General features: G+C 72.0%; 47 protein-coding genes, 1 pseudogene and 1 riboswitch (1 of these 49 only partly in view). Of the genes and pseudogenes, 17 read left to right on the top strand and 31 right to left on the bottom strand.

The genetic code is table 11. From position 1 onward, the window contains the following. A protein-coding gene (locus tag FJ658_RS05935; RefSeq protein WP_141144457.1) for a helix-turn-helix transcriptional regulator crosses the window boundary here: on the top strand, positions 1 to 5 show its 3' portion. 889 nt of this gene lie to the left of the window's left edge; 5 of the gene's 894 nt are visible here — the last part of the coding sequence; the start codon falls outside the window, past its left edge; the stop codon is at positions 3 to 5. On the opposite strand, the gene FJ658_RS05930 is transcribed toward FJ658_RS05935, so the two are convergent. Together FJ658_RS05930 and FJ658_RS16060 are read right to left on the bottom strand one after the other, a co-directional pair. After that, positions 2 to 1,189, bottom strand: a complete 1,188-nt coding sequence (locus FJ658_RS05930) for a Na+/H+ antiporter NhaA (RefSeq protein ID WP_141144856.1) — start codon at positions 1,187 to 1,189, stop codon at positions 2 to 4. The genes FJ658_RS05935 and FJ658_RS05930 overlap by 4 nt on opposite strands. A 180-nt stretch (positions 1,190 to 1,369) precedes the next feature. After that, positions 1,370 to 1,513, bottom strand: a complete 144-nt coding sequence (locus FJ658_RS16060) for a hypothetical protein (protein ID WP_181408342.1) — start codon at positions 1,511 to 1,513, stop codon at positions 1,370 to 1,372. Positions 1,514 to 1,873: 360 nt separating this feature from the next. Between FJ658_RS16060 and FJ658_RS05925 the strand changes: the two genes are divergently transcribed. Next, positions 1,874 to 2,122 carry a hypothetical protein gene (locus FJ658_RS05925; protein WP_141144456.1) on the top strand — a complete coding sequence of 83 codons (249 nt, stop codon included), beginning with the start codon at positions 1,874 to 1,876 and terminating at the stop codon, positions 2,120 to 2,122. Between the two features lie 172 nt (positions 2,123 to 2,294). On the opposite strand, the gene FJ658_RS05920 is transcribed toward FJ658_RS05925, so the two are convergent. From FJ658_RS05920 to FJ658_RS05900, 5 genes are all read right to left on the bottom strand, one after another. Further along, on the bottom strand, positions 2,295 to 2,768 hold the full coding sequence (locus tag FJ658_RS05920) for a hypothetical protein (protein ID WP_141144455.1): 474 nt from the start codon (positions 2,766 to 2,768) through the stop codon (positions 2,295 to 2,297). A gap of 47 nt (positions 2,769 to 2,815) precedes the next feature. Then, positions 2,816 to 3,907 (bottom strand): VIT1/CCC1 family protein, encoded by a 1,092-nt coding sequence (locus FJ658_RS05915; protein ID WP_141144454.1) that lies wholly within the window; start codon positions 3,905 to 3,907, stop codon positions 2,816 to 2,818. Between the two features lie 85 nt (positions 3,908 to 3,992). Further along, complete coding sequence (locus FJ658_RS05910; RefSeq protein ID WP_141144453.1) at positions 3,993 to 5,021, bottom strand: aldose 1-epimerase family protein; 1,029 nt, start codon at positions 5,019 to 5,021, stop codon at positions 3,993 to 3,995. 72 nt (positions 5,022 to 5,093) lie between these two features. Beyond that, positions 5,094 to 6,068, bottom strand: a complete 975-nt coding sequence (locus FJ658_RS05905) for an aldose epimerase (RefSeq protein WP_255447594.1) — start codon at positions 6,066 to 6,068, stop codon at positions 5,094 to 5,096. Between the two features lie 79 nt (positions 6,069 to 6,147). After that, positions 6,148 to 6,969 (bottom strand): DeoR/GlpR family DNA-binding transcription regulator, encoded by an 822-nt coding sequence (locus FJ658_RS05900; RefSeq protein WP_141144451.1) that lies wholly within the window; start codon positions 6,967 to 6,969, stop codon positions 6,148 to 6,150. Positions 6,970 to 7,026: 57 nt separating this feature from the next. Between FJ658_RS05900 and galT the strand changes: the two genes are divergently transcribed. Both galT and galK read left to right on the top strand, forming a co-directional pair. Further along, positions 7,027 to 8,163: a galactose-1-phosphate uridylyltransferase gene (galT, locus tag FJ658_RS05895; protein ID WP_255447593.1), complete on the top strand. Its 1,137-nt coding sequence runs from the start codon at positions 7,027 to 7,029 to the stop codon at positions 8,161 to 8,163. An 80-nt stretch (positions 8,164 to 8,243) separates the two neighbouring features. After that, entirely contained in the window at positions 8,244 to 9,404 is a 1,161-nt protein-coding gene (gene galK / locus FJ658_RS05890) for a galactokinase (RefSeq protein ID WP_141144450.1), read from the top strand. 349 nt (positions 9,405 to 9,753) lie between these two features. On the opposite strand, the gene FJ658_RS05885 is transcribed toward galK, so the two are convergent. Both FJ658_RS05885 and glyA read right to left on the bottom strand, forming a co-directional pair. Further along, positions 9,754 to 10,641: a bifunctional methylenetetrahydrofolate dehydrogenase/methenyltetrahydrofolate cyclohydrolase gene (locus tag FJ658_RS05885; protein ID WP_141144449.1), complete on the bottom strand. Its 888-nt coding sequence runs from the start codon at positions 10,639 to 10,641 to the stop codon at positions 9,754 to 9,756. A 4-nt stretch (positions 10,642 to 10,645) separates the two neighbouring features. After that, positions 10,646 to 11,932, bottom strand: a complete 1,287-nt coding sequence (gene glyA, locus FJ658_RS05880) for a serine hydroxymethyltransferase (RefSeq protein ID WP_255447592.1) — start codon at positions 11,930 to 11,932, stop codon at positions 10,646 to 10,648. 27 nt (positions 11,933 to 11,959) lie between these two features. Beyond that, positions 11,960 to 12,066: riboswitch (ZMP/ZTP riboswitch) on the bottom strand. A gap of 118 nt (positions 12,067 to 12,184) precedes the next feature. Between glyA and FJ658_RS05875 the strand changes: the two genes are divergently transcribed. The 4 genes from FJ658_RS05875 to FJ658_RS05865 all read left to right on the top strand — a co-directional run bounded on the left by FJ658_RS05875 (position 12,185) and on the right by FJ658_RS05865 (position 18,666). Further along, positions 12,185 to 12,742 carry a hypothetical protein gene (locus tag FJ658_RS05875; protein ID WP_141144448.1) on the top strand — a complete coding sequence of 186 codons (558 nt, stop codon included), beginning with the start codon at positions 12,185 to 12,187 and terminating at the stop codon, positions 12,740 to 12,742. Continuing rightward, positions 12,739 to 12,864, top strand: coding sequence for a hypothetical protein (locus FJ658_RS16805; protein WP_255447591.1), 126 nt, complete (start codon positions 12,739 to 12,741; stop codon positions 12,862 to 12,864). The genes FJ658_RS05875 and FJ658_RS16805 overlap by 4 nt, the downstream gene beginning before the upstream one ends. Positions 12,865 to 13,055: 191 nt before the next feature. Then, positions 13,056 to 14,603 (top strand): UDP-N-acetylglucosamine 1-carboxyvinyltransferase, encoded by a 1,548-nt coding sequence (locus FJ658_RS05870; protein ID WP_219995736.1) that lies wholly within the window; start codon positions 13,056 to 13,058, stop codon positions 14,601 to 14,603. Positions 14,604 to 14,826: 223 nt separating this feature from the next. Then, positions 14,827 to 18,666 carry a GH92 family glycosyl hydrolase gene (locus tag FJ658_RS05865; protein ID WP_181408341.1) on the top strand — a complete coding sequence of 1,280 codons (3,840 nt, stop codon included), beginning with the start codon at positions 14,827 to 14,829 and terminating at the stop codon, positions 18,664 to 18,666. A 13-nt stretch (positions 18,667 to 18,679) separates the two neighbouring features. Here the strand turns inward: FJ658_RS05865 and FJ658_RS05860 are convergent, their stop codons facing one another. Genes FJ658_RS05860 through FJ658_RS05835 form a run of 6 tightly spaced genes read right to left on the bottom strand, consistent with a single transcriptional unit; the run spans position 18,680 to position 25,677 of the window. Then, positions 18,680 to 20,458, bottom strand: a complete 1,779-nt coding sequence (locus FJ658_RS05860) for a hypothetical protein (RefSeq protein WP_141144446.1) — start codon at positions 20,456 to 20,458, stop codon at positions 18,680 to 18,682. A 57-nt stretch (positions 20,459 to 20,515) separates the two neighbouring features. Then, complete coding sequence (locus FJ658_RS05855) at positions 20,516 to 21,544, bottom strand: 1-phosphofructokinase family hexose kinase (protein ID WP_141144445.1); 1,029 nt, start codon at positions 21,542 to 21,544, stop codon at positions 20,516 to 20,518. 4 nt (positions 21,545 to 21,548) lie between these two features. Then, positions 21,549 to 22,484 (bottom strand): carbohydrate ABC transporter permease, encoded by a 936-nt coding sequence (locus tag FJ658_RS05850; RefSeq protein WP_141144444.1) that lies wholly within the window; start codon positions 22,482 to 22,484, stop codon positions 21,549 to 21,551. Further along, positions 22,484 to 23,425, bottom strand: a complete 942-nt coding sequence (locus FJ658_RS05845; RefSeq protein ID WP_141144443.1) for a carbohydrate ABC transporter permease — start codon at positions 23,423 to 23,425, stop codon at positions 22,484 to 22,486. Before FJ658_RS05845 ends, FJ658_RS05850 begins: the two co-directional genes overlap by 1 nt. Before the next feature lie 2 nt (positions 23,426 to 23,427). Then, complete coding sequence (locus tag FJ658_RS05840; protein WP_181408340.1) at positions 23,428 to 24,738, bottom strand: ABC transporter substrate-binding protein; 1,311 nt, start codon at positions 24,736 to 24,738, stop codon at positions 23,428 to 23,430. Positions 24,739 to 24,798: 60 nt separating this feature from the next. Continuing rightward, a complete protein-coding gene (locus FJ658_RS05835) occupies positions 24,799 to 25,677 on the bottom strand; it encodes an SIS domain-containing protein (RefSeq protein ID WP_141144442.1) in 879 nt (292 codons plus the stop codon). A 153-nt stretch (positions 25,678 to 25,830) separates the two neighbouring features. Here FJ658_RS05835 and FJ658_RS05830 point away from each other — a divergent pair, with 153 nt between their 5' ends. After that, on the top strand, positions 25,831 to 27,000 hold the full coding sequence (locus tag FJ658_RS05830; RefSeq protein WP_255447590.1) for an amidohydrolase family protein: 1,170 nt from the start codon (positions 25,831 to 25,833) through the stop codon (positions 26,998 to 27,000). A gap of 237 nt (positions 27,001 to 27,237) precedes the next feature. Here the strand turns inward: FJ658_RS05830 and FJ658_RS05825 are convergent, their stop codons facing one another. Beyond that, entirely contained in the window at positions 27,238 to 28,152 is a 915-nt protein-coding gene (locus tag FJ658_RS05825) for a class II fructose-bisphosphate aldolase (RefSeq protein ID WP_141144441.1), read from the bottom strand. Next, the gene (gene melA / locus FJ658_RS05820) at positions 28,149 to 29,465 is read right to left on the bottom strand and encodes an alpha-galactosidase (protein ID WP_141144440.1); all 1,317 of its coding nucleotides are present in this window, start codon (positions 29,463 to 29,465) and stop codon (positions 28,149 to 28,151) included. Before melA ends, FJ658_RS05825 begins: the two co-directional genes overlap by 4 nt. A 124-nt stretch (positions 29,466 to 29,589) precedes the next feature. Between melA and FJ658_RS05815 the strand changes: the two genes are divergently transcribed. Together FJ658_RS05815 and purU are read left to right on the top strand one after the other, a co-directional pair. Continuing rightward, positions 29,590 to 30,399: a DeoR/GlpR family DNA-binding transcription regulator gene (locus tag FJ658_RS05815; RefSeq protein ID WP_141144439.1), complete on the top strand. Its 810-nt coding sequence runs from the start codon at positions 29,590 to 29,592 to the stop codon at positions 30,397 to 30,399. Positions 30,400 to 30,425: 26 nt separating this feature from the next. After that, the gene (purU, locus tag FJ658_RS05810) at positions 30,426 to 31,286 is read left to right on the top strand and encodes a formyltetrahydrofolate deformylase (RefSeq protein ID WP_141144438.1); all 861 of its coding nucleotides are present in this window, start codon (positions 30,426 to 30,428) and stop codon (positions 31,284 to 31,286) included. A gap of 89 nt (positions 31,287 to 31,375) precedes the next feature. On the opposite strand, the gene FJ658_RS05805 is transcribed toward purU, so the two are convergent. The 5 genes from FJ658_RS05805 to FJ658_RS05785 all read right to left on the bottom strand — a co-directional run bounded on the left by FJ658_RS05805 (position 31,376) and on the right by FJ658_RS05785 (position 39,208). Further along, complete coding sequence (locus tag FJ658_RS05805; protein WP_141144437.1) at positions 31,376 to 34,444, bottom strand: glycoside hydrolase family 38 C-terminal domain-containing protein; 3,069 nt, start codon at positions 34,442 to 34,444, stop codon at positions 31,376 to 31,378. Positions 34,445 to 34,534: 90 nt separating this feature from the next. Beyond that, the gene (locus FJ658_RS05800) at positions 34,535 to 35,374 is read right to left on the bottom strand and encodes a carbohydrate ABC transporter permease (RefSeq protein WP_141144436.1); all 840 of its coding nucleotides are present in this window, start codon (positions 35,372 to 35,374) and stop codon (positions 34,535 to 34,537) included. A gap of 1 nt (position 35,375) precedes the next feature. Then, the gene (locus FJ658_RS05795) at positions 35,376 to 36,314 is read right to left on the bottom strand and encodes a carbohydrate ABC transporter permease (RefSeq protein WP_219995721.1); all 939 of its coding nucleotides are present in this window, start codon (positions 36,312 to 36,314) and stop codon (positions 35,376 to 35,378) included. Then, the gene (locus FJ658_RS05790; protein ID WP_141144435.1) at positions 36,311 to 37,699 is read right to left on the bottom strand and encodes an extracellular solute-binding protein; all 1,389 of its coding nucleotides are present in this window, start codon (positions 37,697 to 37,699) and stop codon (positions 36,311 to 36,313) included. Before FJ658_RS05790 ends, FJ658_RS05795 begins: the two co-directional genes overlap by 4 nt. A 198-nt stretch (positions 37,700 to 37,897) precedes the next feature. After that, positions 37,898 to 39,208: an ROK family transcriptional regulator gene (locus FJ658_RS05785; protein ID WP_141144434.1), complete on the bottom strand. Its 1,311-nt coding sequence runs from the start codon at positions 39,206 to 39,208 to the stop codon at positions 37,898 to 37,900. 114 nt (positions 39,209 to 39,322) lie between these two features. On the opposite strand from FJ658_RS05785, the gene nagA reads away from it, so the two are divergent. Further along, positions 39,323 to 40,468 carry an N-acetylglucosamine-6-phosphate deacetylase gene (gene nagA, locus FJ658_RS05780; protein WP_141144433.1) on the top strand — a complete coding sequence of 382 codons (1,146 nt, stop codon included), beginning with the start codon at positions 39,323 to 39,325 and terminating at the stop codon, positions 40,466 to 40,468. Between the two features lie 84 nt (positions 40,469 to 40,552). Here the strand turns inward: nagA and FJ658_RS05775 are convergent, their stop codons facing one another. The 8 genes from FJ658_RS05775 to FJ658_RS05740 all read right to left on the bottom strand — a co-directional run bounded on the left by FJ658_RS05775 (position 40,553) and on the right by FJ658_RS05740 (position 52,050). Beyond that, positions 40,553 to 41,323 carry a glucosamine-6-phosphate deaminase gene (locus FJ658_RS05775; RefSeq protein ID WP_141144432.1) on the bottom strand — a complete coding sequence of 257 codons (771 nt, stop codon included), beginning with the start codon at positions 41,321 to 41,323 and terminating at the stop codon, positions 40,553 to 40,555. Beyond that, entirely contained in the window at positions 41,323 to 42,258 is a 936-nt protein-coding gene (locus FJ658_RS05770; protein WP_141144431.1) for an ROK family protein, read from the bottom strand. Before FJ658_RS05770 ends, FJ658_RS05775 begins: the two co-directional genes overlap by 1 nt. Beyond that, a complete protein-coding gene (locus tag FJ658_RS05765) occupies positions 42,255 to 43,748 on the bottom strand; it encodes a glycoside hydrolase family 3 N-terminal domain-containing protein (RefSeq protein ID WP_141144430.1) in 1,494 nt (497 codons plus the stop codon). The genes FJ658_RS05770 and FJ658_RS05765 overlap by 4 nt, the downstream gene beginning before the upstream one ends. Continuing rightward, positions 43,745 to 44,701: a carbohydrate ABC transporter permease gene (locus FJ658_RS05760; protein ID WP_141144429.1), complete on the bottom strand. Its 957-nt coding sequence runs from the start codon at positions 44,699 to 44,701 to the stop codon at positions 43,745 to 43,747. The genes FJ658_RS05765 and FJ658_RS05760 overlap by 4 nt, the downstream gene beginning before the upstream one ends. Further along, positions 44,698 to 45,615 (bottom strand): carbohydrate ABC transporter permease, encoded by a 918-nt coding sequence (locus tag FJ658_RS05755; protein WP_141144428.1) that lies wholly within the window; start codon positions 45,613 to 45,615, stop codon positions 44,698 to 44,700. The genes FJ658_RS05760 and FJ658_RS05755 overlap by 4 nt, the downstream gene beginning before the upstream one ends. 106 nt (positions 45,616 to 45,721) lie before the next feature. Continuing rightward, on the bottom strand, positions 45,722 to 46,990 hold the full coding sequence (locus FJ658_RS05750; protein WP_141144427.1) for an extracellular solute-binding protein: 1,269 nt from the start codon (positions 46,988 to 46,990) through the stop codon (positions 45,722 to 45,724). A gap of 163 nt (positions 46,991 to 47,153) precedes the next feature. Continuing rightward, positions 47,154 to 48,308 (bottom strand): ROK family transcriptional regulator, encoded by a 1,155-nt coding sequence (locus tag FJ658_RS05745; RefSeq protein ID WP_141144426.1) that lies wholly within the window; start codon positions 48,306 to 48,308, stop codon positions 47,154 to 47,156. Positions 48,309 to 48,408: 100 nt separating this feature from the next. Further along, entirely contained in the window at positions 48,409 to 52,050 is a 3,642-nt protein-coding gene (locus FJ658_RS05740; protein WP_141144425.1) for a S8 family serine peptidase, read from the bottom strand. A gap of 308 nt (positions 52,051 to 52,358) precedes the next feature. Between FJ658_RS05740 and FJ658_RS05735 the strand changes: the two genes are divergently transcribed. The 4 genes from FJ658_RS05735 to FJ658_RS05720 all read left to right on the top strand — a co-directional run bounded on the left by FJ658_RS05735 (position 52,359) and on the right by FJ658_RS05720 (position 56,071). After that, positions 52,359 to 52,817, top strand: a complete 459-nt coding sequence (locus tag FJ658_RS05735; protein WP_141144424.1) for an FMN-binding protein — start codon at positions 52,359 to 52,361, stop codon at positions 52,815 to 52,817. 20 nt (positions 52,818 to 52,837) lie between these two features. After that, positions 52,838 to 53,803 carry an FAD:protein FMN transferase gene (locus FJ658_RS05730; RefSeq protein ID WP_255447589.1) on the top strand — a complete coding sequence of 322 codons (966 nt, stop codon included), beginning with the start codon at positions 52,838 to 52,840 and terminating at the stop codon, positions 53,801 to 53,803. Positions 53,804 to 53,843: 40 nt separating this feature from the next. After that, the gene (locus FJ658_RS05725) at positions 53,844 to 55,454 is read left to right on the top strand and encodes an oxidoreductase (protein WP_141144423.1); all 1,611 of its coding nucleotides are present in this window, start codon (positions 53,844 to 53,846) and stop codon (positions 55,452 to 55,454) included. 188 nt (positions 55,455 to 55,642) lie between these two features. Further along, on the top strand, positions 55,643 to 56,071 hold the full coding sequence (locus FJ658_RS05720; protein WP_141144422.1) for a hypothetical protein: 429 nt from the start codon (positions 55,643 to 55,645) through the stop codon (positions 56,069 to 56,071). 69 nt (positions 56,072 to 56,140) lie between these two features. Here FJ658_RS05720 and FJ658_RS05715 read toward each other — a convergent pair whose 3' ends face one another. Next, positions 56,141 to 57,358: an NADP-dependent isocitrate dehydrogenase gene (locus FJ658_RS05715; protein WP_141144421.1), complete on the bottom strand. Its 1,218-nt coding sequence runs from the start codon at positions 57,356 to 57,358 to the stop codon at positions 56,141 to 56,143. Between the two features lie 212 nt (positions 57,359 to 57,570). On the opposite strand from FJ658_RS05715, the pseudogene FJ658_RS16800 reads away from it, so the two are divergent. Further along, a pseudogene (locus tag FJ658_RS16800) lies at positions 57,571 to 57,671 on the top strand (GNAT family N-acetyltransferase); the annotation flags it as partial.

Here is a 57,671-nt window from a genome sequence, read left to right as displayed (position 1 = left end):
ACTAGCGCGCTTCGGCCAGGGCGTCGCGGCGGCGGCGCACGCGCAGCCGCCAGCGCAGCAGCACCGCGGCGAGCACGATCGAGACGCCCGAGCCGAGCAGCACGGCCAGCGTGCCCTCGTCGGCGACCCGGTGGTCGGCGAAGGCGAGACCGTTCATCAGCAGCGACACCGTGAAGCCGATGCCGCCGAGCGCGCCGACGGCGAGCGCGTCGCCGACGTCGGGGCGGGTGCGCTGGGCGCGGGGCACGAACCGGGCCGAGGCCATCGCGCCGATCGAGATGCCGATGATCTTGCCGAGCGGCAGCGCGAGCGCGATCGCCCAGAACACCGGCGACAGCTCGCCGATCGAGACGGCCGGGATGACGACGAGCGCCGCCGAGAACGCGAACAGCGGCAGCACGGTCGCGTTCGAGATCGGCTCGAGGCGGTGACGCAGACGACCGGCCGGCTGCGGACTCATCGCGAGACCGAGGGCGACGCCCGCGATGGTGGCGTGGATGCCGGACTTCAGCACGAGCATCCAGGCCACGAGTCCGAGCACGACCAGCAGGATCGTGACGACGACGCGCACCGCCGTCGAGGGGAACCGTCCGCGCCCGAGCACCCGGCTCAGCAGGCCGAAGGCGATGACGGCCAGCACGGCGAGGCCGAGCATGAGCACGTCGGGCGAGTGAGCGAAGACGACGGCGATGATGACGATCGCGATGATGTCGTCGAGGATCGCCAGGGCCAGCAGGAACGAGCGCACGCGCGCCGGCATCCCGCGCCCGAACACGGCCAGCACGCCGAGCGCGAAGGCGATGTCGGTCGCCGTGGGCACCGGCCAGCCGCGCATCAGGTCGCTGCCTCCCCCGCCCAGCGCGACGACCGAGAGGAAGATCGCGATCGGCACGAGCACTCCCCCGAGCGCCGCGACCGCGGGACGCAGCGCGCGCGCCGGCGAGTTCAGCTCGCCCGTCGTCAGCTCGTGCCGCAGCTCGATGGCGGCGAGGAGGAAGAAGACCGCCAGCAGCCCGTCGCTGATCCAGTGGCCGATCGACAGGTCGATTCCGAGAGCCGGGATCGCGAGATGCGTGCCCTGCAGGTCGAGCGCGGCCGCGCCGACCGGCGAGTTGGCGACGATCAGACCCAGCAGCGCCGCGGCGAGGAGGAGCAGAGCGGCGATGCGCTCGGAGCGGAAGACGGACATGCGACCCCAGTCGGTGAAGCGTCCGACGATGACGACCGGACGACGAACTGCCACCGCGGCCACGTCGTGACCTGCGGGCCGACCAGACTTCCCGGCGCTCCGCATCCAGCCTACCGGGCGGGTGCACACGACGGGGTGCGCGGCGGCTCAGCGGTCCGCCGGCTCAGCGGGCTCCCCGGCTCAGGGGCGGTCGCTGATCGTCGTGCGCGGGTCGGCGACGACGTGCGGGTGGTTCAGGCAGAACCAGGCGTAGAGCGAGCCGGAGCGACGCGAGGTGTCGTAGCGGTAGACGACACCGGATCCGCACATCGGGCAATGGGCCATGGCGTGACGCTACGAGCGGGAGGTGACGTCTCGGCGCGAGACGGGTGAACACTCGGGGCGGCAGAGCAGCGGGGCGGCTGGCGGGACGGCCGCTTTGGACGGGCGGCCCGCGTCGTCTCTGACGCGGGCGCCCTACTCTCGTGCGCGCGGGGGGATGAGTCGCGTGCTCTGGCGGCGGGCGTCAGAATCGCCGGGCCACCTCGGGAGCGAGCTCAGGGTACGTCGCCCGATCCGTGCGCGAAAGGGCTTGCGCCGATCACCTCGGAGTGATCTCAGCGACGTGGATGCGCGGCTGGACATCGCCGGAAGATCTCTCGACATCCGTCGCGCATCTCGCCGCTCGCGCGTAATGTGTGCGGCATGACGGATGCCGCCGAGACCTTCGAGCAGCTGGTCATCCGCCTCTCGGCGACGCACCCGCGGGTCTCCCCCGGCGCGATCGCCGGCATCGTCTTCGAAGAGCACGATCTGATCGTCGGCACCCCGGCCGGCGACATCATCGGGCCGACGATCGTGGCCGCCGTCACCGAGCGCGTCGCGCGCGAGCAGCTGCGCGTCTCGGGTCGTCGTCCCGCCGCCGCGGCCGGCAGAGATCGTTCCGTGGACTGAACGTTCTAGTTCTTTCCTCACGTCCCGTTCCGCTATCGTTCGGCGAGGCGGCTGGTTACCGCCCAAACCCGAACCGGATGACGCTGTCTCCCTGATCGCAGCGGACTCCACCACGGTCTTCGATGCCCGGAGCGCCCGAATCGTTCCGGGCATCGTCGCGTCCGGGCTCGATTCAGCTCTCGCCGACGAGCTCGCGCGTGCGCGCCATCCGCACGGCCGTGTTGACGACCGCGAGCGCGGCCATGACCAGCACGAGCACGATCCACACCCACAGCGGCCACTCGTAGTGCTCGACCAGCTCCCACGTCTCCTTGAGCGCGATGAGCGCGGCGCCGCCGGCCACGAACATCCACCCGGTGGCCTTGTCGACGAAGCTCGCGAACTGGCGCCGTGTCGCGAGCGGCATCGCGTCGAAGATCACCCGGCGGTATTCGCGCTGGTCGCGCCGGATCCGGAGGTACGCGACGGGCGGCAGCAGCCACCACCACGGCGAGATGCGGCGCGGCTCGGGCACGCTCTCGTGCGCCGCGGCCATGCTCTCGCGGTCGATCTCCTCGTCGCGCAGCTCGACCGCGGCCTGGAAGACGGGCCCGGCGACCAGAAGCCAGCCGCCGAGGAAGCCGACCCACAGGATGATCGTGTGCACGGCATCCACGCTAGACCCGGCCACCGGCGCTCAGCCCGGCCGCGAGGTCAGATGCCGGATGCACCGAACAGCAGCCCGAGCAGGTAGGTGACGATCGCCGCCCCGAAGCCGATGCCGAGCTGGCGCAGCGCTCGCAGCAGCGGCGAGCCGCCCGAGAGCAGTCCGACGACCGCACCGGTGCCGAGCAGGGCGACGCCGACCAGCACGGCCGCGACGACGACGGCGAGGATGCCGGTCGCGCCGAACAGGTAGGGCAGCACGGGGATGATGGCCCCGCTCGCGAAGAAGAGGAAGCTCGACAGCGCCGCGCGCCAGGGCGAGCCGACGGCCTCGTGCTCGTCGGCGACGGTCTCGAGGCTCGTGGTCGCGATGGCGGGCTCGGTCGCCGAGAGCCGGGCGAAGGTGCGGCGGGCGTGCGCCGCGGCCTCCTCGGGCGTCTCGCCGCGGGCGCGGTAGACGAGGGCGAGCTCGTTCGCGTCGACGTCGAGGTGCGGCACGGCCGCGTTCGCCTCGGGGTCGGGGCGGGATGCGCTGAGCAGCTCGCGCTGCGACCGCACCGACACGAACTCCCCCGCGCCCATCGAGAGCGCTCCGGCGAGGAGGCCGGCGATGCCGGTGGCGAGCACGGTCGCCGGAGGGACGCCGATCGCGCCGACGCCGAGCACGAGCGCGAAGTTCGACACGAGGCCGTCGTTCGCGCCGAACACGGCCGCGCGGAAGGTTCCGGCGAGACGCTCGCGACCTCGCGCCGCCAGCCCGCGCAGCACCTCGCCGTGGATGCGCTCGTCGGCCGCCATGCGATCGGTCGCGTCGGCGTCGTCGTCATAGGGGCTGCGCGCCTCGGCCCGCTGCGCGAGCGCCAGCACGAACACCGACCCGAAGCGCCGCGCGAGCAGCACGAGCAGCCGCGTGCGCACGCTGCCCGCGCGCGGACGCCCGACCCGGTCGCCGAGCAGATCGAGCCAGTGCGACTCGTGCCGCTTCTCGGCCTCGGCGAGCCCCAGCAGGATCTCGCGCTCCTCACCCGTCTTGCGCTGGGCCAGCTGCTGGTAGAGCGCCGCCTCGACGCGCTCGTCGGCAAGGTAGCCGCGCCAGCGGCGCAGCTGGCGCTCGGTCGGCACGGCGGCGGGGATGCTCACGGCGCCGACTCTCTCACGAGTGCGGCGATGCGGGCGATGTCGGCGACGCGGGCGCCGGCGGCGCCGGCGACACGGGCGCCGGCGATCAGGGCGCCGGCGTGTAGCGCAGCGCCCACGAGCCCGACCACTCGGCGCCGGGCTGCAGCTGGATGAGGCCCTCACCCGAGTTCAGCGCATCCGGCGGCGCGGTCATCGGCTCGATCGCGATCGCGTCGCCGAGCGGCCCGCCCGCCCAGCCGCTGGGGCTCGTCGGGTCGACGCCGGTCCAGCCGCCCGCGGGGAAGACCGAGGTCGTGAAGACCTGCACCCAGCGCCAGTCCGGATCCTGCAGCAGGGTGAGCCGCGCGCCGTCGGGTGCCTCGATCCAGGCGGTCGCGCCGTCGACGGGCTCCAGGTCGGCGTAGGCGGTGTCGAGGTCGAGCTCGTCGAAGCGGCGCGGGGTGCGCAGGTCGACCGGGGTGCCCTCGACGCTCTTCACCCCGAGTGGGTTGAGGCGGTCATCCACCTCGACGTAGCTCGCCGCCGGAACCGTGACGGTCAGCTCGCGCACCGGCCACTCGCCGAGACGCAGGTAGGGGTGCACGCCCGTCGCGTAGGGCGCGACCGCCGTCGACAGATTGCGCACGCCGTGCGTCGCGCGGATGCCGCCCGGAACGAGCTCGTAGCGCACCCAGCTGTCGAGGGCGAAGGGCCAGCCGTGCTGCGCCGGGATGAGCGCCCCGAGCGTGACCGAGCTCGATGTCTGCTCGCGGATCTCGTGCTCGGTGAACTGCAGCAGCCCGTGCAGGGCGTTGCCGCGATCGACCTCGGTCAGGTCGAGCTGCTGGGCGGCGCCGTCGAGCATCCACCGGCCGTCGCGCACGCGGTTCGGCCAGGGCGCGAGGTAGATGCCGTTGCAGTACGCCGGCCAGGCGGCGTCGGCGATCGGCTCCGTCAGCTGCACGCCGTCGACGCGCAGCGAGGCGAGCGTGGCGGCCATCGTGCCGATCACGGCCTCGACGCCGCCGCTGGCGAGGTGGATGCGCGTGCCGATCGGCCCGCGCGGGCCCGACTCGGTCGTGGTCGCCGTGGCGGTGGTGGTGGTCGGCCCGACGCTGGGCTGCTCGCTCGTCACGGCGCCGAGTCTAGGAGGGAGCGCCGGGGCGCCCGCAACCCTGTCCGGAACCGGCGGCGTCCGATCCGGCGATCACGCGCGCCGCGCGCCCCACGACCCCGACCAGCTCGCCCCGGGCTCGATCCAAGCCAGTCCCTCACCCGAATTCAGGGCGTTCGGCGGCGCGGTCATCGGCTCGATCGCGACCGCCGTGCCGGTCGGCTCGGCCGACCCCAGCGGCCGAGGGAAGTCGCCCGGCGTGAACACCTGCACCCAGGCGAACGCGGGGTCGGCCCAGAGCACGGTGGATGCGTCGGGGCCGGTCAGGCAGGCGATCTCGCGGCGCGCATCCGGGGCCGTGGCGCCGCCGGCGTCCCCGTCGCCGTCCCCGCTCTCGTCGGCGCCCGCACCGTCGAGCGCGAACGTCGTGTTCAGGTCGAGGTCGCCGACGCGGAGCCCCGCGCGCAGGTCCTCGCCGCCGGCGACGGGATGCGACCCGACCGGGATGAGCTTGTCGTCGACGTCGAGCGCGACCGGGGCCGGCATCCGCAGCTCGAGGTCGGCGACCGGCGTCGCACCGACCCGGAAGTAGGGGTGCGCCCCGACCGCCCACGGCGCCGGCCGCGTGCCGAGGTTGCGGGCGTGATGCGTCACGACCAGTCCGTCGGGCTCGACCTCGTAGCGCACGCTCGTCTCGAGCAGGAACGGCCACCCGTGCTGCGGCGGGATGAGCGCCGCCAGCTCGACCGACGATTCCGTGTGCTCGACGAGCCGGTAGGCGGTGTTGCGCAGCAGTCCGTGCGAGGCAGCACCCCACCTCGGGTCGGTCAGATCGAGCAGCTGGATGCTCGTCGACCCGTCGGGCTCGGTCAGCTGCCAGCGCGCCCCGCGCACCCGGTTCGGCCACGGCGCGAGCACGATGCCGCAGCCCTGCGGCGGCAGGCTCTCGGTCGGCACCGTCTCGGTGAGCGCGTGCCCGTCGACCTCGAGCTCGCAGAGCACTGCGGCGACCGAGCCGACCACCGCGCGCGCCCCGCCGTGGCGGATCTCGAAGCGCGGCCCGCTCACCGGAGCAGGGGCATCGGACGACGGACGAGGACGGGCGCTCACGGACATGCGGCCAGAGTAGATCGCCGCGGCCGGCGACTCAGCCCCGCGCATCCACCTCGATCAGCCGGCAGCCCGCGACGCGCACGCTCTCGAGCACGCCAGGGTCGGCGGGGGCGCCGCCCGTCACGACCGTCGCGAACTCGCCCAGGTCGCCGACGCGGCCGAGATGGGTCACACCGAGCTTGGAGCCGTCGGCGACGAGCACGGCGCGGTCGGCGGCGCCGAGCATGGCCCGTTTGACCTCGGCCTCAGGCAGGTTCACGTTCGTCACGCGGCCGGAGCGGTCGACGCCCGTGCAGCCGATGATCGCCAGGTCGGCGTGCAGCCCGGCGAGCGTGGATGCGGCGACCGGGTTCACGAGCGAGTGCTGCAGCGGGCGCAGGGTGCCGCCGGTCACGATCACGTCGAAGCGCGGGATGGCCCGCTCGAGCGCGAGCGCCACCGAGAGCCCGTTCGTGATGACGACGACATCCGCCAGCTCGGTGCGCTCGACGAGCGCCTCGGCGACCGCGAGCGTGGTCGAGCCGACGTCGAGCAGCACGCTCGTGCCCGGCGCGACGAGGGCCGCGGCGCGGCGCGCGATCGCGCGCTTCACCGCACTCTCGCGCTCGCTCGACAGCTCGACCGACGACTCGCGATGCTCGGGCACGGGTGGCATGGCTCCCCCGTGCACGCGCCGAAGGAGCCCCTCGGCGGCGAGCGCCTCGAGGTCGCCGCGCAGGGTCACGGTGCTGACGCCGAGCTCGTCGGCGGCGTCGGCGACCCGCACGAAGCCGCGCTCGGCGACGAGCGCGGTGAGCTGCTCGCGGCGAGCCGTGACGGGGCGCGAGGCGGGGTCGACGCGGTCGCTCGGAGGCATGCGCATCCTTTCGATAACTGTCGAAAACGAAAGACCAGCTTTCGATATCGTAATGCGGTGACCACGGGCATCGCCATCCACCCCACGCGTCTCGCCGACGGCCGCGAGCTCATCTACTTCGACGACGCCGACACCGCGCTCGGACCCGAGCGCCGCGTCGACACCCGTGACCTGGATGCGCGGCCCGCCACCGCCACCATGCGACTCGACGTGCTCACCGGCGACTGGGTCTCGATCGCCGCCGCGCGTCAGAACCGCGTCGTCAACCCGAGCGCCGCGCTCGACCCGCTCGCCCCGCAGAGCGACGACAACCCGAGCGAGATCCCCGACATCTACGACGTCGCCGTGTTCGAGAACCGCTCCCCCTCGTTCGGCCCCGCGCTGGCCGACGCCGCGACCGGTCACGACGGCGAGCCCATCGATGCACCGCAGGGGCTCGCCGACCTCGCCCGCCTCGACCTCGACCGCACCCGCACGTCGGTCGGCCGCTGCGAGGTCGTGTGCTTCAGCCCCGAGCACGAGGGCTCGTTCGGCACCCAGACGCCGAGCCGCGCACGCACCGTGATCGAGGCCTGGGCGCACCGCACGGCCGCGCTGTCGGCGCTGCCCGGCGTCGAGCAGGTGTTCCCCTTCGAGAACCGCGGCGCCGCGATCGGCGTCACGCTGCCGCACCCGCACGGGCAGATCTACGCCTACCCCTATGTCACGCCGCGCACGCAGCGGCTGCTCGCCTCGCTCGACCAGCTCGGCGACGATCTGTTCGATCGCATCCTCGAGCGCGAGCGCGACTCCGAGCGGATGCTGCTCGCCGGCGAGCACTGGACCGCCTTCGTGCCCTTCGCCGCGCGCTGGCCCCTCGAGGTGCATCTGGTGCCGCACCGCCACGTGCCCGACTTCGCCGCCACCACCGAGGCCGAGCGCGACGAGCTGGCCCGCCTCTACCTGCGCCTGCTGCGCGGCATCGACGCCATCTACGGCGACCCGACGCCCTACATCGCCGCCTGGCACCAGGCTCCCGTGAACGTCGGCCGCGCCGGAGCCCGCCTGCACCTGCAGCTCACCTCGCCTCGCCGCGGCGCCGACAAGCTCAAGTACACGGCGGGATCGGAAGCCGCTATGGGAGCCTGGATCGGCGACATCCGACCCGAGGCCGCCGCCGAGACGATCCGGGCGGCGATCCCCGCCTCCGTCTGAGCCGCTCCCCTCCCGCGCGGCCGCGCCGCACGCGCCGGCCGCGCATCCGAACCACCTGACACTCCGAGACGAGCCCCGCCATGACCGACATCCGCGACGACGTCGCCGACGCCTTCCTCGCCTTCACCGGCCGCGAGCCCGACGGCATCTGGTCGGCCCCCGGCCGCGTCAACCTGATCGGCGAGCACACCGACTACAACGAGGGCTTCGTCTTCCCCTTCGCGATCGACCGCCGCACGGTGATCGCGCTCGGCGCGCGCGACGACCGGATGCTGCGCATCGCCTCGGCGTTCAGCGACGAGCTGGCCGAGCACTCCCTCGACGACCTCGATCCCGAGTCGCTCTCCGGCTGGTCGGCCTACCCGCTCGGCGTCGCCTGGGCGCTCGGCCAGTTCGGCGCCGACCTGCAGGGCGTGCCCGGCGTCGACATCTTCATCGAGTCGACCGTTCCCGTCGGCGCCGGCCTGTCGTCGTCGGCCGCGATCGAGTCGGCCGTCGCGGTCGCGCTCAACGACGTCTGGCAGCTCGGCCTCAGCCCCGAGACGCTCGCGAAGGTCGGCCAGAAGGCCGAGAACGACGCCGTCGGCGCCCCGACCGGGATCATGGACCAGTCGGCCTCGCTGCTCGGCCGCGCCGACTCCGGCGTCTTCCTCGACTGCCGCAGCCTCGACGCCGAGGTCCTCCCCCTCGGGTTCGCGGATGCGGGCCTCGCCGTCGTCGTGATCGACACGCACGTCGAGCACGAGCACGCCTCGGGCGGCTACCGCGATCGCCGCGCCTCCTGCGAGAAGGGCGCCCGCGAGATGGGCGTCGCGACGCTGCGCGAGCTCGACGTCGACGACCTGCCGCGCGCGCAGCAGACCCTCGACGACGAGACCTTCCGCCGGGTGCGGCACATCGTGACCGAGAACCAGCGCGTGCTCGACACCGTGCGCACCCTGCGCGAGGAGGGCCCGCGCGCCATCGGCGACCTGCTCGACGCCTCGCACCGCTCGATGCGCGACGACTTCGAGATCTCGGTGCCCGAGCTCGACCTCGCGGTCGAGGTCGCCCAGGCGAACGGCGCGGTCGGCGCCCGGATGACCGGCGGCGGCTTCGGCGGATCGGCGATCGCCCTCGTGCCGCTCGAGTCGGTGTCGCTGCTGCAGGTCGCGATCGACGGCGCCTTCGCCGAGCACGGCTTCACGGCGCCGACGACCTTCGTGGTGCGGCCGTCGCTGGGGGCTCAGCGCGACCGCTGAGGCGCATGCCGTGCGCGGCATGGGTTGGGCAATTCGGACCGCGGCGCGAGCAGTACTCGCCGGTCGCGTCGACGAAGGTCGGCACCGTACGCGTGGCGCCTCGCGTTCACGTCCCCCCCGTTGGTCGTGCCGACGGGGTGGCCACAAATGCACTCGACACGCCGCGCGCAACGAGCAGATGTGGCCACCCTCAAGCCCAGGCAGCCCGAGGATGGCCACGAATGCACGCGAAACGCCGTCAGCGGTGTGCTTTCGTGGCCACCCTCGCCACGGGCGGGGCGAAGGGAACGCCGCCCAGAGTGACACCTCGACGGGCTCGTCGGCACGAGGGCGCGGAAGCGGAAGCCGGCTAGACCAGCCCGGCGGCGCGCTCGGCCGCCAGCACCACGTTCTGCATGAGCATCGCGCGGGTCATCGGCCCGACGCCGCCCGGGTTGGGCGAGAGCCAGCCGGCCACGTCGATCACCGAGGGGTCGACGTCGCCCGCGAGCTTCGCCTTGCCCGACTCGGTCACGCCGACGCGGGTCACGCCCACATCCAGCACCGCGGCGCCCGGCTTGATCCAGTCGGGCTTCACCAGGTGCGGCTGGCCGACGGCGGCGACCACCACATCCGCCCGGCGCACCTCGGCGGCCAGGTCGGCGGTGCGCGAGTGCGTCAGCGTGACGGTCGCGTCGATGCCCTTGCGGGTGAGCAGCAGGCCGAGCGGACGGCCGACCGTGAGACCACGGCCGATCACGACCACGTGCTTGCCCGAGAGCGGCACGTCGTAACGGCGCAGCAGCTCGACCACGCCCGCCGGCGTGCACGGCAGCGGCGTCGTCAGCTCGCCCTCGACGCCCAGCACGAGCTCGCCCAGGTTCGCCGGGTGCAGGCCGTCGACGTCTTTCGCCGGGTCGACGGCCGTGATCGCGGCGTGCTCGTCCATGCCCTTCGGCAGCGGCAGCTGCACCAGGTAGCCGGTCACGGCGGGGTCGGCGTTGAGGCGCTGGATCTCGGCGTGCACCTCGGCCTCGGTCGCGTCGGCGGGCAGGTCGACGCGGATCGACTCCACGCCGATCTCGGCCGAGTCGCGGTGCTTGCCGCTGACGTAGCTGACCGAGGCGCCGTCGGCGCCCACCAGCAGCGTGCCGAGGCCGGGCACGACGCCGCGCTCGCGCAGCGCATCCACTCGGGTCTTCAGCTCGGACTTGATGGCGGCCGCGGTCGCGACGCCGTCGAGGCGGATGGCGGTCACGCGCTCAGCTCCAGGTGGTCGGCGAGCTGAGGCCGGGGTAGAGCGGGAAACGGTCGGCCAGCGCGGTCACGCGGGCGCGCAGGGCCGGGATGTCTGCATCTTTCTGCAGCGCGAGCGCGATGATGTCAGCCACCTCGGTGAACTCGGCGTCGCCGAATCCGCGGGTCGCGAGCGCCGGGGTGCCGATGCGCACACCCGAGGTCACCATCGGCGGGCGCGGGTCGTTCGGCACCGAGTTCTTGTTGACCGTGATGCCGGCCTCGTGCAGGCGGTTCTCGGCCTCCTGGCCCGAGAACTCGGAGGTGCGCAGGTCGACGAGCACGAGGTGCACGTCGGTGCCGCCCGTCAGCACGTCGATGCCGGCCGCCTTCGCGTCGGGCTGGGTGAGGCGCTCGGCGAGGATCGCGGCACCGCGCACGGTGCGCTCCTGGCGCTCTGTGAACTCCGGCTCGGCCGCCAGCTTGAACGCGGTCGCCTTCGCCGCGATCACGTGCATGAGCGGGCCGCCCTGCTGACCCGGGAAGACGTTGGAGTTCATCTTCTTCGCGATGTCGGGGTCGTTGGTCAGGATGAAGCCCGAGCGCGGACCGCCGATCGTCTTGTGCACGGTCGACGACACGATGTGCGCGTGCGGCACCGGCGACGGGTGCAGGCCCGCGGCCACGAGGCCGGCGAAGTGGGCCATGTCGACCCAGAGCTTCGCGCCCACCTCGTCGGCGATCGCCCGGAATGCGGCGAAGTCGAGCTGACGGCTGTAGGCCGACCAGCCGGCGATGATGACCTGCGGCTTGACCTCGAGAGCCCGCTGGCGCACCACATCCATGTCGATGCGCTCGGTCTCGGGGTCGAGGCCGTAGGCGTGCGCCTCATAGAGCTTGCCCGAGAAGTTCAGCTTCATGCCGTGGGTCAGGTGGCCGCCGTGGGCCAGCTCGAGGCCCAGGATGCGGTCGCCAGGCTGCGCGATCGCCGACAGCACGGCGACGTTCGCCGAGGCGCCCGAGTGGGGCTGCACGTTCGCGAACTCGGCGCCGAACAGCGCCTTGGCGCGGTCGATCGCGAGCTGCTCGACGATGTCGACGAACTCGCAGCCGCCGTAGTAGCGACGGCCGGGGTAGCCCTCGGCGTACTTGTTGGTCAGAACCGAGCCCTGCGCCTCGAGCACGGCGCGCGGCACGAAGTTCTCGCTCGCGATCATCTCGAGCGTCGTGCGCTGGCGATCGAGCTCCTGCTCGAGCGCCGCGGCGACCTCGGGATCGACGACGGACAGGGGGGAGTTGAACACGTCGGACACGGGGCTCCTCAACTGATACGGGATGTCGGTCACGGCCCAGGCGGACGGCCGTCCCGCCCGATGATCGAGCAGGTCCCTTGTGTCAGTCGCTCCCTGATGGTGAGCCCATCCGAACGCCAGTCGCGACACGGCGAGTCTAGGGCGTGAACGGCCGCGATGCGACCCGTGGATGAGGCCGGATCAGTCGCCGGGATGACGGGGTTCAGCCCGCGCGCCGACGCCCGCGCGAGTCGGGGCGGCTGGGATGGAGGCATGACCTCGACCACCGCATCCATCGCCCCGCACCGCACCGCGCTGCGGCGCACCGCCCTCGTCGCGGGCCTCGGGGCGCTGGCCGCCGCATCCCTGCTGCTCACCGGCTGCACGGCCATCATGAACACGGTGCACAAGGTGCACGAGGAGTCGTTCGACGACCACGCCGCCGCGGCGAAGGGCTGGGTCGGGGTGCAGACCCCCGAGTGGATCCCCGCGAAGGCGACGGAGATCGGCAACGTCGCCACGAACGACGAGACCAACGCCGTCATCACGGCGACCGGCGGCGACCTGCCCGACTGGTGCGTCGAGATGCCGCGGCAGGGTCTGCCCTTCGACACCCGCTTCGGCGAGGTCGGCCTGCCCGAGCGCGTCGAGCGCTGCGGCGACTACGAGGTCGTGAAGCAGGACGGCACGTGGATCGGCTGGTACTCGGCGCGGTCGGAGGGCGCGAAGCCCTCGCCGGGCGCCGTTCCGGTGAGCCCGATGACGGGCGCTCCCGAGGGGACGTTCACGGGCGCGTCGACCGGCGCGACCGAGACGGGTGACGACCGATGACCCGCCTGCTCGCCCAGCTGCGCCGCATCGACGCCGAGGGCGACCCGACGTGGATGCTCGTGCCGCTCGCGCTGGGCATCCTGGTGATCTCCGTGACCGCCGTCGCGCACCTGCTCTTCTGAGGCGCGACCTCGGGGCCTCGAACCCCGTCGAATCTCATATCCGAGATTCGAGACTGAGTGCCAGCTCGGAGATCGCGCGTTTCGCCCGGCGCGTATCTCACACGCGAGTTACGATCGCCGACGTGACCGACACCACCACGCTCACCAGCTCCCCCACGGCGACCCCGCTCGACACCACCCCCACCGGCTCGATCGCCGTCACCCCCGCGACCCCGACCGCGCCGCTGCGCGAGGTCGGCGCCCTGATCCGCGGCGCCCGTCAGAACCAGGGCCTGACCCAGGCCCAGCTCGCCGAGCGCGTCGGCACGAGCCAGAGTGCGATCAACCGCATCGAGCAGGGCGGCCAGAACCTCAGCCTCGAGCTGCTCACCCGCATCAGCGGCGCGCTCGACCAGCAGCTCGTCTCGATCGGCGGCGCACCCCAGCGCTCGCACCTGCGCGTGCAGGGCGGCCGCAAGCTCAGCGGATCGATCGCCGTCAACTCGAGCAAGAACGGCGCCGTCGCCCTGCTCTGCGCCTCGTTGCTGAACCGCGGCGTCACCCGCCTGCACAAGGTCGCCCGCATCGTCGAGGTCGACCGCATCATCGACGTGCTGGTCAGCCTCGGCGCCCGCGTCACCTGGCTGAACGACGGCGAGACGCTCGAGATCGTCGCGCCGGCCGAGCTGCGTCTCGACGCGATCGACGCCGACGCGGCCCGCCGCACCCGCAGCGTGCTCATGTTCCTCGGCCCGCTCTCGGGTCGCTTCGACAGCTTCCGCCTGCCCTACGCCGGCGGCTGCGACCTCGGCACCCGCACGGTGGAGCCGCACCTCATCGCGCTGCGCCCCTTCGGCGTCGGGGTGGATGCGCAGGCCGGCTGGTACGACGTCGCCGTCGCGCGCGACGGCCGCAGCACCCGCACGATCGTGCTGACCGAGCGCGGCGACACCGTGACCGAGAACGCGATCCTCGCCGCGGCGGCGCACGAGGGCGAGACGGTCATCCGCAACGCGAGCCCGAACTACATGGTGCAGGACCTCTGCTTCTTCCTCGAGCTGCTCGGCATCCGCATCGAGGGGATCGGCACGACGACGCTGCGCATCACCGGACAGCGCGAGATCAGCGCCGAGGTCGACTACTGGCCGAGCGAGGACCCGGTGGAGGCGATGAGCCTGCTGACCGCCGGCATCGTCACCGAGTCGACGCTGACCGTGACCCGTGCGCCGATCGAGTTCCTCGAGATCGAGCTCGCGACGCTCGCCGAGATGGGGCTGCGCTTCGACGTGAGCTCCGAGTACCCCGCCGCGAACGGCCGCACCCGCCTCGTCGACATCACGGTGCACCCCTCGCAGCTGCGCGCGCCGATCGACAAGATCCACGCGATGCCGTTCCCCGGGCTCAACATCGACAACCTGCCGTTCTTCGTGATCATCGCCGCGATGGCCGAGGGCACGACGCTCGTGCACGACTGGGTCTACGAGGGGCGGGCCATCCACCTGCTCGACCTGACCCGCCTGGGCGCGAGCGTCACGCTGCGCGACCCGCACCGCCTCGACGTGAGCGGCCCCGCGCACCTCTCGGGCGCCGAGGTCAGCTGCCCGCCGGCCCTGCGTCCGGCGGTCGTGATCCTGCTCGCGATGCTCGCGGCGAAGGGCGAGAGCGTGCTGCGCAACGTCGACATCATCGCCCGCGGATACGAGGGATTGCAGGAGCGCCTGGTCTCGCTGGGCGCGTCGATCGAGACCTTCCGCGACTGACCCGCCGCATCCCGTGATCTCTGCGTGAGGGGTTTCCGGCGACACGCCGCGACGCCGCGACCTCGCGGCGGCGTGTCGCCGGAAACCCCTGCCGCAGACAACGGCATGGGCGAGGGATGCCCGCGACGGGGGACGACGCGTGTCCCCCTTTTGGGGGTGACAGCGCTGTCAATCTGTGATCTGATGACCGGGTTCGCGTTCGTCATCGTCGATGGAGCAGGTCGTGCAGGCATCCCCCACGTCATCCCCCGCCAGCAGCCGCGGAGCCCGCAGGCCCCGCGCGGCCCGCGTCGCCCTCGCCGGAGGCCTCGCGCTGGCCCTCGCGGCCGCCGGCGCCCTCGCCACCGCGCCGGCCCCGGCCGACGCCGCGACGACGCTCATCACCGACCCGGCTGCGACGGTCGACCCGCTGATCGGATCGTCGAACGCCGGCAACACCTTCCCCGGCGCGGTCGCCCCCTTCGGCATGCTCGCCTGGAGCCCCGACCAGAGCACCGTGCGCAGCGACGGCACCGTGCGCACGCCGAGCCCGAGCGGCTACGAGTACGGTTCGAACACGGTCCGCGGCTTCTCGCTCACCCACGTCTCGGGCGCCGGATGCGCGGGCCTCAGCGGCGACATCCCGATCATGCCGCTCGCCCAGCAGGTCACGACCTCGCCGCTCGCCGCCGACGCGGCCGGCACCCCGATGACCTCCACCTTCTCGCACGCTCGTGAGAGCGCGACCCCCGGCAGCTACGGCGTCGATCTCGACAACGGCGTCGGCGTGAAGCTCGCCGCCACGACCCGCACCGGCTCGGGCACCTTCACCTATCCGAAGGGCTCCCCCGCGACGCTGCTGGTGCGCACCTCCGATTCGCTCGTCGGGTCGAGCGATGCCGACATCCAGATCGACGCGAAGAACCGCCGCATCACCGGCTCGGTCACGAGCGGCAACTTCTGCGGCGGGTTCACCGGCGACGGCATCCTGCAGAAGAGCTACTACACCGTGCACTTCGTGGCCGAGTTCGACACCGCCTTCGCCACGACGGGCACCTGGCAGGATGCGACGCTCACCCCCGGTGCGACGACGGCCGAGGGCGGCACGACCTACCCCGGCGGCTACCCGCCGGCAGGGAAGGGCTCGGGCGGCTACGTGAGCTTCGACACGTCGAAGAGCCGCTCGGTGAACATGCGCGTCGGCATCAGCTATGTCGACCTGGCGGGCGCGAAGAAGAACCTGGCGACCGAGAACCCGGTCGGCACGACCCGCGCGCAGGTCGCGAAGCAGACGAAGGCCGCCTGGAACACCGAGCTGACGCGCATCCGCACCGGCGGCGGCACCGACGCCGAGCGCACGACGTTCTACTCGGCGCTGTACCACGCGCTGCTGCACCCCTCGATCGCGAACGACGTGACGGGGAAGTACACGGGCATGGACCTGAAGGCGCACAAGCTCACCAAGGGTCAGGATGCGCAGTACCAGACCTTCTCCGGCTGGGACGTCTATCGATCCCAGGTGCAGCTGGTCACCCTGCTCGACGCGAAGCGCGGCTCGGACATCGGCCAGTCGCTGCTGAACCAGGCGAACCAGAACGGCGGCGTGTGGGATCGCTGGACCCACAACTCCGGCACGACGCATGTGATGGTCGGCGACCCCTCGGCCGCCGCGATCGCGGGAATCGTCGCCTTCGGCGGCACCGACTTCGACGTCAAGGGCGCCTACGCCTCGCTCGCCCAGGCCGCCCGCGTGCCGACCGACGACGACCTGTCGCGCGCCGGCTGGAACATCGCCGTCGTCGGCCAGCGCCCCTCGCTCGACCAGTTCCTCGAGCACGGCTACTACCCCGAGGGCTGCAACGCCTGGGGCTGCCCGAACGAGACGCTCGAGATGGGCGTCGCGGATGCCGGGCTCGCTCAGCTGGCCCAGTACCTGGGCAACGAGGACGACTACGCCGAGTTCACCGCGCGCTCTCAGTCGTGGCAGAACCAGTTCAACCCGCAGGCGACGCCCGAGGGCGGCTACATCCAGGGCCGCAACGCCGACGGCTCGTGGAAGTCGGGCTTCGACCCGGCGTCGAGCGACGGCTTCGTCGAGGGCACCGCGGCGCAGTACGTGTGGATGGTGCAGCACGACCCGGCGGGACTCTTCGCCGCGATGGGAGGCCGCGAGAAGGCCGCCGAGCGCCTCGACTCCTTCTTCCGCGAGGTCGGCGACGAGAACGGCAACGGCGTGCCCAACGAGTGGACGCTCGCGGGCGGCTCGTGGGACACCAACCTGCACGCCAACGTCGACAACGAGCCCTCGATCGCGACGCCGTGGCTCTACGACTACGCCGGTCAGCCGTGGAAGACGCAGCAGACCGTGCGCGAGACGATCCGCCAGCTGTGGATCGACACGGAGGACGGCTCGCCGAACGGTCCCGACGGCATCCCGGGCAATGACGACCTCGGGCAGATGTCGTCATGGCTCGTGTTCTCGGCGATGGGCCTCTACCCGCAGAACCCCTCGCGCGCCGAGCTCGCGACGGCGACCCCGCTGTTCCCCGAGATCGTGCTGCACCGCGCCGACGGCCCCGTGCTGCACCTCTCGTCGCCGGGCGCCGGGCTCGACAAGCCGTACATCCAGTCGATGAAGGTGGATGGGAAGTCGACCTCGAAGGTCTACCTGGCCGCCGACGCGATCACCCGCGACACCCAGGTCGACTACAAGCTCTCGTCGACTCCGAACACGACGCGCGGCACGGCCGAGTCGGATGCGCCGCCCTCGGTGCGCGACGGCGAGCGCTCGCACCTCGCCTCGGTCGCCCCGGCGAACGTGTCCGCGGTTCCGGGCGGCGTGACGGATGCGGTGAAGCTGCATGTGCAGCGCGTCGCCGCCTCCGACAACGCGGCCGGCGGGGCGAAGATCACCTGGTCGGTCGACGGCGCCGACGGCATCACCGCCGACCCGGCCTCGGGCACGATCGCGCTCGATGAGACCGGAGCCGGCGACGCCGCCGTCACGCTGCGCGCCGCCGACGACACCGCGGTCGGCGACCACGTCGTCACGGTGACGGTGAAGGCTGGATCCGACACGCTCGTGAGCCAGAAAGTCACGGTGGCCATCGCGGCACAGGTCAGCGACCTGATCGCGACCGGCTTCGAGCAGGGTCAGCCGCAGCCCGCGCCCAGCGTCGCGGTCACGAACGACGGCGTCGGCGGCTACTGCTGCGACATCCCGGCGGCCGAGACGAAGGTGCAGGCGGGCGACCCGCACGACGGCAGCCAGTCGCTCGTCTACTCGGGGCGCGGCACGAAGGCCGGAGCCACCGCATCCAACCTGCTGCTCGACGTGACCGCGACCGGCGCCGCGCCGACGGTCGCGGAGGGCGACACGATCTCGTACTGGATCCGTCCGCAGAAGGACGGCGGCCCGTTCGCCGACTACGTGCAGGATGCCAGCGGCGATGTCGCGGTCGACGTGCGCTTCACCGACGGCACCCTGCTGAGCGCCGACGCGCCCACCGCCTCGAACGGCGCCGCGCTGACGGCGGCCGAGCAGGGGTCGGCGCTGAAGTCCGACAGCTGGAACCACGTGACGGCCGAGCTGCCCGCCTCCGCCGTCGGCAAGACGGTGGATGCGCTGCTGCTGTCGTTCGCCCCGCAGACGCACGGCGGCGACGGCGACGCGACGGGCTACCTGCGCGGCTGGGTCGACGACGTGGCGCTGCAGCGCGCCGTGCCGCCCGTGACCGTGACGGCCGCGACGGGTCTCGCCGCGACGCCCGGCGCGGTCTTCGAGGGCGTGCTCGCGACCGTCGCGCACGGCGCGGCGACCTCGGCCGGCTCGTACACGGCGACGATCGACTGGGGCGACGGCTCAGCCGCCGAGCCCGGCACGGTCGCGCCCGCGGGCACCGCCGACGACGGCTCGCCGACCTACGCCGTCTCGGGCGCGCACACCTACGCGAAGCCGGGCGTCGTCACCGCGACCATCACGGTCGCCGACGCCGACGGGGTGCGGGCGAGCGCCACCGTGCCGATCAGCGTGAGCGCGCCCGCCGCCGACCGCCGCACGACCCGGACACCCGTGCAGGGCTGAGGGGCGGACTCGGTCAGACGCGGATGACGCGCACGAAGCGCACGGTGAGGTCGTCGGCGTCGTCGGCCACGCCGAATCGCAGGCGGTGCGCGCCGGCGGCGTCGCCCGCGCCCGAGCCCGCGCCGAGCGCGCCCGCGGGCAGCGCGACCGTCGCCGTCACCCACTCCCCCGAGTCGGTGCGCGGGATGCGCGCCGCCGCGTCGCCCGCCGGGGTCGTCACCGTCACGTCGCCCGAGCCCTCGTCGAGGTAGGTGACCTTGAGCAGGGTGGTGCCCGCGGCATCCGAGGCGGCGGCCGCGGCCGCGAAGCGCGCATCCACGTCGAAGACGAAGCCGGTATCACCCGAATCGACCTTCGTGGTCAGGCCCTCCCACGCGGTGCCGTTGTCCTTCTCGAACACGTTCCGGTGCACGTCGGCCGTGCTGCGGTGGGCGACCGAGCCGGGTTCGTCGACCTGCACGAGCCAGCGCTCGAGGTTGCGCACCTTCGCTCCGATCGCCGTGTCGTCGGCCGTGCGCAGGTCGGCCCAGGCGTCGGCCGAGGTCGACGCGGTCTGCCCGATCGACAGGCGCACCCAGTCCCAGTGCTTCGCGAACGGCCCGAGATAGGAGTCGCCGGGCACGACGTAGATCCAGTTCATGCGCAGCTGCAGCCCCTTGAGGTTCGACTGCCGCACCGCGTAGTACGGGTCGTCGGTCGCGTAGCCGCAGGCCGTGTAGCACTCGTTCTCGGTCGCGACGATGCGGATGCCGTCGTGGATGGGCAGGGTCTCGTCGACCACGAGATGCCCGTCGTCCTGCCGGTGCGAGCCGTAGGCCGGCGCCTCGCTGAGGTGGAAGTTCGACAGCTCGGTGATGCCCGTGCGGATGCCGAGCCCCGCATCCACCGCCTGCTTCGCGAGCAGGTCGTCTTTCGCGCCGAAGGGGCCCCACGGGTAGTCCTCGCCCGTGAAGACCAGCTTGTTCGCGTTCGGGCCGAAGATCTCGACCAGGTCGCTCCAGGCGTGCGAGTACCAGGAGCTGTACTGCTTCCACGTCAGGTCGCCCGACTCCGCGGCGTCGCCGATGATGTCGTAGTCGAACTCGGCCCAGGTGAAGGCGCCGGGCACGTAGACGAAGCGCAGCTTCGGATCGGCGGCGAGCCCCTGGTCGCGGAACAGCTCCCGGTAGGTCGCCAGAAGGTGCGACCAGACGCACTCGTCCCAGATCGGCAGGTGCCGCTGCCCGTCGTAGTCGGGGCCGTAGCTCGACACCCCGCAGTCGGCGGCGACGCGCTTCGGCGCCCACGTCGTGCCGCTCGCGAAGATGCGCATCCAGTAGCCGCCGTCGGTCGCGCGCGCGGCGGCGAGCTGCGCATCCAGCGACTCGAAGTCCATGCCCTGGGCTTTCCCGGCGCGGCCGCCGTCGATCGCCGCGTCGGAGCTCGGCGCGATCTGCCGCCAGCTCACGTCGACGCTGCGCACGCCCACGCCCCAGTCGGGCGCCCCGGTCTCGCTGAAGAAGCCCGAGTTGGATGCGGGTCGCGCCCAGCCCGGAAGGCTCCAGTCGTCGCCCTTCCGCACGGTCACGCCGTCAGGGCCGGCGCCGAGCAGCTCGTACTGCGGGCCGCCGTGCACCGTCAGGCCCGTGCCGCCGTCGTCGACGCCGCTCGTGTCGTCGGTGCGGGTGGACGCGGCGGCGGCGTGGCCTTCGCTCGCGGGCTTCGGCGCCGATGCGCCCGTGCAGGCCGCCAGCACGAGGGCGGTCAGCCCGGCGAACAGGGTGGCGGCGAGGCGGCGTCGTGCGGTGGTCACGGTGTCAGTGTGCGGCGCGGTCGATGACGCGGAGATGACGCACTCGCACGGGATGCGTCAGCCGAGCTTCTCGACCCGGATGCGCGACGCCGCGGCGTCGAGGTCGGCGACCGCGAGACGCGCCGCCCCGAGCGAGCGCGTGTTCGCGCTGCCCGCGGCGCTCGCCCGGGCCAGGGCGCTCTCGGTCGGCTCGCCCGCGACGAGACCGGCGACGAAGCCCGCGAGGAAGCTGTCGCCGCTGCCAACGGCGAAGCGGCCCGGCTCGGGGTCGGGATGCGCGAGCCACGCCCCGGCGGAATTCAGCGCGAGCGCGCCGTGCGCCCCGTCGGTCACGACGACGAGGCCGTCGTCGCGTCCCGCGCGGTCGCGCAGCGCCGTCGCGAGCTCGAGCAGCGGCGCGTCGGTCGCGTTGTCCTCGCCGGCCGCGGCGCCGGCCGCACCGAACGCAGCCCCCACGACCCCGGCCGCCTCGGCGCGGTTCACCTTGACCAGGTGGGGTCGCGCATCCAGCAGCGCGGCGAGCCCGTCGCCCGAGCTGTCGACGGCGACGCGCACGCCCGCCGCGGTCGCCTGCTCGACGACCGGCAGCAGCGCGCTGACGAGCGCGGCGGGCAGGCTGCCCGAGATCGCGAGCCAGACCGGCGCGTCGCCGGCGTCAGCCGCCGCGGCGACGGATCCGATCGCCTCGCCGGCCAGCGCCCCCGCGAGCTCCTCTCCCACGGCCGACGCGAGCGACCGCGCCTCGCGCTCGCTCAGCACCGGCGCCGGCTCGTACGACTCGGTCGGCGCGCCCTCGTCGGGCACGAGCGACAGGCACTGCCGCGCCTCGGCCGCGATCGGCACCGCCCGCACATCCAGGCCCTCGTCGATCGCGAGTCCCGCGACGACGACGCCCATCCGGCCGCCGAGCGGCACGACCGCCCGTGCCGGCAGCCCGAGCACCCCGGCGGCGCGCACGACGTTGAGGGCCTTGCCCCCGGCGAGCCGCACGACCTCGGTCGGGCGGTGGATCTCACCGGGTTCGAGCGCGACGACCCGATGCGTCACGTCGAGGGCGGGGCTCGGCGCGAGCGCGATGAGGGTCATGCACCTAGCCTTTCAGGCCCGACAGGGTCATCGTCTGCACGAACTGCTTCTGCGCGAACAGGAAGAACAGGATCAGCGGCATCGTCGCGACCACGTTGCCCGCCATGAGCAGCGACCACTGGGTGCGGCGCGTGCCCTGGAAGTTCGCGAGCCCGAGCTGCAGCGTGAAGGCGTGGTCGTCGTTGATCGCGATGAGCGGCCAGACCAGGTCGTTCCACGAGCCGAGCAGGGTGAAGATCGCGAGCGTCGTGAGCGCCGGCTTCGCCAGCGGCAGGATGATGCGCACGAACACTTGCCAGCGGTTCGCGCCGTCGATCATCCCGGCCTCTTCGAGCTCGGTGGGCAGCGACAGGAAGAACTGGCGCATGAGGAAGATGCCGAAGGCGCTCGACAGCCACGGCACGATCGCCGCGCCGAGCCCGTTCACGAGCCCGAGCTGAGAGAACAGGATGTAGGTCGGGATCATCAGCAGCTGTGTCGGGATCATGATCGTCGCGAGGATCGCGAACATGCCCACCTGACGCCCGCGGAACTTGAGCCGCGCGAAGCCGTACCCGGCGAGCGAGCACAGGATGAGGTGCGACACGATGCCCGTCACCGACACGATCACGGTGTTGAGCAGCCAGAGCAGGATGTTCGACTCGGTGAACAGCCCGACGTAGCCGCCGAAGTCGATGCGCGACGGGATGAACGGCGGCGGGAAGCTGACGAGCTCCTTCTCGGGCGAGACCGAGGCGAGGAACATCTGCAGGAACGGCAGCAGGAAGAGCAACGACACCGGCAGCAGGAACAGGTGCCAGGCGCTCGGCAGCCGGCGCTTGCGGGCCCGGGTGACGGCGGCGAGGCGCCCGCCCGCCGTTTCGGCGGCGTCGCGCTCGGCGACCCGCGCCGACGAGCCGGCGACCTCGAGAACCGAGCGGGATGCGGTGGTGATCGCCATCAGAACGCCTCCTGTCCGCGACGGCGCCCGTCGACGACGACCACGATGGTGATGATGAGGGTGATGCCGAACAGCACGTAGGCGACGGCCGAGCCGTAGCCGAAGCGCAGCTCGCGGAACGCCTTCTCCCAGAGGTAGTAGACGATCGTCTGCGTCGAGTCGAGCGGCCCTCCCCGGGTCGAGGTGTAGACCAGATCGAACAGCTGGATCGACTGGATCACCTGCCAGATCGTGGTGAACACGGTCACCGGGCTGAGCTGGGGCCACACGACCCGCCAGAAGGACTGCCAGCGGTTCGCGCCGTCGAGCCGAGCCGCCTCGAGCAGCTCGACCGGAACATCCTGCAGCGCGGCCAGGTAGATGACGGTCGTGAATGCGGCCTGCCCCCACAGCGACATGATCGCGATGACGAACATGGCCTCGTTGCGGTCTTCGAGCCAGCCCTGCTGCGGCAGGCCCAGCACGCGCAGCACGTTGTTGACGAGGCCGAACTGCGGGTTGAACAGGTAGGTCGACAGGATGCCGGTCGCGGCCGCCGAGGCCACGAAGGGCACGAAGATCGCGGTGCGGTAGAACCCGATGAAGCGGATGCGGCGGTTCAGCGCCACGGCCAGGAAGAGCCCCGCGAGCACCGACATCGGCACGAACAGCGCCGTGTAGACGCCGGTGTGGGTGACCGCATCCCAGAACTCGCTGTCGCCGACGAGCTCGGCGTAGTTGCCGCCGCCGATCGCCTCCGGCGGGCTGAAGCCGTCCCACTTCTGGAAGCTGAGCAGCAGGGCCCACCCGGCCGGGAACAGCGAGAGCCCGAGCACGAGCAGCGAGCCCGGCAGCACGAAGGCCCAGCCGCCGAAGTCGTTCTTCCAGCGCCGCAGTCGCGCGCCGGGTCGCTGGGCCGGGCGCTGTCGCCCGGCCCGCGTGGGAAGAGTGGATGCGGTCATGATCAGGAGTCGGCGAGCGCCTTGTCGGCCTTCTCGGCGGCCTTCTTCAGCTCGTCTTCCGCATCCCCGTCGCCCTGCAGCACGTGCGAGATGGCGGAGCCGACGGCCTCGGAGAGTCCGACGTAGCCCTTCACGGTCGGGCGGGCGACGGTGGCGTTCTCGGCGTTCGCGGCCATGATGTCGAGGCCGGGGTAGGTCTCCACCTGCTTCTGGAACGCGGCCGAGTCGATCTCCGAGCTGCGCAGCGGCAGGTTGCCGATCTCGACGTTCCAGCGCTCATCCTGCTCGGCGCTCGTCAGCCACTTCGTGAACTCGTAGGCCCAGTGAGCGCGGTTGACGTCCTTGTGGTCGAACAGCGCCCAGATGTCCGGGCCCGACACGGTCGTGTGCTTGCCGTCGGTGCCGGGCAGCTGCACGACGCCGTAGGGGGTTCCGGCCTTCTTGAGGTCGAAGAGCTGCCAGGGGCCCGAGGTCATCATGCCGATGCGGCCCGCGGCGAAGAGCTGGCCGAACTTGGTGTCGGTCTGGTCGAGGTAGACGCTCTTGTCGTCGACGGCCATGCCCTTCAGGAACTCGAGCGACTTCACGCCGGCCGCCGAGTCGAACGCGGCCTTGTCGCCGTCGAGGATCTCGCCGCCGTTCTGCCACAGGTGCGGCCAGAACTGCCAGGTCGTCTCCTCCGAGCCCGACACCGAGTAGGCGTAGCCGTACGTCTCAGTCGAGGCGTCGGTGATCTTCTTCGCGGCGTCGCGGAAGTCGTCCCAGGTCCAGTCCTCCGTCGGCAGCGCGACGCCGGCATCCTCGAACAGCTTCGTGTTGTAGATGAGCGAGATGTTGTCGACGATCGCCGGGAAGCCGATCGTCTTCTCGCCGCTGGGCTGCACGGTCTTGCGCGCCGCCTCCGAGAACTCGTCCCACTTCACGTCGGGGTCGCTCACCTGGTCGGTGATGTCGAGCGTGCGGCCCGAGCCCTCGAGCTGACTCGCCCACGAGCCGAAGCTGTAGGAGATGTCGGGGTAGCTGTTGCCGGCGAAGCCCGCGCTGAGCTTCTGCAGCAGCTCCTCGGTCGACGAGGCGCCGGGCGAGACGTCGATCGTGACGTTCGGGTGGTCCTTCTCGAACTCGTCGGCGAGCTTCTGCAGCAGCTTGCTGGCATCGGCGTCCTGGCCGGTCCACCAGGTCAGCTTCACATCGGCCTTGGTGTCGAGCTTCGTCGCGCCGGTCTGCCCGGCGCAGCCGGCGAGGCCGGCCAGGCCGAGCGCGCCGACCGCGAGGGCGGCGGCGGTGCGGATGAGGCGGGTGCGTGCGGTCACGGGGTTCTCCTCGGTGCTGTGCGGTGCAGTGCGGTGCGGATGGGGAGTGGTGCGGGGGCCTCAGCCCAGGATGATCGAGCGGGTCAGGTGGCGCGGCTGGTCGGGGTCGAGCCCGCGCTGGGCGGCGATCTCGACGGCGAGGCGCTGCGCCTGCACGAGTTCGACGAGCGGCTCGGGTCCGCCGACGAGCACGGTGGCGCCGGTGCGGCGGATGTCGTCGACGAGGCTCGCGTCGTCGGCGCCGAAGATCCAGACGAGCGATCCGGGATGCGCGACCGCGAGCGGTCCGTGACGGTAGTCGAGCAGCGGGTACGACTCCGACCACGCCTGCGCCGACTCGCGGATCTTGAGCGCCGCCTCCTGGGCGAGGCCGTGGGTCCAGCCGGTGCCGAGGTAGACGAAGTGGTCGAGACCGCTCAGGTCGACCGGAAGCGGCAGGGCCAGCGCCTCCTCGACGAGCGAGATCGACCGCTCGACGTCGTAGCCGAGGGCGGCGCGGGCGAGGGTGAGGAAGGTCGTCGGGAACCGGGTCTGCACGACCGACTGCTCGTCGGCGGCGCTGAGGTCGATGATGTCGTCGGCGAACTCGGCGACCGGCGAGTCGACGACGCCCGTGACGACGATGCGGCGCACGCCGGCGGGCACGTCGCGCAGCGCGGCGATGACCTCGGTCGTGGTGCCCGAGCGGGTGATCGCGACCACGCGGTCCCAGTCGCGCCACACCCGCGGCTCGGAGGCGTAGCCCGCATCCGTGACGCCGTGGCCGGCCTCCTCGCGAAGGAAGGCGAGCGACTCGGCGACGAACGCCGAGGTGCCGCAGCCGATCACGAGGATGCGCTCGCCGGGGGCGGCGAGCAGGTCGCGGGCCTGCTCGAGGCCGCTCAGCACCTCGCGCCAGAGGCGGGGCTGGGTGGCGATCTCGTCGTCGGTGATGCTCATGGGGACTCCGGTCTTTCTCAAGCTGGCGCGGGAGGACCTCCGCGGTGGAGCCAGTGTGCGGCGGAATGATCATTTCGTCATTCGATTGCGCGAAACGCGCATTCGGACTGATCGGACGGTGCGCCGACGGGATGCGGGTGCTGGGATGACGAGATGGAACGCAGCTGGGAGGAGCTCCGCGAGCTGCCCCTCATCGACTGGACGCCGCAGCAGCAGCTGCAGCCGCCCGTCACCGAGGTGGAGCGCGCCGCGGTGCCCGCGATCGACATCCACAACCACCTCGGCCGCTGGCTGACCGACGACGGCGACTGGATGATCGACGACGTCGCCGCGCTCGTCGCGACCATGGACGCCGCGAACGTCGAGGCCGTCGTCAACCTCGACGGCATGTGGGGCGACGAGGTCACCGCGAACGTCGAGCGCTACGACCGCGCCTATCCCGGGCGGTTCTTCACGTTCTGCCAGCTCGACTGGAAGCTGCTCGAGGGGTCGCACGGGGGTGGCGGCGACGGTGTCGGTGCTGTTGCTGGTGCTGGTGCTGGTGTCGGTGCTGGTGCTGACGGCTCGCCCGCCGCATCCGACCCGCTCGCCGACCCCGTCGTGCAGCAGCTGATCGCCTCGCTCGACGACAGCGCCGCCCGCGGCGCCCGCGGCGTGAAGGTCTGGAAGAGCCTCGGCCTCACGTTCCGCGACGCCGACGGCGTGCTGGTGCAGCCCGACGACCCGCGCGTGATCGCCGTGCTGCGGCACGCGGGCGAGCTCGGGCTGCCCGTGCTCATCCACACCGCCGACCCGAAGGCGTTCTTCGCCCCGCTCGACGAGCGCAACGAGCGCCTCGACGAGCTGCTCGTCATGAAGGAGTGGTGGTTCGGCGACGCCGCCGTCTACCCGACCTTCGACCAGCTGCTGGCCTCGCACGCGGCCCTCGTGGCCGCCTGCCCGGGCACGCGCTTCATCGGCGCGCACTTCGGCTGCGCCGCCGAGGACCTCGACCTGGTCGAGCGGATGCTGGCCGCATCCCCCAACTACACCGTCGACATCGCCGGCCGCATGGCCGAGCTGGGCCGCCAGCCGCGCCGCCTGCGCGTGCTGCTCGATCGCTTCGGCGACCGCGTGCACTTCGGCACCGACATCTACCCGGCGACGCTGGAGCAGTACCGCCTGCACTTCCGCTTCCTCGAGACGCTCGACGAGGCCTTCACCTACGCGCCGGACGCCGACATCCCGCCCCAGGGACGCTGGACCGTCTCGGCGCTGGGCCTGCCGCCCGAGCTGCTCGAGCGCATCTACCGCGGCAACGCGCGGCGCGTGCTCGGCCTGTAGGCCGCCCGCCGGTTCGCGGACCATCCCATCCCTAGCGTCGAGCGCAGCCGCGGGTGGCCACGAATGCCCGCGACACGCCGCCCACGGCGTGCAGACGTGGCCACCCTCACCCGGCGCATTCCCGAGGGTGGCCACAAACGCACGCGACACGCCGTGCGTGCCGGGCAGACGCGGCCACCCTCGGATGCGGGAGGGAGCGGATGCGGGGCTGGTCGGCAGGACGGGACGCGGACGACGCTAGGGCAGAAGGGCGAGCAGGCGGGCGACCTCGCGCGTCATCGCGGCACGGGCGGCGGCCCAGGGCTTGCGCGGGTCGACGGCGTCGGGGCGCGCGGCGAGCTCGGCGCGCACGGCGGCCGTGCCGACCACGTTGAGCGCGGTGCCCACGTTGATCTTGCGGATGCCGGCCCGCGCCGCCGCGACGAGCGCGTCGTCGGGCACGCCGCTCGAACCATGCAGCACGAGCGGCACCGGAACGGCCGACGCCAGACGCGCGATCAGGTCGACGTCGAGCGCCGCCGTGCGGGACGTCATGGCATGCGAGCTGCCCACGGCGACGGCCAGCGCATCCACGCCCGTCGCCGCGACGAACGCCGCCGCCTCGTCGGGGTCGGTGCGCACGCCGGGCGCGTGGGCGCCGTCCTTTCCGCCGACCTCGCCGAGCTCGGCCTCGACGTAGAGCCCCGAGCCCGTGGATGCGGAACCCGCGTCGCCCGCCCCTGCACCCGCCCCGAACCGCACCCCTCCCAGGTCGACCGCGTGCGCGGCCTCGGCGAAGCGCGCCGTGGCGGCCACGTTGTCGGCGTAGTCGAGGCGGGCCGCATCCACCATGACCGACGACAGCCCGACGGCTGCGGCGATCTCGAGCGAGCGAGCGAGCAGCGCGTCGTCCTGCACGTGGTCGAGGTGCAGCGCGACCGGAACGGGCGCCGCCGCGGCGAGCGCCTGCGCCGCCGAGAGCAGCGGAACCGGGTCGCCGCCGTGGTAGGTGGTGGCGTTCTCGCTGAGCTGCACGATCACGCCGCGACCCGTCTCGGTCGCGCCGGCGACGATCGCCTCGACGTGCTCGAGCATGATCGCGTTGACCGCGGCCACGGCTCCCCCGCGCGCGGCGGCGGCCGCGACCAGATCGCCCGAGCGGGCGAGCGTCACGGAAGGACCAGCTCGATGTCGCCGCCGAGCGAGGCCGGCAGCACGGCCCGGTGGGCGACGAGCATCTCGTCGACGAGCGAGGCCAGCGCGGCCGGCGTGAGCGACGACGACGCGTTCGGGTCGACGAGCACGGCCTGGTGCACGAGCTCGCGCGAGCCGGTGCGCGCGGCCTCGATCGTGAGCTCGGCGACCGAGAGGTAGGTGCGGTTGAGGGCGGCGCCCGGCGCGGGGATCGCGCCGACCGCGAGCGGGGTGACGCCCGCCGCATCCACCCGCGACGGCACCTCGACGACCGCGCCCGGGGGCAGGTTGTCGATCAGGCCGCGGTTGACGACGTTCGCGTGGATCTGGCGCTCGGTGCCGGTGAGCATCGAGTGGATGATCTGGGGCGCGTACTCCGCGGCGCCTTCCTCGAGCTCGAGGGGCGCGCCCGAGGCCAGGGCCTCCTGGGCGTGGTGGAACTCGGCGACGTTCTGCTCCGAGATGCCGATGTACTCCAGCGGCTTCAGGCGGAAGCGCTCGATCTGCGCGTCGTCGCGCAGGAACCACGACAGGTACTCGCTCGAGTGCTCGCTCGTCTCGGTCGGGTAGAAGCCGATGCGACGGAAGATCTCGACGCGCACGCGGCGCTCGAGCTCGGGGTCGGCGGCGATCTTGTCGCGCAGCGCGGGATAGAGCGACTCGCCGTCGCGCGACCACTCGTAGAGCCACGCCTGGTGGTTGACGCCGGCGGCGCGGAAGGTCGTGCCCTCGAGCGGCACGCCGACGAGCTCGCAGAGGTCGTTGACCGTCCAGTAGACGCTGTGGCAGAGGCCGGCGGCCTTGATCGAGGGGGCGACCGTCGCCATCCACCAGATGTTCATGGCCATCGGGTTCGTGTAGTTCAGGAACCAGGCGTCGGGGCACAGCTCGAGCATGTCGCGGGCGATGCCCGACAGCACGGGGAAGGTGCGCAGCGCGCGGAAGACGCCGCCGATGCCCGTGGTGTCGCCGATCGTCTGGCGCAGGCCCCGGGATGCCGGGAGCTCGAGATCGATGCGGGTGGCGTCGATGCCGCCCACCTGGATCATGTTCACGACGAAGTCGGCCCCGGCGAGCGCCTCACGGCGGTCGAGCGCGGGCACGACCTCGAGGGTGCGGCCGCGGCGCTCGGCGACCTGGCGCGCCGTGTCGACGGCGACGTCGAGGCGCTCGGCGTCGATGTCGTGCAGCACGAGGGTGAGGGGCGGCAGGTCGTCGTACGACATGAGGTCGGCGACGAGCTGACGGGTGAAGACGACGCTGCCGGCGCCGAGGAAGACAACACGAGTCATGGCTCGATGATCGGCACGACTGATCATTTCGCGCAACATTCTGCGCGAATCCACCTAATATGAGCACCATGACTGCTCGCTTGCCTCGACGCGCCGCGTCGGCCGCCCGCACGGACGCGGCGCGATGACCCTGAGCCCGCCCGAGCGCCCCGCCGCCTCGGGCAAGCGATCGCGGCGCATGCTCGCGATCCTCGAGCTGCTCGCCGAGCGCGAGAGCGTCGAGCTCGAGACCCTGGCCGACGAGCTGAAGGTCTCGCCGGCGACCGCCCGCCGCGACCTGGCCGACCTCGCCGATCAGCGCCTGCTGCTGCGCACCCACGGCGGCGCGCGCCTGCTCGAGAGCCGCACCGAGGTGCCGGTCAGCCTGCGCGACAGCCGCAACCAGGAGGCCAAGCGCGCGATCGCCGCCACCGTCGCAGGGCTCGTGCCGAAGCAGCGCTACGCCGTCGCGCTCAGCGGCGGCACCACGACCGCCTCGGTCGCCCGCGCGCTGGCGAACCACGGCGAGCTGACGATCGTGACCAACTCGCTGACGATCGCGCAGCTCGTGACGACGCATCCGCAGCTCAAGGTGATCATGACCGGCGGCGCCCTGCGGCACGAGTCGCTCGAGCTCGTGGGCGTGCTGGCCGAGAACACCTTCAAGGCGATCAACCTCGGCATGGCCATCCTGGGAGCCGACGGCGTCAGCGCCGCCGGCGGCATCACGACCCACGACGAGACCGAGGCCCGCACGAACACGGCCATGGTGCAGCACGCGCAGCGCGTGATCGTGGTCGCCGACGGCTCGAAGCTGGGCCGCGCCGCGCTCGCCCCGGTCGCGACGATCGACGAGGTCGACCTGCTGATCACCGACGACAGCGCCGACGAGGATGCGGTGGCCGCCCTGCGCGCGGCCGGACTCGACGTGCGCATCGTCGCCGCCGGGCGCTGAGCCCCCGCGCCCCTAGAGTTGCTCGGGTGAGCACCGGCACCGCGACGCACTGGATCCTGACCCTGGTCTGCGACGACCGCCCCGGGATCGTGCACGCCATCAGCGGGGCCGTGGTCGAGGCCCGCGGCAACATCACCGAGTCGCAGCAGTTCTCGAGCGACGACACCGGCCGCTTCTTCATGCGCCTGCAGGTGGAGTCGGAGGCGAGCCGCGACGAGTTCGTCGCCGCGCTGGCTCCGGTGACCGAGCGCTACGCCATGGACTGGGTGCTCGACGTCGTCGACCGGCCGCTGCGCACGCTGGTGCTGGCATCCAAGGCTGGGCACTGCCTCAACGACCTGCTGTTCCGCGAGCGCGCCGGCCAGCTCGCCGTCGAGGTTCCGCTCGTGCTCGCGAACCACGCCGAGCTCGGCTCGCTCGCCGAGTTCTACGGGGTGCCGTTCGAGCACCTCGCCGTGACGAGCCCCGAGGAGAAGGCGGCGTTCGAGCGGCGCATCCTCGAGGTCGTCGACGAGCACGACATCGAGCTGGTCGTGCTGGCGCGCTACATGCAGATCCTCTCGCCCGAGCTGTGCGAGCGTCTCGCCGGGCGGGCGATCAACATCCACCACTCCTTCCTGCCGGGATTCAAGGGCGCGAACCCCTACAAGCAGGCGCACGCGCGCGGCGTGAAGATCATCGGCGCGACGGCGCACTTCGTCACGAGCGACCTCGACGAGGGCCCGATCATCGAGCAGAACATCGTGCGCGTCGACCACACCCGCACCCCGCAGCAGCTCGTCGCGATCGGGCAGGACGAGGAGAGCCGCACCCTGACCCAGGCGGTCAAGTGGTTCTCGGAGCACCGCGTGCTGCTCGACGGCGCGCGCACGATCATCTTCCGCTGACGCCACCTGGCGCCGACGCGCCGCACCGCGAACAGAGCGCGAGCCCGGGACCCCCGCAGGTACCCGGGCTCGCGCCGTCCGATCGCCGATCAGGCCCGCGGGATGCGCACCGTCACCAGCTCGAAGGGGCGCAGGTCGAGCGCGAGCGCGTCGCCGTGCGCTCCCCCCTCGAGCGGTCGCTCGAGCAGGTCGGTGCGCACCGCCGCGCCGGCCGCGAAGCCGGGCTGCAGGCGACCGGATGCGCGACCGCCGCGCGCCTCGTAGAGACGCACCACGACATCCCCCGAGCCGTCTTCGGCCAGTTTGACCGCCTCGATGAGGATCGACTCCGAGCCGACGCCCCCGATGCCGCCGGAACCCGAGCCGGCACCCGAGCCCGCGCCGACGACCGCGACGAGCGGCTCGACCACGTGCCCCTCAGGCGCCGCGACCTCGCGCAGCGGCAGGTTGACGCGGTAGCCCGCGGCCACGCCGTCGAGCAGCGCGCCGGGCGCCACGATGTGGCGGAACACGTGCCGGCCCTGGTCGGCGTGCGGGTCGGGGAAGGTGGGTGCGCGCAGCAGCGACTCGCGCACGAGGGTCGTGGCTCCGCCGTCGTCGCGGGTCGTGCGGGTGATGTCGTGACCGTAGACGCGGTCGTTCGCGACGGTCACGCCGAAGCCGGGCTCGTCGACGTGCACCCAGCGGTGCGCGCTCGTCTCGAAGCGGGCCATGTCCCACGAGGTGTTGCTGTGGGTGGCGCGGCGCACGTGCCCGAACTGCACCTCGCTCGCGGCGGTCGCGGCGTGCACGTCGAAGGGGAACGCGAGCTTGAGCAGCTTCTGCCGCTCGTGCCAGTCGATGTCGCTCTCGATCGCGATTCCCGTGCCGTCGCCGGTCAGCTGGATGCGCTGCACCACGGTCGACGCGCCGACCTCGCGGCGCACGACCACAGCGTCGCCGTCGATCTCGAGCCCGGTCATGCGCACCCCATCGAGCGGCATGCGCTGGTAGGCGGCGTCGATGTCCCACGCATCCCACTGGTTCGGGGTGTCGCGGAAGAACTGCAGCTCGTTGCCGAGCCCGCCCGGCGCGATGGCCTCGCGGCCGTGGGCGTCGACGAGCGACACGAGGTGCCCGTCGGCGTCGAGCCGCGCGGTGAGGGCGTCGCTCGCGAGCTCCGCTCCCCCGCCCTCGACGGCGGTGATCCGGGTGGATGCGCGCCGCGGCGTTCCGGCCGAGAGCGCGGGCACCCCGTCCACGGCGAAGGGGCTCGCGTTGAAGGCGACGGTCGCCCCCGAGCCCGCGTCCGCATCCGATCCGGCACCGGCCGACCCGCCCAGCGCCGCGATCGCCGACCCGATCAGCCCCTCGAGGCTCTCGGCGACGGCCGCGTAGTTGCGCTCGGCCTCCTGATGCACCCAGGCGATCGACGAGCCGGGCAGGATGTCGTGGAACTGCTGCAGCAGCACCGTCTCCCAGGCCCGGCGCAGCGCATCCACGGGGTACTCGGCCCCGGTGCGCACGGCCGCGGTCGCCGCCCAGAGCTCGGCCTGACGCAGCAGGTGCTCGCTCTTGCGGTTGCCCTCCTTGGTGCGCGACTGCGAGGTGTAGGTGCCGCGGTGGAACTCGAGGTAGAGCTCGCCCGACCAGACGGCGGGGTGCGGCAGCGACGCGCGCGCCTCGGCGAAGAACTCGTCCGGACGCCGCAGGTCGACGCGCGCCGAGCCGTCGAGGTCGTGCTTGCGGTGCGCGGTCTCGATCATCTCGCGGGTGGGTCCGCCGCCGCCGTCGCCGTAGCCGTAGGGCACGAGCGAGAGGTCGCTGACGCCGCGCTCGCGGTTCTGGCTCTCGGCGCGGGCCAGATCGGCGCCCGAGAGGTCGGAGTTGTAGGTGTCGACCGGCGGGAAGTGCGTGAAGACCCGGCTGCCGTCGATGCCCTCCCAGAGGAAGGTGTGGTGCGGCATCACATTGGTCTCGTTCCACGAGATCTTCTGCGTGAGGAAGTTGTCGCTCGCCGACGCGGCGACGATCTGCGGCAGGCCGGCCGAGTAGCCGAAGCTGTCGGGCAGCCACACCTCCTTCGTCTCGACGCCGAACTCGCGCAGGAAGAAGCCCTTGCCGGCCACGAACTGGCGCGCCATCGCCTCGCCGCCGGGCATGTTCGTGTCGCTCTCGACCCACATGCCGCCGACGGGCACGAAGCGCCCCTCCTTCACCCGGGCCGCGATGCGCTCGAACAGCTCGGGGTAGCCCTCCTTCATCCACGCGTACTGCTGCGCACTGGATGCGGCGAACACGAAGTCGGGGTAGCGGTCCATCAGTTCGAGCACGTTCGAGAAGGTGCGCGCGACCTTGCGGCGCGTCTCGCGCACCGGCCAGAGCCAGGCGGAGTCGATGTGCGCGTGCCCGACCGCGATCGTGCGGTGCGTGCTGCCGGCGGCGCGGTCGGCGAGCACGCCGGCGATCTGCGCCCGGGCGTCGGCGGCGGTGCCGGCGACGTCGTCGGGGTCGAGCACGTCGACGGCCCGCTCGAGCGCACGCAGGATGCCGGCGCGGCGGGTCGAGTTGTCGGGCAGGTTCTCGAGCACGCCGATGAGCGTCCAGACGTCGCGTTCGAGCCCGAAGGCCTCGCGGTCGAAGACGCCGAGGTGGGCGCCGGCGAAGCGGTAGAGCGGATCGCGCGGCGCGGTCTCGAGATCGCCCATCGGGGTCGGCGCGTGGCTCCAGTCGCTGCCCACGTCGGGGTTCGACGCCGCCTCGACGTACAGCGTGAAGCTGCCGCCGGGCCCGACCGGCACGGGCACGAAGGTGTTCTTCGGCTCGAGCCCCTTGACTAGACATCCGTCCTCCGACCAGATCAGCCCCTCGCTCTGGAAGCCGGGACCGCTGGGCAGGAAGCCGAGGTCGACGACCAGCTCCACCGCATCCACGGGCCAGTCGGCGGGCACGGTGCCGGTGATGCGCAGCCAGGTCGTGCCCCACGGCCGGCCCCACATGACGCCGGTCTCGAAGGGCGTGAAGCTCTGCCCGACGGCCTCGGCGAAGGGCACCGGCTCGCCCGGCGCCTCCCAGGCCGTCACCTCCACGGGAGCGGTGTCGCGGTAGGCCGCGGGCAGGATGCGCTCGCGGTAGCTGCGGCGGATGCGCGCCTCGATGAGCGCGGCGGTGTCGTGCATGGGTGTCTCTCCCGGATGTGGTGGAGCGGTGGTGTGGAGCGGTGGTGGATCGGATCGGACCGAGTCAGGTCGGGTCGGTGGATGCGCGGCTCAGCCCTTCACGGCCCCCGCGAGCGCGAACGAGCCGCCCGAGAAGCGCTGCACGAGCACGTACAGCGCCAGCACGGGCACGGAGTAGAGCAGCGAGAACGCCGCCAGCTGCCCGTAGGCGACGGCCCCGTAGGCGCCGAAGAAGTTGTAGATCGTGACGGCCGCGGGCATCTGCGTCGGGTCGGTGACGAGGATGAAGGGGACGAAGAAGTTCCCCCAGGCCTGGATGAACACGAAGATGAACACCACGCCGATGCCGGGCCGCATGAGCGGCACGACCACGCGGGTCAGCGTCGAGAGCATCGAGGCCCCGTCGGTCCAGGCGGCCTCCTCGATCGAGATCGGCACCGAGTCCATGAAGTTCTTCGCCATCCAGATCGCCATCGGCAGGCTGGTGGCGGCGAGGAACAGGATGATGCCGGGGAACGAGTTGAGCAGGTCGAGAGCGACGAACAGGCCGTAGACCGGCACCATCATCGCCGTGATCGGCAGGCAGGTTCCGAACAGCACCCCGTAGAGGAAGGGCCGGTTCACGCGCAGCGTGTAGCGCGAGAGCGGGTAGGCCGCCAGCACGGCGACGACGACCGTCACGAGGGCGGTGCCCGCCGAGATGATCAGGCTGTTGCCGAGCGGGATCCACGCGTTCTCGGGCGTGAGCACCTGCGTGAAGTTGTCGAGCGTGAACTCGGGCAGCTTCGCCGTCAGGGTGGCGCGGGTGTCGAGCGAGGCGAGCACGAGCCACACCATCGGCAGCAGGAACGCCACCCCGATGAGCACGAGCACGAGGTTCGACACCACGCGCAGGCCGCGGCCGCGCGGCGAGGTCAGGGCGAGGGACATGTCAGTCCACCTCCGGCTTCAGCGCGCGGATGTACACGATCGAGCACAGGGCCCCGACGACGAGCAGGATGAGCGCGATCGCGGTTCCGAAGCCGAGCTGGCCGAAGGCGATTCCCTCCTTGTAGGCCAGGAGCGGCAGGGTCGACGAGTTCGTGCCCGGTCCGCCGCCGGTCATCACGTAGATGAGCGTGAACACCGACAGGGTCTGCAGGGTCGTCAGCATGAGGTTGGTCGAGATGCTGCGGCGGATCATGGGGATCGTGATGCGCACCAGGCGCTGCCAGCCGGTCGCGCCATCCACCTCGGCCGACTCGGTGATCTCGGGCGGCACATCGTTGATGGCCGCCGAGTAGACGAGCATCGAGAACGCGGCGCCGCGCCAGATGTTGGCCAGGATCACGGCGAGCATCGGGAAGGTGTAGAGCCAGGTGGGGCCCGTGATGCCGATCGCGGCGAGCATCCCGTTGAGCGTGCCCTCCTTCGTGAAGAACGCGTAGGCGGCGAACGAGGCGACGATCTCGGGCAGGATCCAGGCGCCGACGACGATCGTGGACACGATGGCCCGCACGACCTTGTTCGCCGAGCGCATGAGCAGCGCCAGCGCCAGGCCCAGCACGTTCTGCCCGACGACCGCCGAGAAGAACAGGAAGACGAAGGTCAGCACGACCGACTTCGGGAAGTCGGGGTCGGCGAACAGGTCGGTGAAGTTCTTGAAGCCGATGAACTCCGCACCCTGGGCGGCGGCGCCGCTGAGCGCCGAGTTCGTGAAGGCGCCGTAGAAGGCGCTGATCACCGGGCCGAGCAGGAAGATCGCCAGCAGAACGACCGCCGGCAGCAGCGGCGTGCTGCGCAGCAGATCCCGGCCGAGCCGGCCGCGCCGGCGGCGGTCCCCGGAGGGACCGCCGCGCAGCGCGTCGGGCGTGGCGGCGGTGGCCGTCACTTCGTGGTGTTCTTCTCGCCGACGATGCCGACGACGGATTCATCCCAGGCGGCCGCGGCCTCCTTCGGGCTCTGCTGGCCCGTCAGCACCGCCTCCATGGCGACCTGGATGTTGAGCGAGATCTTCGAGTAGTCCGACGTGGCCGGGCGGAAGTGCGTGACCGGCACGATCGAGCTGAAGAACGCGAACGAGGGGTTCGCGTCGGCGTACTCCGGGTCCTTCGAGACGTCGTCGCGTACCGCGATCTGGCTCGCCGCGATGTCGTACGACTTCGAGTTCTCCTTGTTCAGGGCGAGCGCGATGAAGTCCCACGCCGCATCCTTGTTCTTGCTCTTCGAGCCCATCGCGAGCGTCCAGCCGCCCGACATGCTCACCGAGCCCGGGTCGTCGCCGTCCTGCGTCGGCATCGGAGCCTGGCCCATGACGTCGTTCCACTCGGGCCACGGCGCGCTGCCGTCTTCGAGCCAGGTGCCGCTCATCCACGAGCCGTCGAGCGCGATCGCGAGCTTGCCCTGGGGCAGCCACTCGGCGCCGACCTTGGTGCCGACGTTCTTGTCGAGGGCCTGGTCGGGGCTCGGGGCGAGGCCGCCGCCGTAGAGGTCCTTGATGAACTGCAGCGAGTCGGTGAAGCCCTTCGAGCCGGTCACCCACTTCTTGCTGTCGGTGTCGTAGAGCGTGTCCTTCGTGCCGTAGAGCAGCATCTCGAAGCCCTGCATCGACGCGGCCTCGCCCTGGGCGGTGCTCGAGTAGACGTTCATCGGGATGACGTCGGGCAGCTTCTGCTTGATCGTCTTCGCGGTGTCGAGCACCTCGTCCCAGCTCTTCGGCTCCCACGGAACCGCGATGCCGGCCTGCTCGAACAGCTGCTTGTTGTACCAGAGGGCGCGGGTGTCGGTGCCCATCGAGATGCCGTAGGTCTTGCCGTCGTCGCCGAGGCCGGCCTGCTTGGCGTTGTCGAAGAACTGGTCCCACTCATCCCACTTGTCGATGTAGCTGTCGAGCGGGGCGAGGTAGCCGGCGTCGACATCCGACTTCACCTGGAAGGTGTCCTCGTACATGACGTCGGGGGCGGTCGAGCTCGACTTGTTCATGAGCGCGAGCTTGGTGAAGTAGTCGGTCTCCTGGGCGGCGATCGGAACGAGCTCGACCTTCATGCCCGGGTTGGCCTTCTCGTACTCGGCCTTCACCTTCTTCATGTGCTTGTCGAGCTGGATGAAGTTGCCGAACTTCTGGTAGGCGACCTTGATGGTCTTGCCGTCGTCGCCGGAGCCGCCGGCGCAGCCGGAGAGCAGCAGCGCGGCTCCGGCGATGGCGGCGAGGGTGGCCAGAACGCGCTTCTTCGGCGCTCGCCGGGCCAGGGCTGTCGTGCGTGGTGCAGGTCTCATCATCGAAACTCCTCGGTGTGCACGGCACCCGTCGGCGAGGAGTCAGCGTGAGCTGATGGTGATGCTGGTGTGCGGTGGCTTCGTCGTCGCCGCGGGCGGGGGTGCAATAACTAAAAACGATGGACTTAACGCTTGTCAAGACTTAATCACGATCGATCGCGCTGGGGGTGCGGGATCGCGCGGCGAGCGGGATGCGCGTCAGGCGCCGGCGGCGAGCAGCAGGTTCGCGGGGCGCGGCGAGTAGAGCGCATCCAGCACCTGGCAGGCCGCGCCGATCGCGGTGACGTCGTCGCCCGCCGCGCTCGAGCCGATGCGCACGGGATGCGGGGTCACGAGCGCGGGCGAGGTGCGCACCGCGCGCTCGACCCGGCCGAGCATGAGCCGCCCCACCGGCTCCCAGAACGGGCCGCCGCAGACGATGCGATCGACGTCGAGCAGGTCGGCGAAGCGCACGAGCGCCGTCGCCACGTCGTCGGCCAGCGCGCCGAACAGCGCCTGCGCCCGCGGATCGCCCTGCTCGACGCGGTCGGCGAGCTCGCGGAAAGCGGCGAAGAGCGTCTCGGGGTCCTCGAGGTCGTCGAGATCCGCGCGCCCGTCGACGCCGTCGGCTCCGCCCGGCCCGGCTGCTCCGCCCGCTCCGCCCGGCCCGCCGATCACGCCCTCCTCGGCGGCCTGGCGCACAAGCCGCAGCGGGCTCGTCTGCACGCCCAGACAGCCGGCCATGCCGCACTGGCACGGCACTCCCCCGGCCCCCGCGGCGCGCACGACCGTGTGACCGACGTCGCCGACGTTCGCCGAGGCGCCGCGCAGCACGGTGTGGTCGAGCACGATGCCGAGCCCGACGCCCGAGCCGTAGTAGAAGAACGCGAAGTCGTCGCCGTCGTGCCCGGTCGCCGACCAGAGCTCGGCCGCGGCGGCGGCGGTCACGTCCTTCTCGAGCACGACCGGAACCCCGAGCCGGCGCGCGAGCTCGTCGCGCAGGGGCACCGCATCCCAGCCCGGCAGCAGCGGCGGGTTCACGATCACGCCGCGCTCGCGGTCGATCGGACCCGGAGCCGCGATGCCGACGCCGAGCACGCGATCGCGCGGCACCTCGGGCGAGTCGGCCAGCAGCTCGTCGATCGAGGTCTGCATCGCGTCGAGCACCTGGGTCGGCGACGCGGCGACGGGGGTGCGCTGGATGCGGCGGGCCACGACGGCGCCGTCGAGGTCGGTGATCACGAACGCGATCAGCGAGGGGTCGAGGTGCACGCCGATCGCGAAGCCGCCCTGGGCGTCGAGCTGCAGGATCGTGCGCGGCTTGCCGCGGCCGTTGACCTGCTTGCCGGCCTCGAGCACGAGCCCGTCGTCGATCAGCCGGCGGGCGACGTTGCTCACCGTCTGCGGGCTGAGCCCCGAGGCGTGCGCCAGCTCGACGCGGCTGAGGCCCTCGGGCGCGCGGCGGATCAGGTCGAGCACGACGGCCTGGTTGAAGCCGCCGACGGCGACGAGGTTGGTGCCGCGGCGCATGGCGTCCCCTCTCGTCGTGTCTCGTGGTGGTCGGTGGCCGTGCCTGCCGGGCGGCGGCCGACCCGGCGTCGCTGCACAGTATGCCGCTCCGACGCCCGCGGGTAGGGTTCAGCCATGAGCATCCTGCTGCACTCGGCGCGGCGGGTGGACGCCCGCGGCGAGGTCGACGACGCCTGGCTGCTGCTCGAGGGCGAGCGCATCACGAGCACCGCGCGCGGCGCGTCCACGGCCCCGTATGCCGACGAGAGCATAGATCTCGACGGCGCGCGGATGCTGCCGGGGTTCGTCGACATCCACGGGCACGGCGGCGGGGCCGCGGCCTACGACGCCGGGGGCGAGGAGCTGGAGCGCGCGCTCGCCGCGCACCGCCCGCACGGCACGACGCGGCAGGTCGTGAGCCTCGTCGCGAACCCCCTCGACGAGCTCGAAGGAAGCCTCGCCGGCATCGCCGAGCTGAGCCGCCGTGACCCGCGGGTGCTGGGCTCGCACCTGGAGGGGCCGTTCCTGTCGCCCGCGCACAAGGGCGCGCACAACCCCGACTTCCTGATCGCCCCGGAGCCGGCGGCGGTCGACCGCCTGCTGGCCGCGGCCGACGGCACGCTGCGTCAGATCACGATCGCCCCGGAGCTGCCGGGCGCGCTCGACGCCATCGCGCGCTTCGCCGACGCCGGGGTCGCCGTCGCTGTCGGGCACACGGACGCCGACGCCGATCTCGTGCGCGAGGCCTTCGCCCGCGGGGCGCGCCTGCTGACGCATGCCTTCAACGCCATGCGACCCATCCACCACCGCGCCCCCGGCCCGGTCGTGGCGGCGCTCGACGACGAGCGGGTCGTGCTCGAGCTGATCCTCGACGGCACGCACGTGCATCCCTCGGTGGCGCGGATGCTGTTCGCGAGCGCGCCCGGACGCGTCGCCCTGGTCACGGACGCGATGGCCGCCGCCGCCTCGGCCGATGGCGACTACCGCCTCGGCTCGCTCGACGTCGAGGTGCGCGGCGGGGTCGCCCGCATCGCCGGCACCGACACGATCGCCGGCTCGACCCTCACGCAGGACACGGCGCTGAGGCTGGCCGTGCACGAGCTCGGCCTCTCGCTCGTCGACGCGGCGACCGCCCTGTCGCTGACGCCGGCGCGTGCGCTCGGCCTCGACGCGCGTTACGGGCTGCTGGCCGCCGGCCACGCCGCCGACGTGGTCGTGCTCGACGACGACGATCGTGTCGCCCGGGTCTGGGCCGCGGGCGCCGAGGTCAACGCGAGCTGACGCGCCGCCGCCGCCGGGCAGCCGGTCGTGCAGCCAGCCCTGCAGCAGGGCAGCCGGCCGACCACGCCGGCCGATACGGCGCGATCAGACCTCGAACGGCAGGCGGTTGTCCCAGGCGAAGCGGTAGTAGTCGGCGTGCCGCAGCTGCGACCCGGCCGCCTCGTCGACGATCACGAGCACACGCGGGTGCAGCTGGATGACCGACCCCGGCATCGACGCGCTCAGCGGCCCCTCGACCGCGGCGGCGACCGCGGCGGCCTTGCCCTCGCCGAAGGCGAGCAGCACGAGCTGCCGCGCATCCAGGATCGTGCCGAGCCCCTGCGTGAGGCAGTGGCGCGGCACCTGATCCGGGCTGTCGAAGAAGCGCGCGTTGTCGGCGCGGGTCTGCTCGGTCAGGGTCTTGATGCGCGTGCGGCTGGTGAGCGACGAGCCGGGCTCGTTGAAGCCGATGTGGCCCGTGCGGCCGATGCCGAGGATCTGCAGGTCGACCCCGCCGACCGCGGCGATCGCGGCCTCGTAGCGCTCCCCCGCCCCGTCGAGCGGACCGCCGTCGTCGCCGGGCACGTGCACGAGCGACGGGGTGAGCCCGAGCGGCTCGACGACCTCGCGGGTGATGACGGCGCGGTAGCTCTCGGGGTGCCCGTCGGGCAGGCCGACGTACTCGTCGAGGGCGAAGCCGCGCACGCCGGTCAGGTCGAGGCCGCGGCCCTTCAGCGCGGCCCAGGTGCTGAGCGGCGTCGAGCCGGTCGCGAGCCCGAGCACGGCGTCGGGTCGGCTCGCGACGACGCGGGCGATCTGCTGGGCGGCGAGCTCGCCGGCCGCCTCGGCGTCGGCGACGATCGCGATCTCGGCCATCAGCGGCCTCCGTTCTCGGGGGTGGGGAGGTGTTGCGGCTCGACGCCGATCAGCGCCGCGCCGACGGCCGCGGCCGGGAATCCGCGCGGCAGCAGGTCGACGCGCGAGGGCAGATCCTGCATGCGCAGGAACGGCGAGGCGTCGGCCCAGCGCGTGAGCACGCCGCGCACGCCCTCGAGCAGCCGGTCGCCGAGCGAGCTGACGCCGCCGCCGATCACGACGCGGTCGACGTCGACGGTCAGCACCAGGATGCGCACCGCCGCCGCCACATTGGTCTCGAGCTTGTCGCGCACGGCGATGGCCTGCGCATCCCCGTCGTCGGCGGAGAGGTAGAGCGCGCGCACGGGCTTGGGGTCGTCGCTCGGCCAGAGGCGGGCGACGGCCGAGCCGGAGGCGCTGAGCTCGAGGCAGCCGCGCTGGCCGCAGGGGCAGACGGGCCCGTCGGGGTCGACCGGGATGTGCCCGATCTCGCCCGCGACGCCGCGCGAGCCGCGCCAGAGCCGGCCGTCGAGCACGAGGCCCGCCGCGAGTCCGGTGCCGAGGTTGAGGTAGGCCATCGAGTGGCTGGGGCCGTGCTCGACGAGCGAGTAGACGCCGAGCGCGGCGGCGTTGACGTCGTTGGCGACGCGCACCGGCCGGCCGAGGGCGGCACCGAGGCGCGCGCCGAGGTCGAGACCTTCGAGACCGAGGTTGACGGCGTGCCGCACGCGGCCGAGGTCGTCGACGGCGCCGGGGATGCCGACGCCGACCGAGCGCGCCGCGGCGACCCCCTCGGGCTCGGCCTCGGCCAGCTCCGCGACGACCGCCGCGGCGGTCGTGATGACCTCGTCGGCCCCGAAGCCGGTGGGCTTGCGGCTCTCGGCGATCACGGCGCCGTTGTCGCCGACGAGCACCGCGTGGGTCTTGGTGCCGCCGATGTCGATGCCGATCCTCACGGCGCGGCCAGCCAGTCGAGCAGCGCGGCCCCGACGATGCGCGAGGCGCCGAAGGTGGCGACGTCGGCATAGGCCCGGTCGGGCGACGGCCACCCCATGTCGATCGCGATCGTGCCCGGACGCTCGGCGCGGGCGGCGTCGATCAGCTCGCGCACGCCCTCGTGCCGGTGGTTGTCCTTGCCGATCAGCACGAGCGGTCCGTCAGGCAGCGCGGCGAGCGCATCCCGAACCGCGGTCGACGCCGCAGTCGACGCCGCAGCCGAGCCCGCATCCGCACCCGCGCCGAGCCCCGCCGCCGACACCGGCGTGACCGCGCCCCCGGCCGCGGCGACCCCCCACGGGGAGTGACCGACGGCGATGTTCACGGTGGTCTCGATGCTCACCAGGGTCGCACCCTCGGCGGGTCGCACACCAGGCTTCACCTCGAAGGCGTCGCGGATGCGCTCGGCCGGCACGGGCGGGGCGGCGGCGCTCCAGCCGCCCTCGGCCGGCAGCTCCGCGCCGCCGGGAACGGTCGCAGCGAGCGCCGTGCCGAGCGCGGCGACCCGTGCGGCCGCGTCGTCGACGCGCGTACGGTCGAGCTCGCCGCGGGCGATCGCCGCATCGACGGCCGCCGCGATCAGCGACAGCTGCTCATCGGTGTTGCGGGTGCCGATGCACAGCAGGTCGCAGCCGGCGTCGAGAGCCAGAGCGGCGGCCCGCGGGATGCCGACCTCGCCGCTCGCGCCCGCCATGTCGAGCGCATCGGACACGACGACCCCCTGGAAGCCCAGGCGGCTCCGCAGGAGGTCGTCGAGCACGGCCCGCGAGAAGGTCGCGGGGGTCTCGGGCCCGTCGAGGGCGGGCACGACGATGTGCGAGCTCATGATCGTGCGCGCGCCGGCGGCGATCGACGCCACGAAGGGCGGCAGCTCGCGGGCGTCGAGCTCGTCGCGGGTCGCCTCGACGATCGGCAGCGCCAGGTGCGAGTCCTGGGCGGTGTCGCCGTGGCCGGGGAAGTGCTTCGCGCTCACGGCGACGCCCGCGGCCTCGTGCGCGGCGATCCAGGCGGAGCTGTGCCGCGACACGAGCGGCGCATCCGCCCCGAAGCTGCGCACGCCGATCACCGGGTTGTCGGGGTTGGAGTTGACGTCGACGTCGGGCGCGAAGTTGAGGTTCACGCCGGCGGCGGCGAGCTCGTGGGCGACGGCCGCGCCGACCGCGCCAGTGAGGTCGGCGTCATCCAGCCGGCCGAGCACGGCGTTGCCTGGGAACGGCGCCCCGGTCGCGGCGTGCAGCCGGGTGACGTCGCCGCCCTCCTCGTCGATCGCGATGATCGCGCGCGGGTTGGCGGCGCGGATCGCGTCGGTGAGCGCGCGCGTCTGGGCGGGATCGACGATGTTCTCGCCGAACAGGCAGACGCCGGCGAGACCGTCGCGCAGTCGCGCATCCAGCCAATCGGGCAGGGTCGTGCCGACGAAGCCGGGCAGCAGGGTGCCGAGCACGCTCATCCCTTCACCGCCCCGGAGACGAGGCCGCTCGTCATGCGGCCCTGCACGATGAGGAAGAACACGACCACCGGGATCGCGACGAGCGTCGAGCCGGCCATGATCGCCGCCCAGTTCGTCGTCGTGTTGGCCTGCACGAAGGTGCGCAGCCAGACGGGCAGGGTGTGCGCGCTGTCGTCGCTCATCACGACGAGCGCGAACACGAACTCGTTCCAGGCCTGGATGAAGCCGAACACGCCGGTCGCGATGAGTCCGGGAGCGAGCAGCGGGAAGGTGATGCGCCAGAACGCGCCGGTGCGCGAGCAGCCGTCGATCATGGCGGCCTCCTCGAGCTCGGCGGGCACGCCGTTGACGAAGCCGCGCAGCGTCCAGATCGTGAACGGCAGCACGGTCGCGACGTAGACCAGGCTCAGGCCGATGATCGAGTTGAGCAGGTTCCAGCCCTCGAGCAGGCGGTAGGTCGAGATGATCATCGCCTCGCCCGGGATCATCTGCACGACCAGGATCGCGATGACGAACGAACGGCGGCCGCGGAAGCGGAAGCGCGTCACGGCGAGCGCCGCGAGGAACGCGAACACGAGCGCGACGCCGACCGTGATGACGGTCGTGCCGATCGAGTTCAGCAGCGCCGGCAGGAACGGCGTGCGGGTGTCGCCGAAGAGCACGAGCGCGTAGTTGCGCAGCGTGAACTCGTCGGGGAAGAAGTGCGGCACCGATCCGCGCACGAGGTTGTTCGGCAGGAAGGAGGAGTTGACCATCCAGTAGACCGGGAACACCGAGAGCACGAAGACGATCACCGCGACCGCGCTGAGCACGATCGACGAGGGCCGGATGCGGCGGCGCCGGGCCACCCGCCCGCCGGCCGCCGTGGTGGCGCGGCCGGAGGGCGGGGCGGACTTCGGCGCCGACGGCGACGCCGAGTCGGGGCGCGTGGGGGTCGAGACGACGGCGGTCATGCCTCGTCCTCCTTCAGGCTCTGGCGGATGTAGACGAACGAGACCGCCATGAGGATCAGCACCAGGATGACCGCGATCGCGCCGCCCGTGCCGTACTCGCCGTTGGCGAGCGAGGTCTCGTAGATGTAGACGCCGATCGTGGAGGTGTCGGCGACGGAGCCGCCGATCGTCTGCAGCGCCTTGATCTGGGCGAAGACGCGCAGATCCCAGATGACGCTGAGCACGATGAGCACCAGGAAGATCGAGCGCAGATAGGGCAGCACGATGAGGCGGAAGCGCGCGACCGCGCCGGCGCCGTCGAGCTGCGCCGCCTCGATGACCTCGTCCGGCACCTGGGTGAGGCCGGCGTAGACCGTGAAGGCGACGAAGGGCACGGCGCCCCAGACGACCACGATGCCGGCGACGAAGAAGAAGCCGAGCGCCGAGATGAGCCAGGAGTGGCCCATGAAGTCGACGCCGGAGACCTGGGTGATCAGGTAGTTGGCGATGCCGTACTGGGTGTCGAAGACCCATCCCCAGACGAAGGTCGCCGACAGCGGCGGCATCGCCCAGGCGAGCAGCAGGCCGATCGACACCAGGGTGCGGAAGAACTTGTTGAGCCGCTGCATCAGCAGCGCCACGAGGGTGCCGAGCACGATCGTGACGACGACGCAGACGAGGCAGAACAGCACGCTGCGGCCGAGCACGTTCCAGAACTTCTGGTCCGTCAGCACCTCGACGTAGTTGCCGAGGCCGATGAAGGGGGCCGGGGCGCCGAAGACCTGGGCGCGGCCGTACTCCTGGAACGACTGGATGAGCAGCTGGATGAGCGGCCAGCCGACCACGACGGCGAGCACCGCGGTGCCCGGCACGAGCAGGGCGAAGGGGGCGAAGCCGACGCGACGGGGGGTTTTCGTCTTGGCGACGAGAGACATGGGGAGGGGCTCCTACTACTGTGGGCCGCGTGACCTCACCTTCCTAGGGCGATGGCCACGGTCAGGCCGAGTGGGCGGTGATGGAACCACCGCCCACTCGGTGGGGTCACTTGTTGAGGATGTCGTCGATCTTCTTGTCGAGCTCCGTCGCGAGGCTCTTCACGTCGCCGCCCTGCGCGACAGCCGAGAAGAAGTCCTGCAGCAGCTGGCTCGACTCGACATCGGCCCACTTCGGCGAGGCCGGGGTGAGCTTGGCGTTCGCGGCCGCCTCGGCCGTGGCCTTCGCGACCTCGTCGGTGCCGAGGGTCGACGCGAGCGACTGCTTGGCGGGCACGAGGCCGTTCTTGCCGAGGATCGTCTGGTAGTCGTCGCTCAGCATGATCTTGAGCGCGTCGTAGGCCAGGTCCTTGTGGGCCGACTTGTTCGAGATGGCGATGTTCGATCCGCCGGCGAACACGTGAGCCGCGCCGCCGTCCTTGCCCGGCAGGGCGAAGACGCCGAGGTTGGCCTCCTGGTCGGGGCAGCCGGGGGTGTCGCTGTCGGCGGCCGCGAGGATCGACCACTTGACCCAGCTCGGGGCGCTCAGCTGAGCGACCTGGTTGGCGCAGTAGGGCACCTGCGGGTTGGTCTCGTCGCCGTCCTTCGGGGCGAGGGAGGCCTTCTCATAGACTTGCTGCAGCTGCTCGATTCCGGCGACCGACTCGGCGCTCGAGAACTGCGAGGTCCACTTCCCGCCCTTCTCGGTCGCGATCTCGCCGCCGTTCTCCCAGATGTAGGGCAGGGCGTTGTACCAGTCCTTGCCGGGGGCGTAGATGCCCGAGACGCCGGCGTTCGCGCTCGCGAGCTTCTCGCCGTCGGCGACGTACTCGTCGAGCGTCTTCGGCGCCTCGAGGCCGGCCGCGGCGAACATGTCCTTGCGGTAGAAGACCAGGCGGGCGCCCGAGTAGTACGGCGCGGCGTAGAACTTGCCGTCGTAGCTGCCGGCCTCGACGAAGCCGGGCAGCAGGTCGTCGCCGCCGAGCTCATCCTTCTTGTCGGTCAGGTCCATGAAGGCGCCGACCGAGGTGAAGGCGGGCGACTGGGTGTTGCCGACCTCGACGACGTCGGGGCTGTCGCTGCCCGAGAGCGAGGTGGTGAGCTTGTCGACCAGTCCGGTCCAGCTCTGCTCCTCGATCTTCAGGGTCGAGCCGGGGTTCTGCTTCTCGAAGGTCTTCACGAGGTACTCGCGCGCCTCCTTGGGGGTGTCCGTGCCGTTGAGCCAGACCCGGATCTCGGCCTTGTCGCTTCCGCCGCTGCCTCCGGCAGCGCAGCCGGAGAGCACGAGTCCGGCGGCCGCGACGAGTGCCGTGGCCGCGACGATGCTGAACTTCCGCATCTCGTAGTTCCTTTCCTAGGGCGATGTGCCGTGCGGGGTCGGGAGTGCCGAGTCCGCGACGGTGCGGGTGGTGGTGCGGTGGTGCAGGTGTGGTGCGGGTGGTGCAGGTGCGGTGGTGCGATGCCGCCGACGGCGCCGGGATGCGGTGCCGAGGGCGGCGGGGTCAGCTGACCCCGAGGCGCCCGGCCAGGACGAGCGCGGCGGATCCCCGCAGCACGATGTCCTCGCCGAGGCCGCTCCCCCGCAGCGCGACATGGTCGTGGAACTCGGCCATGGTGCGACTGCGGAGGGTCTCGAGCGTGGCCGCGGGGAGCGGCCCGTCAAGCAGGTGGGCGGGCGCGCTGAGCACGATCTCCGCCAGGTCGAGGGCGCCCACGACGGGCGCGAGGGCGATGCCGAGGCGGCGGCCTGCCTGCGCCAGCACCTCGGAGCGCGCGGCGTCGTCGGCCGCGGCGTCGAGCGCGGCGTCGAGGCGCGGGGCGGCCAGCCAGGTCTCGAGGCAGCCGCGCTTGCCGCAGACGCACTCGGGGCCGCCGTCGGTGCCGACGACGACGTGGCCGATCTCGCCGGCGGCCCAGCGACTGCCGTGCAGCGCGATGCCGCCGATCACGAGGCCGGCGCCGACACCGTGGCCGATCTTGACGAGCATGACGTCGCTGGATGCGCCCCCGAAGCTGTGCTCGGCGAGCGCCGCGACGTTGGCGTCGTTGGCCACGACGACGGGCAGGTCGGTCGCGGCGGCGAGCGCGCCCTGCAGGTCGACGCCCGCCCATCCCAGGTTCGGGGCGCTCTGCACGCGTCCGGCCGGGTCGACGATGCCGGGGCTGCCGACGCCGATGCCGAGCACCGGCACGGCGGCGAGGCCGACGAGCTCGCGCGTCAGCGCGGTCGCCTTGGCGAGCGCGTCGTCGCCGGTGGCGCCGTCGAGCGGCACCTCGCGACGGTGCACGACCTCGCCGTCGAGGCTGAGCACGGCGCCGCGGAAGGAGTCGTGCTGGCTGAGGTCGACGCCGATGATCTGGTGGGCGTCGCGGGCGATGTCGAGCAGCGTCGCGGGTTTGCCGGGCCGCGGGTCCTCGCGCTGGCCGAGCTCGACGACGTAGCCGTCGGCGATGAGCTCGGCGACGAGGTCGGAGACCGTGACGCGGGTGAGACCGGTGTCACGGGCGAGGTCGGCGCGGCTGCGCGCGCCCTCGCGGAACAGCGTCTGCAGCACGAGCGAGCGGTTGTGGCCGCGGGCGTGCTCGGGCAGGAGCTTCGTGCGCGGACGCAGCGCGCGCCCGAGGGCGGTGGCTCCGGTTGCATCCGACGTCGACATGTTTGTTAGTAAAGCGTACGAACAAAGCCCGCGCAACACGGAGTCGCGCGGGCCTCGTTCGTCGCGACGGGCCTCAGCCCGTCACCGTCGGCCTAGTCCATCAGAACCAGATCACCAGATACGCCACCGGGCTGGTCGACGGCGCGACGCCGTCGGAGCCCGAGTACGCGGCCGTGATCTTGTGGATGCCGCGGCTCAGCTTCGGCAGCTTGGTCGCGACCTTGCCGTTCGGGCCGACCGCGAGCGGAGCGCCGACGGCCTTGCCGTCGACCTTCAGCTGCACGGTGCCGCCCGCGGCGCCGGTGACCTTGACGGTCGCCTTCACCTGGCTCCACGAGAAGGCGCTCCAGCTCGACAGGTCGACCTTGGTCGACGACTTCGCGAGCACCGTGACCGGCGCGCTCGTCGCCGTGCCCGGGGGCAGGTCGGCCTTCGTGGCGGTGACGACGACGGTCAGCGCCGCCCCCGCATCCGCCTTCTTCGGGGTGTAGGTCGCGGTCGTCGCGCCGGCGATGTCGGCGCCGTCCTTCTGCCACTGGTAGGCGAACTCGAGCCCGTCGACATCCCACGCGCCCGGGTCGGCGGTGAGCTTCGAGCCCACGACCGGCGTGCCCGTGATCGTCGGCGGCTCCGTGTTCTGCGGAGCACCCGGCTCCTCGCCGCCGCCCTCGCCCGTGGCCACGTCGACGACCGTGCTCACGCCGGTGTCGCCGTAGCTCACGATGCCGAGGTAGTGGCTCTGCGCGTCGAGACCGCTCCAGGATGCGCGGTAGCTGGTCTTCTCGCCCTGCACCCCCTGGATCGTCGACGGGTCGAGCGTCAGCGGCGCCGCGCCGGCGGGCACGACCGAGGTGACGGTCAGATCGAACGAGGTCGGAGCCCCGGCCGAGTCGTAGACGTCGACGATCACCTGGTAGTCGCCCGCGGTGGGCGCATCCAGATCGACCCGCTCGTCACCGGATGCCGTGGCCGACTGCCAGCCCTCGACGGGCTCGCCGCCCTCGAGTCGGTAGACGGTCAGGTCGAGGTCGACCGCGTCGTCGAGCGCATCGAGGTCGAAGCGCGCGAAGCCGGCTCCCTCGGGCACCGAGGTGTCGTAGGTGTAGCTGTCGCCCGTCGAGCCGGTTCCCGAGTGCTCGGGGTCGGCGCCGGTCGGGTCGGGCAGCAGTGCGCCCTTGCTCAGACCGGTGGTCGTGAGCGACAGCGGGCCGTCGGCGCCCGGCGTGACCTCGACGTCGACCGAGCCGGACGTGCCGGTTCCGGTCACCGTCGCCGGAGCGACGATCGAGACGGGCTTGACCGCGAGCGGGCTGCGCACGACGGTGTCGCCGCTGGTCCAGCTCAGGTAGCCGGTGCTCCACTCGTCGACCGGCGCCGTGGTGCGGTCGAAGGTGATCGTGTAGCTGATCGACTCGCCCTCGGCGACCGTGAAGCTCGACGGCGAGACCGTCGCATCCACACCGGCGAGGCCGTTGACGTCGGCCGTGTAGGTGCCGGCCGTGCGGGCCGTCACCGTGCGGGTGATCGTCTCGGGGGCGGTCAGCTGACCGATCGCGATCGAGGCCAGGTTGAGCTGGCTCGGGTCGATCGGGTTCACGTCGTCGCCGAGCTCGTAGCCGATGCCCTCGATGTAGGCCGCCCAGTCGTCCGGTCCGTTGAGGTAGACGAGGCCCGGCGAGAACATCTTCGTCGGGTCGACGTGACCGGCGCCCTGACCGAAGGGATCCTCGTACTTCGCGCCCGTCTCGTCGACCGTGTCGTAGGCCGTCGTCATGAGCGCCGACTTGATCTCGGCCGGGGTGGTCAGCGGGTGCGCGCCCAGGTAGAGCGCGGCGAGGCCGGCCACGTGCGGCGAGGCCATCGAGGTGCCGGAGAGGAACTCCCAGGTCGGCTCCTCGCCCTGCGCGTTGGCGCCGTCGGCGAGGATCGCCACGCCGGGGGCCGCCACGTCGGGCTTGAGGATGTCGCTGCCGTCGGCGAGCACGGGGCCCCGCGACGAGAACCCGGCCAGCTGGGGCGTGGGGATCTGCGTCTCGGTCGTGTTGTCGGGCGTCAGCACGGCCGTCTGGCCGGGCGTGCGGGCGGCGGTGAGCACCGCATCCCGGTACTGGGCGTCGAGGTGCACGCTCGGCACGGCGTGGTCGTCGGCGTCGATCGAGCCCTCGACGACGTTCACGAGGATCATGCCCACACCGCCGGCGTCCTTCACGACCTGCGACTTCTCTGCGCGGGCGTTGACGCCGCGGTCGCAGACGACGATCTTGCCCGTCGCCTTCGCCGGGTCGAGATCGCCCGGCTGGCAGAGGGTCGGATCGGCCACGCCGGCCGCCCCGATGTCGCCCGCGTAGACGACCTCGGCCTCCACCTTCTCGGTGACGGTCACCGAGGCGCCTGCGAAGGCGTTCGGCGTCGGCTGGCCGGGGAAGGTCGCGGTGGCGTAGTAGGTCGGGATGGTCGACGCGGCGACCGTGGTCTCCCAGGGGGCCGCGTTGTCGAGCGTCGAGGCGCCGGGGCCGTCGTTGCCGGCCGAGGCCGCGACGAAGATGCCGGCCGAGGCCGCGCCGAGGAAGGCGATGTCGGTCGGCGAGACCGTGGTGGTGGCCGAGCCGCCGCCGATCGAGTAGTTGATCACGTCGACGCCGTCGCGGGTGGCCTGCTCGATCGCGGCGATCAGGTCGCTGGATGCGCAGCCGTCGTCGTCTTCGGAGGCGGCATCTGGTCCCGACCAGCACGCCTTGTACATGGCGACCTTCGCCGCCGGGGCGACGCCGCTGATCGTGCCGTAGTCGCGGCCCGAGACGCTCGCGGCGACGTCGGCGTTGCCCGCCGCGGTCGACGCGGTGTGCGAGCCGTGGCCGTCGCCGTCGCGCGGCGAGATGTACTCGCCGATGTCGGGCGTGCCCGCGCGAGCCTCGGTCCAGCCGTTGATGTAGTAGCGGGCGCCGACGAGCTTGGTGTTGCACTCGTTCCCGGTCCACTGCTGGTCGGCGTTCTTGCCCGGCTGGCAGACGCCGGAGTAGAGGTCGCCGTCGCCCTTCTGGAAGAGGATGCTGCCGCCCGCGGTCCAGGGCTTCGCACCCGCCGACCCGGCCAGCGCATCCCCGGCGAACGACGGGTTCTCGGGGGCGATGCCGGAGTCGATCACGCCGACCACGACGCCCTCGCCGGCCCTGTCGGTTCCGCCGAGCTCCGCCCACACGCCGTCGTCGCCCGAGAGCCCGAGGAAGTCGGTGCTCGGCACGGCCTTGGTCAGGTGGTGCACGTCATCGAGATCGAGGGCCGCGACACGCTTGTCGGCACGCAGCTCCGCCGCCTGCTGGGCGGTGAGGTCGGCGGCGAAGGCGTTCACGGTGAGGCTGTAGCTGTAGTCGACGGTGGCCCCGACATCCTTCGCCACGCTCTTCTGCTCGCTCTCGAGGTGCTTCGAGTAGTTCGCGACGGGCGCCTGGCCGGCCAGCAGCTGACGGCCCTGCTTGGGCGCCGTGGCGGCGTAGCCGTTCACGCCGCCGGTGTAGCTGGCGGCGGGGTCGCCCTTGAGGGTGACGATGTAGCGCCCGGCCTCGAGGTGCGTCTGGCCGCCGATTCCCGTGGGCAGCGTCGAGTTCTGCACGGGTGCGGGGGCGGCGCCGGCCGGGCTGGCCGCGAGCAGTCCGCCGGCGACCAGAGCGGCCGCGGCGAGCGCCGCGGCGGCCGTTCTGGCGCCGCGTGCGCGACGGCCCGAGGGGTCCGTTGTCGTTCTCACTGATGACGTCCTTTTCGATCAGGGATGCGGATCACGAGGCAGTCGGGTCTGCGCCGATGCTTCAACCTAGCTGAGGATCACCCCTGAATGGGGGTAGACCCCTGCGGAATCTTTTCGACATCCATCGCGCAGCTTTCTTCTCGATCGGATGAACCTGCCGCCGCTTCGATGCGTTGGAATGGATGTACGCACAGGCTCGTTGCAGATGTCGCACAGCCGATTCCGCTTCGGTGGAGCCGCGCGTCCGCGCGTACCGACCCCGCGCACCCTCGCCCGAGGACGACCATCCGCCCCCTTCTGGAGGACCCATGACCGCCCTTCCCCGCCCCCTCGTGCTCGGCGTCGCCGCGTTCGGCCTCGCCGGGGCCCTCGCCGGCTGCGCGACCACGACCGGCTCGACCGACACCGGATCCTCGGGCTCGGATTCGGGGTCCGACTCGTCGAGCGACAGCGGCTCGACCTCGTCGGCCGGCTACAAGGACGGCTCGTACACGGCCACCGGCGAGTACCAGTCGCCCGGCGGCAACGAGTCGATCGAGGTCACCCTGACGCTCGCCGACAGCAAGGTCACGAAGGCCGAGGTCGTGCCCCACGCCTCGAGCGGCAACGCGAAGCAGTACCAGACCCAGTTCAGCGAGGGCATCTCGGGCGAGGTCGTCGGCAAGTCGCTCGACGAGCTGTCGGTCACCCGCGTCTCGGGCTCGTCGCTCACCTCGCGCGGCTTCAACGACGCCGTCGACCAGATCAAGCACCTCTCCGAGCTCTGAGCGGCGCATCCTCTCCGGCCGTGGCCGCCTCCTCCGCTCCCGCCCCGTCCGACGACGGCGACGCCGCATCCGTCGAGCGCCCGGGCGCCGTCGACCGCGCGGTGTGGCGATTCGAGGCGATCGGCACCGCCTGGAGCATCGAGACGCCCGATCCCCTGGATGCGGGCACCCGCGCCGCGGTCGGCGCGCTGATCGACGCCGTCGACTGCGACTGGTCGCGCTTCCGGCCCGATTCGCTCGTGAGCCGCATGGCGCGCGAGCCGGGGCGATGGCGTCTTCCCGCCGAGGCCGCACCGCTGCTCGGGATGTACCGGCTGCTGTTCGAGGCGACCGGCGGGCGGGTGAGTCCGCTCGTCGGGCACGCGCTCGAGGATCTCGGCTACGACGCGCAGTACCGCCTGACGCCGGCCGCCACGCGGCGGGCGACGCCGCGCTGGGACGACGCTCTCGCCTGGGACGGCGAGCACCTCACCCTGCTGCGTCCGGCGCTGCTCGACGTCGGCGCCGCCGGCAAGGGGATGCTCGTCGACCTCGTGTCGCGACTGCTGCGCGACGCGGGCGAGCCCGACCATGTGGTCGACGGCAGCGGCGATCTCGTGCGCGGCGCGACGCCCGGATCGGCGTGGGCCGCGCATCCCGAGCGGATCGCCCTCGAGCACCCGGCCGACCCGGCGCAGGCGATCGGCGTCGCCGAGCTGGCGACCGGTGCGGTCGCGGCGAGCGCCGCCAACCGCCGCGCCTGGGCCGGTCAGCACCACATCATCGACGCGCTCACGGGCGAGCCGACCCGCGAGGTCGTGGCCACCTGGGTCGTCGTCCCGCCCGAGACGGAGTGGCCCGCGATGACGGCCGACGCGCTCGCGACGGGACTGTTCTTCGCGCCGCCCTCCGCCTTCGCGGCGTCGGGCGCGTTCGAGTGGGTCAGAATCACGGCAGACGGGCGCGTGGCGCGCTCTGCCGGCTTCCGGGGAGAGGTCTTCGCATGAGCATCCGCACATCCACCGCGCACTCGACCGGAGGGCGCGCATGATCGCGCGCCTGGATGCCGTGTTCGGCCGCGTCACGATGTACCGCCTGGTCGCGATCAGCCTGACCGCGCTGGCCGTCGTCGCGGCGGTCTTCGCGGCGACCGGCGTCTACGTGCCGATCGGCACGGGCGCCTATGTCGGCGGGATGCGCGTCCTGGCGATGCTCGCCAGCCTCGCCGTGGCCGTGGTGTGGGCCTCGCTCGCGAACATCGCGCTGGCGGCGCTCTTCCGCGCCCGCTTCCACAGCGAGTCGAGCGTGATCACCGGACTGCTGCTGTTCTTCATCCTGCCGCCGACGCTCGACCCGATCGGACTTCTCGGAATCGCCCTCGCCGCCGTCATCGCCTCGGCGAGCAAGTGGCTCATCGCGCCGCACGGTCGGCACCTGCTCAACCCGGCCGCGTTCGGCGCCTTCATGGTCGGACTGCTCGGCATCGCGACCGGCAGCGGCACGGTCGCGAGCGCCTGGTGGGCGGCGAGCGCTCCGCTGCTGCCGTTCCTGATCGTCATCGGCCTGGCGATCGCGATCCGCACCCGCCGCGGCCTCGTGATGCTGACCTTCGCCGTCGTCGCCGCGATCTCGGTGACGGTGCGCTTCGCGACCTCGGCCGTGCCGCTCGGCGACGCCGTGAACCTGGCCCTGGTCAGCTCGCCCGTGATCTTCTTCGCGGTCTACATGATCACCGAGCCGCTCACGCTGCCGCCCCGCCGCTGGCAGCAGCTGCTCGTGGCCGCGGTCGTCGGCGTGCTGTTCGCCGTGCCGTTCTCGCTGCCCGGCGGAACGGTCGGACCCTTCAATCTGGGTCTCTACGCGACGCCCGAGCTGTGGCTGCTCGTGGGCAACGTGCTGGCCTTCCTGCTCGCCCGCCGTCGCGGCATCCGCCTCGAGCTCGTCGACCGTCGTCAGCTCACGCCGACGAGCTGGGAGTTCCACTTCACGCCGGCGGCCGCCGTGCCGTTCGCGGCCGGGCAGTTCCTCGAGCTCGACGTGCCGCACCGCCGCGCCGACAGCCGCGGCACCCGCCGCACCTTCAGCATCGCGTCTCCCCCGCATCCCGAGGCCGGCATCCGTCTCGGACTCCGCGTGCCCGACGAGCGCCCCTCGACCTACAAGCGCGCGCTGCTCGAGCTGCCGATCGGCGCGAAGCTGAGCGGATCGAGCGTCGGCGGCGACTTCACCCTGCCGGGCTCGGGCGAGCGGCCGCTGCTGCTCGTCGCCGGCGGCATCGGCATCACGCCCTTCATCGCCCAGCTCGAGCACCTGCGGCATGCCGCCGAGGCCGACCCGCAGGGCGCCGCCGCCGCGCGCGACGTCGTGCTGGTCTACGCCGTCTCGTCGCTCGACGAGATCGCCTACGCCGCCGAGCTGGGGCGCAGCGGCGCCCGCGTGCTGCTCGTGTCGCCGCAGCCGATGCCGCGCATGCCGCAGGGCTGGGAGTGGCTCGGCGACGGCCGGCTCGACGGGGCTCGCCTGCTCGAGGCGGTTCCGGATGCGGCGCGCCGCGAGGTGCTGCTCTCGGGTCCGCCTGCGCTCATCGCGGCGCTGCGTCCCGCGCTCCGCCGCGCGGGCGCCAAGCGCATCCGCACCGACGCGTTCCTCGGCTACTGAGCCGCCTTCCCAGCTCTGACCCGCCTGCGCCCGAACCGTCTCAAGGAGTTGCTGTGACGGGAGTGGTTCCTGTTGCTCACCAGCCCCACGAGTGACAGCAACTCCTTGAGATGGTTCCCACCCGAGCCGTTCCGACGCGCCGGGTAGGCTGACCCCCCCTGCCCTGACCCGCATCGCAAGGAGACCCCGTGGCCTCGATCCGCCGCCCCCTGACCGCCGCCCTCGGCGTCGCCGCCCTGACGACCGCCCTGCTCTCGGGCTGCAGCCTCGTCGGCCCCAACGGCAAGGTCGAGGCCTGCAAGTCGATCGCGACGACGATGCAGGAGAAGTCGACCGAGATCTCGACGGCGCTGCAGAACTCGGCGAGCGACCCGCAGGGTGCACTGGACTCGCTCTCGAGCATCCAGTCCGACCTTCAGAAGGCGACCGACAAGCTCAAGAACGACGAGGTCAAGACGGCATCCCAGGACGTCGTGGACTCGATCGGCGATCTCGTCGACGCAGCACAGGCGCAGGTCGACGACCCGGCGAATGCCGACACGCAGGCCGTCACCGATGCCGGGACGGCGACCCAGCAGGCCTTCACGGACCTCGCCAAGATGTGCACGACCGTGTAGATGCACCCCTGACACGGAACGGGCCCGGATGCGCAGCGCATCCGGGCCCGTTCTCGTGTACGGCGGACCTCAGCCGAGCTTCGCCTGCAGGTTCTGGTCGAGGGTCTCGAGGAACTCCTCGGTCGTCTGCCAGCCCTGGTCGGGTCCGACGAGCAGCGCGAGGTCCTTCGTCATCTTGCCGCTCTCGACGGTCTCGATGACGACCTGCTCGAGCGCGAGCGAGAAGTCGATCAGCGGCTGGTTGCCGTCGAGCTTGCCGCGGTGCGCGAGGCCGCGCGTCCAGGCGTAGATCGAGGCGATCGGGTTCGTCGAGGTGGGCTTGCCCTGCTGGTGCTGGCGGTAGTGACGGGTCACGGTGCCGTGCGCCGCCTCCGCCTCGACGACCTTGCCGTCGGGCGTCGACAGCACCGAGGTCATGAGGCCGAGCGAGCCGAAGCCCTGCGCGACGGTGTCGGACTGCACGTCGCCGTCGTAGTTCTTGCACGCCCAGACGTAGCCGCCCTCCCACTTCATGGCCGAGGCGACCATGTCATCGATGAGGCGGTGCTCGTAGGTGAGGCCGGCAGCCTCGAAGCGCTCCTTGAACTCGGTGTCGTAGATCTCCTGGAACAGGTCCTTGAAGCGGCCGTCGTAGGCCTTGAGGATCGTGTTCTTGGTCGACAGGTACACCGGGTAGTTGCGGGCCAGGCCGTAGTTGAGCGAGGCGCGAGCGAAGTCGCGGATCGACGCGTCCTGGTTGTACTGCACCTGGGCGATGCCGTCATCCGGCGCGTCGTAGACCTCGAACTTCATCGGCTCCGAGCCGTCTTCGGGCGCGAACTCGACTGTGAGCTTGCCCTTGCCCTTGAAGACGAAGTCGGTGGCGCGGTACTGGTCGCCGAAGGCGTGACGGCCGATGATGATCGGCTTGTTCCAGCCCGGCACCAGGCGCGGGATGTTGCTGATGATGATCGGCTCGCGGAAGATGACGCCGCCGAGGATGTTGCGGATCGTGCCGTTGGGCGACTTCCACATCTTCTTGAGACCGAACTCCTCGACGCGCGCCTCGTCGGGCGTGATCGTCGCGCACTTGACGCCGACGCCGTGCTTCTGGATCGCGTGCGCCGCGTCGATCGTGACCTGGTCGTCGGTCGCGTCGCGGTGCTCGATGCCCAGGTCGTAGTACTCGAGCGTCACGTCGAGATAGGGGTGGATCAGGCGGTCCTTAATGAACTGCCAGATGATCCGCGTCATCTCGTCGCCGTCGAGCTCGACGACGGTGCCTTCGACCTTGATCTTCTCCGCCACTGATGTGTCCTTCTGATTCGCGTATGAGGCCGCCGGTCAGCCTACCGCCTCGGCGAGATATCTCGACATCGAGACAAACCGGGGCGGATGCGCGGCCGACGACGACCGGTCCCCCGAACGGCGGACACCGCATCCACTGCACCGTCGATGCGTCAGCCGATGTCCTCCTGAGGGCTTACGCACCCGGGGTCGCGGCGGGTTAGTCTCATGGCATGGCTGAGCTGAGACTCGAGGAGCTGTCGGCTCAGACGATCGCCGCGGCGAACAGTCTGACCCTCAAGCCGGGCCAGGAGGCCTTCCTCGCCCCCGAGAC

The sequence above is a fragment of the Schumannella sp. 10F1B-5-1 genome, from assembly GCF_006517535.1.
Taxonomy (GTDB): Bacteria; Actinomycetota; Actinomycetes; order Actinomycetales; family Microbacteriaceae; genus Schumannella.
This window is presented reverse-complemented; position numbering and strand designations above follow the sequence as displayed.

Bases quoted from the DNA above. Each gene is read 5' to 3' on its own strand.
- FJ658_RS05930 (WP_141144856.1), bottom strand. From the start codon at position 1,189: ATGTCCGTCTTCCGCTCCGAGCGCATCGCCGCTCTGCTCCTCCTCGCC.
- FJ658_RS16060 (WP_181408342.1), bottom strand. From the start codon at position 1,513: ATGGCCCATTGCCCGATGTGCGGATCCGGTGTCGTCTACCGCTACGAC.
- FJ658_RS05925 (WP_141144456.1), top strand. From the start codon at position 1,874: ATGACGGATGCCGCCGAGACCTTCGAGCAGCTGGTCATCCGCCTCTCG.
- FJ658_RS05900 (WP_141144451.1), bottom strand. From the start codon at position 6,969: ATGCCTCCGAGCGACCGCGTCGACCCCGCCTCGCGCCCCGTCACGGCT.
- galK (WP_141144450.1), top strand. From the start codon at position 8,244: ATGACCGACATCCGCGACGACGTCGCCGACGCCTTCCTCGCCTTCACC.
- FJ658_RS05875 (WP_141144448.1), top strand. From the start codon at position 12,185: ATGACCTCGACCACCGCATCCATCGCCCCGCACCGCACCGCGCTGCGG.
- FJ658_RS16805 (WP_255447591.1), top strand. From the start codon at position 12,739: ATGACCCGCCTGCTCGCCCAGCTGCGCCGCATCGACGCCGAGGGCGAC.
- FJ658_RS05855 (WP_141144445.1), bottom strand. From the start codon at position 21,544: ATGACCCTCATCGCGCTCGCGCCGAGCCCCGCCCTCGACGTGACGCAT.
- FJ658_RS05850 (WP_141144444.1), bottom strand. From the start codon at position 22,484: ATGGCGATCACCACCGCATCCCGCTCGGTTCTCGAGGTCGCCGGCTCG.
- FJ658_RS05845 (WP_141144443.1), bottom strand. From the start codon at position 23,425: ATGACCGCATCCACTCTTCCCACGCGGGCCGGGCGACAGCGCCCGGCC.
- FJ658_RS05835 (WP_141144442.1), bottom strand. From the start codon at position 25,677: ATGAGCATCACCGACGACGAGATCGCCACCCAGCCCCGCCTCTGGCGC.
- FJ658_RS05830 (WP_255447590.1), top strand. From the start codon at position 25,831: ATGGAACGCAGCTGGGAGGAGCTCCGCGAGCTGCCCCTCATCGACTGG.
- melA (WP_141144440.1), bottom strand. From the start codon at position 29,465: ATGACTCGTGTTGTCTTCCTCGGCGCCGGCAGCGTCGTCTTCACCCGT.
- FJ658_RS05815 (WP_141144439.1), top strand. From the start codon at position 29,590: ATGACCCTGAGCCCGCCCGAGCGCCCCGCCGCCTCGGGCAAGCGATCG.
- FJ658_RS05805 (WP_141144437.1), bottom strand. From the start codon at position 34,444: ATGCACGACACCGCCGCGCTCATCGAGGCGCGCATCCGCCGCAGCTAC.
- FJ658_RS05800 (WP_141144436.1), bottom strand. From the start codon at position 35,374: ATGTCCCTCGCCCTGACCTCGCCGCGCGGCCGCGGCCTGCGCGTGGTG.
- FJ658_RS05790 (WP_141144435.1), bottom strand. From the start codon at position 37,699: ATGAGACCTGCACCACGCACGACAGCCCTGGCCCGGCGAGCGCCGAAG.
- FJ658_RS05785 (WP_141144434.1), bottom strand. From the start codon at position 39,208: ATGCGCCGCGGCACCAACCTCGTCGCCGTCGGCGGCTTCAACCAGGCC.
- nagA (WP_141144433.1), top strand. From the start codon at position 39,323: ATGAGCATCCTGCTGCACTCGGCGCGGCGGGTGGACGCCCGCGGCGAG.
- FJ658_RS05775 (WP_141144432.1), bottom strand. From the start codon at position 41,323: ATGGCCGAGATCGCGATCGTCGCCGACGCCGAGGCGGCCGGCGAGCTC.
- FJ658_RS05765 (WP_141144430.1), bottom strand. From the start codon at position 43,748: ATGAGCGTGCTCGGCACCCTGCTGCCCGGCTTCGTCGGCACGACCCTG.
- FJ658_RS05760 (WP_141144429.1), bottom strand. From the start codon at position 44,701: ATGACCGCCGTCGTCTCGACCCCCACGCGCCCCGACTCGGCGTCGCCG.
- FJ658_RS05755 (WP_141144428.1), bottom strand. From the start codon at position 45,615: ATGTCTCTCGTCGCCAAGACGAAAACCCCCCGTCGCGTCGGCTTCGCC.
- FJ658_RS05750 (WP_141144427.1), bottom strand. From the start codon at position 46,990: ATGCGGAAGTTCAGCATCGTCGCGGCCACGGCACTCGTCGCGGCCGCC.
- FJ658_RS05745 (WP_141144426.1), bottom strand. From the start codon at position 48,308: ATGTCGACGTCGGATGCAACCGGAGCCACCGCCCTCGGGCGCGCGCTG.
- FJ658_RS05735 (WP_141144424.1), top strand. From the start codon at position 52,359: ATGACCGCCCTTCCCCGCCCCCTCGTGCTCGGCGTCGCCGCGTTCGGC.
- FJ658_RS05725 (WP_141144423.1), top strand. From the start codon at position 53,844: ATGATCGCGCGCCTGGATGCCGTGTTCGGCCGCGTCACGATGTACCGC.